The organism is Kitasatospora sp. NPDC059327, from assembly GCF_042752535.1.
GTDB lineage: Bacteria > Actinomycetota > Actinomycetes > Streptomycetales > Streptomycetaceae > Kitasatospora.
Map to the genome: position 1 here is coordinate 57672 of NZ_JBHYYB010000012.1, position 57671 is coordinate 115342.

Here is a 57671-nt window from a genome sequence, read left to right on the forward strand (position 1 = left end):
GCCTGGTCGTGCTGCTGGGCGGCCTCGACCGCCTTGGGGGCGGTCACCGACGAGGGCGGCGTCGGAAGCGGGCGGCGGGAGCGCTGGTCGATCGTGCCCCAGGCGTCGGCGAGACGCTGGATGACGGCGTGCAGGGCGCCGGTCAGCTCGACGGTGGCTTCGACCGACTCGCTCTCGGCGGCGGCGAGCAGCCGGTGGGCATGCTCCTCCAGCGCCCGCCGCACCGCGGTCTCCAGCACCATCCGGCCGTAGCTGGCGGCGTGTTCGGACCGGGGGCAGGTGGAGACCAGGGTGTGGCCGTAGCCGACGGTGACGCCCGGGACCTCGCGGGCGGCGGTGGCGATGGCCGTCAGCGCCCAGTCCCTCTTCTGCTCGTCCCCGGAGTCCGGGGCGAGGGCCGGGTGGCCGGCGGCGTGCTGGGCGAGCAGGATCGCGAAGAATCGCTCGTGCGCCGGACGGTAGAAGTGCCGCGGCTCCAGCCATCCGGCCAGCGCACCGACCTGGGACGGATTGAGCAGGCACGCGCCCAGTACCGCCTGCTCGGCCTCCAGCTGCGGGCTCATGTCCCGGCTGGTCGGCGTCACTGCGGTGTCACCTCCTCGCGGAGGTGCCCGGGGAGCATCAGGTCGCGCAGCCGGTCCAGGTCCTCGACGAGGGCCTCGTCGCGGATGCGGAGACGGCCGGAGCCAACCGACAGGTACCAGCTGCCGTCCGCGCGGCTGATCGGCAGGAAGGAGAGGTCGTTGCGGATGGTGTCAACTCCGGTGCGCAGAAGGGATGGTCAGCGGGATCGGCGGGCGGGCTGCCGGGATGTGGCCGGGGCCGCCGCACCGGCAGTGGGTGCCGAGAGCGCCACCGCGGCGCTCCCGGCGCGGGCGGCCCCCGCGCGGCTGGTCCTCGGGTTGCCGTGCGGGGCATCGGCGCGGTCGGCCGCCAGGTCGGCCGTGATCTCCGCGCTGATCGCGGCCAGCGACTGCGCGTGCTCGCGGAACACCTCCGCCTGGCCGGTGTGGCCGGCCTCTTCGGTGCTGCGCGCGAGATCGGTCAGCGCGGTGCGGACCGTGCCCAGGGCGGCCAGCCCCTCGGGCAGCTCGACCGCCGAGCTGTCCGCGCCCTGCAACTCGCCCGTCAGCGGCAGGAGGCCGAGGTGGATCTCGCCGACCACCTCCCGCAGGACCTCGGCGTGGGCGAGCGCGCGCCCGGCCAGGCTCTGCGGATCGACGGAGCCGAGATGGTCCATCCGTCGTGCCGTCGCGTGGAGAACGCCCAGCTTGGCGGCGGCGGTGTACTCCGGGGCGGGCGGAGGCATGAAGACGGAGGTGTAGTCGGCGACGGCGTCCCGGAGACGGTAGGCGTCGATGCCGTCGTAGGTCAGCAGGGAGCTGGCGTTGTAGGGGGTGAGCTCCGCGCCGCCGTCCCGGGCGGGGACGGCTCGGTTCCGCTCGTTGAAGACGGCGTGCTCCGCGAAGCCGAACCAGTTCGCGTCGAGCTGGCCGGCGGACGGGGAGACGATCCGGATGCGGACACCGTTCCAGGTGTCCGACCGGATGGTCTGGGCCAGTTCGGCGGTGACGACCATGTCGCCGCGCCGGGCCACCTGCCGCAGGCCGGTGACGGTGCCGTCCGGCAGAGGAGAGATCAGCAGCAGGGCCTTGGCCCGGTCGACGGACCCGTTCCAGGTGGACAGGGGAACCTCCTGATAGTGGGCTGGGATCAGCGTGAGCGGGCCGGCTGAGGGGGCGGCCCTGTGGCACGCACCGGTTCCGAGGCAGCCGCAGGGGCAACGCGGACCGGGCGGATGCTCGCGGCGGCGGCGCGGTCCGAACGAATCGGCGCAGCCAAGTCCTCGGCCAGGTAGTGGAGTTCGTCGCCGACCCGCTCGACGGTGGTCGCGTGGGCGTCGAGGGCGGCGGCGGAGCGGAGGTCGCCCCGCCGCCGGAAGACCTCGGCGGCCTGTTCCAGAACCTGGTGGAGCGGTGCGAGGAGGTCCTCCTCCACCGAGGCCAGGACGCTCCCGAGTTCGGCGTCCTGGCCGGCGCGGTGCAGCCGGTCGAGGTGCGGGGCAGCGGTGGCCGGGGAGGTCACGCGACTGCCTCACCCGAGCGGCAGGAGAACGGCGAGCAGCCGTCCGCCGGCCCGTTCTCCAGTTCGTCCTCATCCAGGGTCAACTGCGTCTGCAGGTCTCGCAGTTCGGCCCGGGTGAGCTTGTCGATCGGCGCCTGGTCGAGCGGCAGGCGAGAGCGGTGCAGGTATGCCTGCCCGAGCAGCGGCCGTCCGTCGGCGTTGGCGCGGGCGTTGCCGGCCCGGATCGCGGCGTCGAACTCGACGACGTCCGCCCACTCCTCGGGGGAATTGTCGCGGATTTCCCGCCACTGGGAATTTCCGTGGAATGGGCAGCCGATACAAGCCGATTTCGGAGTCGACCCCCATCCGTGGTCCGTGAGGAGCTTGATGCAGTCGGCGCGGGACATGCCGAGGTCGAGCAGGGGAAACGTGTGCCGGGTGTACCGGACGTCGGAGTCCTTGGCCCGATGGAATTCATCGGTGCTGATGCCGATCCACTGCTCGGCGTAGATCCCGTTCGGTACCCGGGGCGGGTGCGGGTATCCTAGGATCTGGCGCACCTGTCGCTTTATCGGCTTGATCTTATATTCGCCGGTGCATTGCCGCCGAGTCATTCCCGGGCTGCCATCCTGGTTGAGAATGTAGAGCGGCATCGAGGCAAAGCGATGGGCGGGATCGAGGGCATCCTGGCGGATGTTTCCGGACGACACGCGCAGGATCGGTATGTTGGCCGGCCGGGCGATCTTCCGTTCCACCTCGTTCAGGTGCTGATAGACCTTCGCCGGTTCCCATCCGGTGTCCGAGAAAATGGCGTAGTCCAGTTTCGGAAGCTCGCCCAGGGCCGACAGGAGAAGCAGGCAGGTCGACTGTACACCGGCGCCTAGTGAAAGGATTCGCGTGGCCGGTTCGGTGGTGTGGATCATGCGGCACCACCGGCCTTGGCCATCGCACGCTCGGTGATCAGAGCGGTCTGCCGGGAGGAGGCCGCGCTGACCTCGGCGGCGCCGGGCTCCTTGTACCAGGGGCGCAGAGTCAGCAGTGCGGGGCGCAGACCGGTGGCGAAGAGAAGCGCGCTCCCCTTTTTCAGGGCACGAATCTGGTCGGGCGGAAGAATGCGCTCCTGGCGCATGCTGACGGAGGTGGAGCGGCCCGATTCCGACGTGGAATGCGAAACCGTCTCCACGTCGTGGTCCCCAACCAGCCGCGAGAGCTTGTCGGCGAAATCAGCGTCGTCGATTCCGCTTCCCACGAGTTTGATGGTGGCCGCGCTCCACATGGCGTCCATGCCCGCCTCGCCCCACACTTTCTGTCCCTGGCGGTAGCTCTGGAGAATGGTGATCGGAATAACGCCACGCGAGCCCAGGTGGGAATACAGGTCGGGAAGGTCCCCGATCTTGCACACATTCGCGGCCTCGTCCAGAATGGCCAGGAGCGGCGGGTCGAGACGGCCTCCGGAGCGTTCGGCCTCGATGACTGCGGTGCGCATCACGGAGTCCGCCGCAGCAGCGATCAGGGCGCTTGCCGAGCCGCCGCCGTCCTTGGACAGGAGGAACAGAGAGTCCTTGCGGGTGACGAACTCCTCCGGCTTGAACTCCGGCAGGTCGGGATTCGGGATGACCCATTTGGAAATCTGCGGATCGAGAAGGCAGGCCGCGTATTGACGCGCGGTTTCGAAAATGCCGTCGCGCGTTTCGACGGCACCGCTGACCGTGCCCTGGAGCTGGTCCGCGATGGCGGTCATCTGGTGTTCGCGGAGAAGGTCGACCGGGGTTCGGTCGGACGGCACGGCGAGCCACTTGAGGACGTCCGTGATCGGCCGGCTGTCGCAGCCCGCGGCGAGGAACAGGGCGCAGAGCGTGTTCTGGGCGGCGGTGGACCAGAAGTCGCCCTGGCTCGACTCGTCGACGGCCGCGGCGACGAAGTGGCCGGCGAGCCGGCGCGCGCCCGGGAGGTCCTTGGCGTCGGCGAGGATGTCCCACCACATCGCCTGCGGGGTGTGGGCGATCTGCTGCGGGTCCATCGTCCAGACCCGCCCGGCCTCGGACCGGGCCTCCAAGCACGCCGTGTAGGCGTCACGGGCGGCCTTGTTCGAGGTGAGGAGCACGGGGCCGGGCGCGCGCAGGATGGCCGGGACGGCGATGCTGGTCGTCTTGCCGGAGCGCGGCGCCATGATCGCGACCGCGACGTCCTCCCAGTTGGAGCGGACCTCGGGTCCGCTGGGGGCGAGGTCGCCGAGCAGGATGCCGGTGTCGTCCGGGCTGATCTCGCGTGGCTTGGCCTTGGAGAGGCTGGGGCGCAGGTCCCGGGCCTTGGCGGTGATCTCGGCGGGCAGCAGCGGCGCGAGTTCGCTGCGGCCGGCGAGGCCGGTCGGCTTGCGGCGGTGCTTGGACCACAGCAGCAGGCCGCCGGCGGCGAGCGCGATCGACAGCAGAGCCGGGGCGATGCGGGTGCTGATCAGCAGCAGGAGCGGGCTGAGGTGCGGGAAGGCGCGGTCGGGGTGGAGGGCGGCGTCGACCGGCTGGAACGGGGCCCACAGGGCGTGGTCGGTGGTCGCGGCGGTGGCGGCGTTGCCGCCGAGCCAGGCGATGGAGCCGAAGACGGCGACGGCGATGCCCGCGCCGATGAGCGCGTAGAGGAGGGCATCCGAACCGGGGCTGGCGGAAGGGGATTTGGGGGAGGCGGGCAGGGGAGGGGTTCCTTGACGGGGGGTTCGGCCTGCCGGGCAGGAGCGCGCGGCGGCAGGGGCCCGGAGCGGGCGGGGAGCGGGCGGCGATCACGGCGGGACAAAGGCCCGAGACGTGGGTGATCGGCCCGGTGGCCGGCGGGCGGTCAGCCGGCGGGGACTGCGTGGTCAGCGGGAGACGGACGCCTTCGCCGACGTGGCTGCGCGGGAGACGAGTGGTGCGGGGGCGGCACCGGTCGGGGCAGCGGGACGCTCGGGCGGTGCCGTGCGGGTGCGGGCCGCGGCGGCGCGGGGCGCGGCAGGGGCCGGCGACTGCTCGTCGGTCTCGTCCAGGCGGACCAGCTGGGCCTCGGCGACGCGGTAGCCCGCGGCGGTGAGCTGGGTACTCGCGTCCTGCAGGGCGGTGGCCATCGCCGCCCCGGACGGTCCCTGGCCGGTGAGGGTCTCCAGCCGCTGGGAGGCGGTGTCCAGCAGCGCGGTGAGTCGCTCCAGCAGGCCGGTCTCGGGGTCCATCACCGCGAGCGCCACCGTGGTGACGTCCTCCGCCGTGGTGGCCCGGTGGACCTGGGCGGTCGCCTGTACTAGCCGGGACTGCAGGTAGGCCAAGTCCCGTTCGCCGAAGGTGTTCTCGATCCTGCGGATCGGGAGCGGGGGCACCACGCGGGTGGCGTACCCGGCGTCGGTGAGGAGCTGCTCGGCGAGGCGGATGCGCTGGTTGACGTCGCCGTGGCCGGCGTCCTCGGCGGTGAAGATCGCGCTGAGGCCGTCGGTGGAGAAGCCGGCGCGGGCGAGGAGAGCCCGGCTGGCCAGGTCGGTGCCCTGGACCCAGGCGCTGCCGGTGGTGGTGGAGCCCTCCCGGAGAGGGAAACGGGCGAAGACGATCTCGGCGGTGTGCTCGGGCAGCGGAGTTCCTTCCTGGTCAGCGGCGTGGGGGGTGGCCGTGGCCTGGGTGGCGGGGGTTGAACATTGCGCCGGTGTACTCGACGGCGGTGAACCGGCGGGTGGGGTCGGCAGGGCGGGCTGGCCGAGTGGCCACCTTCGGAAGTGCGGCGGCGGACAGGGCGCTGCGGCGGCGGACCACGGGGGTGGGGTCGGCGATGGCGGAGGCCAGGATCGCCAGGTACCGCACGGGCGTTGCGTGGCCGAGGACGATCGTCCACTGGTCGCTCCAGGCGGGTCCGAAGGAGGCTTGTGCCATCCAGGCACCCACGCCCTCGCCGCACCGGTCGTCGGTCGAGGTGGGTGAGTGGGTGAAGCTGGTGGTGCCGTCCGGTGACGCGAGGCGGACGAAGTGCGGGTCGTCCTGGAGCTGCCAGCCGGCCTTCAACAGGGGGCGCCAGGCGGTCGTCGGCGAGGCGGTCGGCTCGGCGACGATCTCCTCCGGCATGGTGTACCGGTCGGCGGCGACGGCCTGGACGAACGCGCCGACGATCTCACCCGGCGTGTCCTTGGTGAACGTGGCCTGCCAGTAGGGGACTTCGTCCCTCGGGTGCCTGCGGACGGTGACCCGGTAGAGGTGGAAGACCCGGTGCGGCTCCATGGCGATCTCGATGCGCCGGCACGGGCTGGTGGCGACGACCTGGGCGAGGGATTCGTCGAATCGGTACGGCCACTCGTGGAGGTGGAGCAGCGGTGCCAGGACGGGGAGGGGCCCGGCGCCGGCGAGGTGGCGGGGGCGGACGAGCACCTCGTCCTGGGCCGCGGCCGGAGTTGAGGTGGTCAACGGTGGGGTCCTCGGAGCGTCAGCGGTGGGGAGGTTCGACGATGCGGGAGTGCGGCGGGACGGCGACGGCCGGGGCGAAGTGGACCGACGCCGTGGTGCCGGCGGCCCGCAGGGCCGGGGACTGGGTGGTGGCGGCCCGGCTGCGGGTGGTCTCGTCCGCGGCCTCGGCGATGGCGTCGGCAGTGGCGGCCGTGCGGAAGGCCGCGGCGGAGATGGCGGTGGCCTCCGTGAGCAGCGGCTCCCACAGGGGTGGCCGGTCGCCGTACTGCTGGGCGACCTGGCGGCCGATCTCCGTCACCGCGTTGGCGAGTTGCTGCACTGCACCGGGCATCAGGGTGAGGCCCAGCAGCACCTCGGCGGCCTCGTGGGGCGTCAGCGAGGGGGCGACTTCGACGATCTCGGCGAAGGCGCGGCCGGCGCGGGCGATAGCCTGGTTGGCGGCATCGAGGGGCCCTGTGGTGCGGGCGTCGGACAAGAGGTCTCTTTCTACGGGCGCCGACCGGCTCGGGCCGCGGCGGTGACGACGGGAGAAGGGGCGGGGAGGACACCGGTCCGGCGGAGAGCGGTGCCGGCCACTGCCGCGCGGGTGCGGCTGGTGCCGGTGCTGCGGCTCTCGGCGAGCTGGCAGACGGCCAGGGCGAGGGAGCGGTCACGGCCGGTGTCCACGATGGTGCCGTCCGGCCGGGCCAGCGGTGCGACTAGGCGGGCCTCGTGGTCGCCGACGCGCAGCAGCGCCCACCGGCACGAGGCCGGATCGCCTTCGGCGGCGATGCCGGTGGCGGCCAGGATCCGCCGGGCGGTCTCCTGGAAGCGGTGGTTCGCCGGGCCTGCGACGTCGGGGTCGGCGCGCAGGGTGCACTGCCACACCAGCCTGGTGCGCAGGGCGGCGGCGGGTCCGGCCGGCGGCGGCAGGTGCGCGGCCAGCTCCATGGAGAACGCCGCCTGCTCCAACGCGGGCAGGTCCGCGACAGGGCGCCAGGCGTCGATCAGACGCAGGCGGTGCTGCTGCTGGCTGGCGGAGGCGAGCAGGTCACGGGTGGAGGCGTACCGGGCGATCGTGGGGTGCACGTCACCGCCCCGGGGCCGGTGCGACCGCACGGCCGGCCGGGGCGAGTACCGGTCCGTACAGGCCGCGGCGGATCGCGACCGGTTCGGGTCGCTGGCCGGTACTTCGTTCCGGTGTGGACAGGGTCAGCTCCAGGGAGGGGAAGACAGGTCAGCGGGCCGGGCCGGCGGGGCCGGCGCTCAGTTCGGGTTCTCGGTGACGCGGTCCGCGCTGGTGGCGGCGGCGGCCAGCTCGGGCAGGTCGGCCGGCCCGGACTCGCGCTGGTCGATCCACCAGGACGCCTTGTCCAGCGTGCGCAGCTGCTCCTCGACGGCCAGCCACGCCTCCTCGGTGACCACGCCCTCGACCACCAGGGCCTGGTAGGCCGCGGTCACCAGCTGGTGCCGGCAGCGCTCGCCCCAGGCGATGGCACGCTCGGGGCCCTCCAGCGGCGGCATGCCGAACTGGCCGGCCCACGCGGTGGCGGCCTCCTGCTCCTCGGCGCGGCGGGCGGCGATCCACGCCTCACGCTCGGCGGTGTCCTCCTTGCGCTCGGCGAGCCAGCAGTCGCGGCAGGAGCGGGTGGCCAGCCAGCGGGCGTAGGAGGCGCGCTTGTCGGCGGGACGGGTGGACAGGTCATGCTCGACGGTGTGGCCGCAGTCGTGCTCGACGGACCACCGGGTTCGGACGGCTATGTCGGATCTCCTGTGAACTCGGTTGTGTGGGAAAGGACTTGGGTTCGGGTCAGCGGGAGCGCCGCGGATGCGACGCAGGAGGGGCAGCAGGAGCCGCCTCTGCTGCTGCCGGGGACGTGCGCGCAGTGCGCGTGGACCGAATCCGGGCGATGGCCGCGCGGGGGATCGGCTCGGTCCCGTTCCGGTCGTGCAGCGCCTGAGCGGTGCGGTCGACCTGACTCCCGAGAAGGCGGGCGGCGCGGACGGCAGGCCCGAGCACAGCGGGCTGGTCGAGCCAGTCCGCCGCCAGCTCCAGAACTTCCTCGAGCTCGCGGACCACAGGACCGAGGCGACTCAGGAGGTCGGCCACCTCGACCTCCTCGGCAGGCTCCGGCAGCACTTGGCCCAGACGGCGCACCGCCCACGAGCCGACGAGGCTCGCGTCGTGAGAGCCAAGCTGGGCACGGCTCAGGGCATCGGTGTAGGACATCGGCTCACCGGGAGATCGGGTGCCCGGCAGCCCACGCGATCCGCGGGTCGACGGCCGGGACGGACGCGGCCGTGGCCGCGGCGCCGGTGGCGTGCAGGGCGGCGGCGGAGCGGACCCGGCCGCTGGTGGCGAGCGCGGCGCGGGCGCGGGGGCTCGCCGGGCTGCTCGTGTGGGCGGCCGGTGCGGCGGCGGGGCGGGCCGCGACGGCGGCGAGGTCCTTGCCCGCCCCGGCGAGCACGGTGGTGGCCTCGCCGACCACGGCCTCGATCCGTGCCAGGTCGACGCTGCCCGGGTTGGTGCGGACCTGGTCCTCGATCGCCCGCAGCCGCGAGGCGATCTCGGCACTCAGCGCGGCCCGGTCGTGCAGCAGGGCGTCCGCGCGCTGGTCGTCGCGGCTCGGCCCGGCCGGCGGGTGGACGACCGTGCCGAACGGGTCCGGCGCCGTCGGGGTGACGGGCCCGAGGACGGGCGCCTTGAACACGCGGGTCTCGAACGGGTCCGCGTTCTGCGCGACCCGGGCCGGCGGCGCGGCGGGCGAGGCAGGAGTGCGGTTCATCTCCTCGATCAGCCGGGTGGCGAACGGGTCGGTGGACTCGTACGGGCCGGTGAGCGGTTCGAAGGCCAGGTCGGAGGCGACCCGCAGCCCCTGGCCGCGCAGCTGGGCGACGGCAGTGGAGGCCCGCTTGTCGCCCTCGAACTCGGGCTCGTCCATGACGTAGAGGCCCGGGTGCCCGCCGTTGCGGGTGAAGCCGGCCTGTGCGAGCGCGTAGGCGGCGGCCTGATTGCTGTGCGGGTTGGTGGCGACGATGCCCAGGTGCGGGTGGCGGCCGACGTGGACGTCGAAGCTGCGGCTTCCCGCCGGGGCGCTGGCCTGGACGACGGCGTCGGGGCCGGCGGCGCGGACGGCCGGGCTGTCGGGGACCGGCCGGGTCGCGTCGTTGTAGTCGAAGGCGGGGTCCGCACTGACCTTGACCCCGGCTCGGCGAAGGGCGGCGGTGGTCTGGCGGGCGTGCAGGAAGACGTTCTGCTCGGTCGCCGGGTCGAGGGCGTGGCGCCCGTCGGCGAGCTGGCGGAAGCCGGCGCGGGCGAGCAGGGTGTGGGCGGTCGGTGAGGCGTCGGGGCCGACGTCGGCGACGACGCCGAACTGCGGGTCGCGGGTGATGGAGACGTGCTCGGGGGTGATGCGCTGCTCCTCGGGGCAGATGGCGGACGCGGTCAGCGGCGGGCGGCCGGTGCCGGCGGCGGGGACGTGGGCACAGCGGGTCGGGGTTGGCCGGATCCGGCGGAACCGGGCGCCGCGGTCGCGGTGCGGGCAGCGGCGACACGGGCCGCCGCCGAGGGGGAGACGGTGACGGCAGCGCCTTCGAGGCCGGACAGCTGGGCGGACCGGGAGGTGACCGGGACGCCCATCTCCCGCAGGGTGGCTGCGAGTTGGGCCGCCGCCCTGGACTGTGCGACCGGGTCGCGCTCGGCCAGGGAGTAACGCTCCGGGGCATCCTGGAGGCCGAGGCGGAACCCGGCGGCGGCCAGGGCGTCGAGCACGGCCGGGTCGCGGCTGGCGGTGGTGGCGGTGATCCCGGCGGAGGCCAGGCGGCGGAAGGTGACGCCGACGCCGACGGGCTGATGGTGGGGCAAGCGGTGTTCTCCAGGAAGGGCTCGGTCAGCGGGCGGCGGGGCGGCGGGGAGCCGGTCCGGGCGGCAGCGGCGCGGTGGCGGGGGCGGCGGCCATCCGAGCCCGGCGTGAGGGGCGGGCGGCCTGGGCGCGGGCGGTGGGCGGATGGGTGGTGTCCCGCAGATGCGTCGCCCGGAAGTCGCGGCGAGCCTGCGGCCCGTACCAACTGGCGTAGTGGTCGGTGATGCCGAGGTGGCCGTTTCCGGTGTCGTGGCGCAGCATCACGTACGAGGAGGAGTCGGGATCCCCCGCATCGCGGGCCAGCCACCAGTCGACGCCGTCGAAGGTCTGCATCGCCTCCACGACCACGGCGCCGGAGAGAACGGCTCGGGCGAGGCCCCGGTCGGCGGGGACCAGGCGGTCCGTGGCCAGGTCGGCGCAAACGATCTGCCAGGCCGCCTCGGTGGCGCGGTCGGCGTCGGGGAACGGGCCCTCGTCCTGCAGCCACCGGTAGTGCTCGGACAGGTCGCCGTTGCGCTGCTCGGGGCAGTGCCAGTTGGCGACCGGCACCCGGGCCGCGACCAGCTGGTCGACGAGGCGTGCCGCGTTGCGGATCTGCTCGTTCGGGTCGACGCTCCGGCGCTGGTGCCAGCAGTCCAGCGCATCACCATGCCGTGAAAATCCGGCCTGGTAGATCGCTTCGCGGGCGGGCTGGGGAACCCAGCCGCTCAGCGTGACGAACTCGCCGTGGTCGTAGTCCCAGCCGAAGCGCACCAATCCGGTGGCGGTGCCGGGCCCAGTCGTTGCGGGCATCGGGCTCCCGCTCAGCGGCGCCGGGCCGAGGCCGGCACGGCCCCTACGAGCACCGGAGTCGGACCGGTGGCCGGTAGGGCCCCGGCGGCCTTCCGCTTCGCCGCCTCCTCGCGCGCCTGGAGCAGCCGCACCAGGTCGGCCTCCAGCACATCGCGCTCCTCGGCCACCTCCTCCAGCCGCTCCAGCTGCGCATCCAGCTCGTCGAGGACGGCGTCGTCGACGCGCCGCTGGGCGGTGGCGACGTTGACCAGCCGCACGCGCTGGAAGGACACTGCCGTCTCGGCGGCCACCAGCGCGCGGTGCGTGTCGAGCACCCGTGCGGTCTCCGCGTCCACCCGGGCCTGGGCGGCGGTCAGGGCGGTGATGCTCTGGCCGAGGGCGGCTTCCAGCCGGGCGTCCTGGCGGGTGAGCGTCGTGGTCGGCATGCGTCTCCAAGAGGTAGGTGAAACAGACGAGTTGGTGAGAGCCGGTCAGAACGGGGCCCGGCTCAGATCGCCGGGCTCTGCGGTGTTCACCGGGTGCGGGGCCGAGGCCGGCAGCGCGCCCGGTCGGCCGAGCACCACGGGGGAGGTCCGGCGGGCGGCGGCAGCACGCCGGGCGCCGGGCACCGGAGCCTCGGCCGCGTACCCGAAGGAGGTCCACTCCTCGCGTGCGGCGGCCAGGGTGGGATGCCGGCTGCGGCCGTAGTGGCCGCTGCCCTGCTCGGTGTAGAGCACCGCCGCCTCACCGGCATCGGGGTAGTCGAGGAGCAGCTCCATCGAACCCTCGGGGTCCTGGTGGCGGGCGTGGATCACCAGCCGGCCGACGGTCCCGTCCTCGTTCACCACGTGCGACACGGTGTTGCGTTCGGCGTGCCGGCGCTGCTCGTCCGCGCTGTACACCCGGGTGACCCCGTAGCCGGCGGCGGCGAGCAGGCGCTGCGCGTCCCAGATCTGCCGCTCCGCGGTGGACGCACTCGTGTCGCGGCGGATGCGGTGCAGCCGCAGGGCATCGTCGCGGACGAACCCTGCCTGCTCCAGCCAGTAGGCCGCGCGCCGGTCGGGAGGGTCGGCGACGATCGTCTCCCGCTCGGGCAGGTGGGCGATGGTGACGTGCGCGATGACGACTCCTGGTGGTCAGCGGTGGTGGGTGCAGCCGGCCAGGGCGGGAGCGCCGACGGGTGCAGAGGCGGGCAAGCCGCCGGATCCGGGAAGCAGTCCGGCGAGTTGCAGGATCTCGCCTGCGCCGAGGCCGACCTGTGGGACGATGACGTCGCTGGGCCCGGCCGGATCGGTGTCGATCACCGCGTGGAGCAGCCGCAGGCGGCCGGGCGTGATCATGCCGTATCCGGAGCCGCGTGCATCCGGGCGTCGGTGTCGAAGAGCTCCAACTCGGCTCGGTGGAGCAGGTGTTGGACCACGAAGCTGCGGCCGGCGACCTTCCACAGTCCGCGGCCCTTGCCGAGGGCGGCGATGGCGGCGGTCTCGACACCGCTCAGGCCGAGCAGGCCGGCGGTGGCGGCCAGCTGGTCGCTCTCCTGCCGGTAGATCACGCGGGTCGCGCAGTCGGTGAGCAGGCCCTCGGCGAGCGCCCGGGTGCGGGAGCCGGCGTCGCCGGCCGACAGCAGGTCGGACAGGCGGTGGATGATCAGCATGTTCGCGATGCCCAGGCCCCGGGAGAGCTTCCACTGGGCCTGCATGCGTTCCAGCAGGGCCGCGTGCCGCATCACGCGCCACGCCTCGTCGTAGATCACCCACCTGCGACCGCCGTTGGGGTCGCTGAGCGCCGCTTCCATCCAGGCGGACGCGCAGGTCATCGCGAGCGTCAGCGCGGTGTCGTCGCCGGACGAGCCGAGCCGGGAGAGGTCGATCGTCAGCATCGGACTGCGCGGGTCGAACTCCGCGGTCGACGGCGCGTCGAACATGCCCGCGAGGTCACCGTTGACCAACCGGCGAAGCGCGTGGGCGAGGTCCTGGGCGGCGGCGCCGACCCGCCGGGTGGGGTCGCCGAGCGCGGCGTCCAGCACGGCGGCCTGCCCGAGGACGGCCGCGACGTCGCCCAGCAGCGGGACCTGGCCCGTGCGCGCGGAGCGGTCGACCACCGCGTCCAGCGCGATGTCCATCGCCGTGTACTCCATCGGCGCCAGGTCGCGCCGCAGCACGGTGCGGGCCAGGGAGCCGAGCAGCAGGAGCCTGCGCTTGCGGACCTCGCCCGCCCAGTCCGCCGGATCGACCCCGGCCGGAGGAGCTGGAGCGTCAAGGGGGTTGAGCCTCCCGCTGAGGCCCGGTCCCAACGCGATGGTGGTCCCGCCGATCGCCTCCGCGACCGGACTCCACTCCCCCTTCGGGTCACACGGCACGTACACGCGGTAGCCAAATGCCGTGCTGCGCAAGGCGATTGACTTCGCCAGCGCCGACTTCCCCTGACCGATGACGCCGGCGATCAGCGTGTTCGGATTTGTAAAGTTTACAACTTTTCCATACAGGGCGAACGGGTCGAAGACGAACGAGGCTTCGGCGTGGACGTCGCGGCCGATGAGGACGCCCGCGGAGCCGAGGCCGCCCTCGGCGAGGAAGGGGTAGGCGGCCGACGCGGTCGCGGTGGTCATGCGGTGTGCGGGAAGTCGCAGTCGGCCGCCGCGCAGGGAGGCGGGGCCGGGGCGGCCGGAAGCGGGGTAGGCGGGGAGGAGCTCGGCGTTCTCCTCGCGCCGGGTCTTCGGGCGATGGGGGCGGCCGGCCTGGCGGGCGGTGCGGCGGGCGGCGGCGAGGTCGCGCTTGGCCTGGCGGCGGGCGGAGCGGTCCGAGCGGGTCGGGGTGAACAGGGGGGTGGCACTGGCGGAGCGCAGGAACGTTTCTCCTGTCAGATGCGAGGGGCTGTGGTCGGTGTGCCGCGGAGCTCGGAGGGGGTGGCGATCACCCGGACGCGGCCCGAGGTGGTGCTGTGGCGCTGGCAGATCACCATGTCCGGTGCGCCCTCCGGCAGCCGCAGCGCGCACGCCTCGCGGGTGGGGTGGCGCCCGTCGGGCCGCGGGGCGCGGTGGTAAGCGTCGTGGAGGGCGTCGCAGGTCTGCCAGAGCCGGATGCGGGCGGCGTGGAGGTGGCCGGCCTCGGCCGGGGCGAGCGGCCGGGTGGTGCCGGTGTGGGTGTCGAGCAGCGCGAACAAGCTGACGCAGTGGGCGTGGAGCGCGTCCAACTCGCCTCGGGAGACGGGTTCTTGCTCCGGGACGGCGGTGTGGTGGTGGACGTCGACGCCCGCGGTCGCGAAGCGCAGGAGGCGGTGGTCGCCGGTGGGCGGGTGGTTCACGGCCGGCCTCCCGTCAGGTTCGGGCGAGCGGCAGGGCCGCCTGCGCGAACGCCTCGGCCTGCTGCCAGCGCAGGAGCCGCGGGTCCAGGCCGGTGCCGGCGGCGGCGGTCTCGATCGAGGCGCAGGCTCGGCGCAGCTCTTCCGCGTTGTCGGCGCTGACGACCACCAGGCCGGTCAGGTCGACGTCGGCGTGGCCGGAGATCAGCTCGCGTTCGTGCTGCTTGGCGTCGGCGTACTCCATGCTGTCGGCTTCGGAGTCGACCTGGCCCTTGCGGACCCGCTCGGCGGCGTCGGCGATGATGCTCGACTTGGTGCGCTGCACGGCCTTGAGCGCGGCATCCAGTGCCTGCGGGCCGTAGGTGAGGGAGAGGGTCCGGCGGGCGCCGCCGGCGAAGACCAGCGGGTGGAGGAACCCGTGGGTGACCTCGCTGCGGGGCCACTGCTCGATCCAGTACACCGCGTGGCAGGCGGTGTCGGTGGTGAGACGGCCGGGTTCCTCGACGACCACGACGGGGCCGGCGGCGGCCGGGTCGGCGGTGGCCTCGCCGGTCTCGGACCACTGCTCCAGGTTGGCGAGCGCCTTCGGGTCGTAGGCCGAGCGGATCACGGCGGCGATCTCGCCAGTGCTGAGCCAGCCGCGGGGGTTGAGCCCGGCGTTGCGCAGCGCCTGCTCGAAGCCAGGCGTCAGCTGGGACAGGACGCTGAACGCGCCGCTCAGCCCGCCGCCGGCCTCGCCGATCAGGCGGCGTGCGCCCTTGAGGTCCAGGCTGATGGCGATGTACGCCTCGTGCGGGGCCGCGGTCGGGCCGGCGGCGGCGAGGAGGTCCTCGTAGACGGGGCCCGCGATGGGTGCGTCGGGGCGGCCGTTCTCCGCCCAGTACCGGGCGAGGGCGTCGCCGCTGTCGGGGACGGTGCGCTCGATCACCTGGACGGTGGTGATGTAGCCGGTGCGGGCGAGCGAGGCCAGGCACCGGCCCCAGGCGTTGACGTTGCCGGCCTGGGTGGAGGGGTCCAGCAGGGCAAAGGCCCGGCTGCTGACGCGGATGACGGCGGTGAGGGTGTTCTTCTGCGGGTTGTGGATCGCGCCGAGCGTGCCGCCGGGGGCGGTGACGGCGCGAAGGCTGGCGTCGGTGCCGGGCAGGTGGAGCAGGCCGTCGCGGCGGGGCCGGGTGGCGGGCCGGGCGAGCCAGACGAGCTGGCCCTTGGCGCGGCGCAGGTAGTACCTGATGAGGATCGGGGCCCAATCTGCCACGGAGCGGCTGTGGAAGCGGACGACGACGAGGGCGGCGGCCAGGGCCCAGAGCGGGGTGGCGAGGGCGGCACCGGCGAGTCCGGTGGCGACCATGGTCGCCAGGAGCATCGCGCCGGCGGTGCCGACGACGGTGAGCTGGGCGGCGGTCAGCCCGAGCAGGACTCCCCGTCGGGATCGGCTGGGGAAGCGGACGGTCGGTGTGGGAAGGTCGGCCGACAGGGTGGGCGACTCCTTCGGTCAGGGCGGGGGCACCGGCCGGGGCGCGAGAAGGGGTGGTGGCCCCGGCCGGTACTGGTCAGGAGGTCGGCGGCGTGGAGGGACCGACGGGACTGCTCGGCGCCGAGGCCGGGCCGGTGGCGGCCACCGGCGGGGTGGCGGGGCCGGCGGCGGACGCCGACGGGGCGGCAGGCCCCGGGGCTGCGGCGCCGCGTGCGGCACTGATCACGACCTGCGGCGCGGCGGACCCGCCCGAGGCCGCGGCGGCAACTGCGCTCGCGGGCTTGGCGGTTGATCCTCCGCTCGCTCCGCCCCCGGAGGACTGGCCGGAAGCCGGGGCCCGGGAGATCAGCGGCTGGCCCTGATCGCCGCCCGACTGGGCGCGGCGGGTGATCAGCGCCTTTCCGACCGCGTCGCCGCCGCCTCCGGAGGAGGTGCCGGGGAATCGGAAGGTGCTCTGCGACGGAGACGACGAGCCTTCGCCGGCACCCGAGTTGCCGGCGCTGCCGCCGGCCGGGGCACCCTGGCCGGGCACCTGCGCCGGGCCCTGCGGGGCGGCTCCGCCCATCGCTGCGCCGCCCGCTCCGCCGGCACCCGCGGTAGCGGCCATCCGGGCGCCCTTCTGGGCGGTGGCGGCGCCGACCTGCAGGCCGGTGGCGGTGCTGCGGTGCAGGTCGTGGGCCTGCCCGCCGTCGCCCGCCCAGTGGACGAACTTGTAGATCGCCATCGGGGAGAGCAGCACCAGCGCCATGACGACGAGGCCGGCGATGATGTCCGACAGCGCCTGGATGCCGTCCTTTGTGTCGCTCTGGCCGAGCGCCGAGACGCCGACGAGCATGATGATCGTCATGATGAGTTTGCTGAACACGACCGTGGCGGTGGCCTCGATCCACTTCCGGCGCCAGTCGCGGGTGGGCTCCCACGCGCCACCGGCCGCCGCGAAGGGGGCGAGCACGACGAGCACGAGGATCGTGACCTTGCGCAGGACCATCGCGCCCCAGTAGAGGATCGCCCCGGCCGCGCAGCCGAGCGCCACCAGCGCGGGGATCGCCCAGCCGAGCGGTGTCGTGATGCCGATCATCGACACCTTGACCAGCCGCCTGACCGCGTCGTCCATGCTGGAGTTGGCGATCTGGAACAGCCCCCGGCTGAGGGCGTCCACGACGACCAGGGCGACGCCGGTGAAGCTGATCGCGGTCATCGCGAACAGGGTCGCCGAGACGGTCCCGGTGACGGCCTGGCCGAGCGCCTGGCCATCCCGCCTCCATGCGGCGCGGATCAGCTGGAGGATGAAGGTCATCACCAGCATGACCAGCGCGATCGGCAGGATCGTCGCGTAGTTGGTGCGGAACCATTCCGCGCCGAGGTCGACCGAGGTGGTCTTGTCGACTGCGCGGGAGGCGAGGTCGACCGCGCTCTTGGCGAGGTCGCCGGCCGACTTGGCGACCCAGTTGCCGATGGAGTCGGTGACGGAGTCGCTGACGCCGCCGACGATGACGTCGCAGAGCAGGCCGGAGCCGGGAATGTCACAGAACCCGATGGGCGATCAACTCCTCTGATGGGGACCGATGTTGTTGGTCAGGGGTAGACGGTGGTGGCGATGGAGGCGAGTGCGCAGTCGCGGCTCGGCCGGCACTGGACGGCCAGGGTGATGGCGCGGTCCTCGGCGCCCCGGCCGCCGTCGAGCCAGCTGACGGTCTGCTTGCCGGTGACGGTGACCGCGTAGACGTAGGCGATGGTCAGCTGCGACGGGTCCTTGCCGATGGCCTGCTGCCACGCGGCGGGCAGGTGCGCCTCGGCGGCCTCGCCGGTGGCGTGCTGGCCGTTGTCGCGCATCCGGCTCCACAGGGTCGGGTCCGGCAGCTGGGCGGCGAGAGCGTCCGGGTCGGCGTACTTGGTCTCGTCGGTCAGCCATCCGCGGAGGCCGGCCAGCTGCTGGGGCTGGGTGGCCGTGCGGGTGTCGTAGCTCCACAGCGCGGTGGCGAATGCCTTCGCGTACGCGATCGGGTCGCTGGTGTGCGGCGGAGCGGCGACGACGGACGCGCTCGGTGTAGCTGCGGCCGAGGGGGCGGGGCCGGGGCCGTGCGACGTGGAGCTGGACGTTGCGGAAGCGGAAGGGGCGGAGGGGGAGTTGGCGGCGCTCGGGGTGCGGTGGCCGCCGCCCGCCAGCCGGGCGGTGAGCCCGGCCAGCAGGGCGACGACCAGGAGCACGCCCAGGCCGATCAGCAGCCGGCGCAGCATGGGGGACTGGCCGGTGAACGGCGAGGACTTCGGCATCAGTGGACGCTGGTCCCCACCGTGCTGAAGAAGCTGACGATGCCGTTCGCGGCGCCCAGCAGAAGGGCGCAGCCCGCCGCGACGAGGGCGCCCTGCTTCCCCTTCTGCTCGCTGCCGTGCGAGCCGGTGTGGTGGCCCCAGGCCCAGACGATGCCGCTGACGCAGAGCGCACCGACGACCGCGATGATCGCGAAGAGGTTGATCGAGCCGACCGTGGACTTCAGGACGGACAGGCCGGGCAGGCCGCCCTCGGACGGCGAGATGCCGGGATCGTACGCCAGCTGGGTGGCGGCGTCGGCGAGGTAGTAGGTGAGCAAGCACACTCCACGGCTAGAGGGACAGGAAGGTGCGCGGGCGGGCCGCGCGTGAAAGGGGGAAGTGCGCGAAGTGCGCTTAGATGGACGGCAGTTGCCGTCAGGGGGCGATGCGGCGGACGGCGATGATGTCCGCCTTCCACGACGCGAGCGTGGCGATCTTGACCACGTCGCCCGTCTTGGGTGCGTGCACCACGAGGCCCTGGCCGATCGCCATGCCCACGTGCTCCGGGCCGTCTGGGCCGGGCCGGGTGTACAGCAGGTCGCCCGGGCGGATGGCGTCGACGCTCACGCCGGTGCCGTTGTGGACCTGCTCGTAGGTCCGGCGTTCGATGGTGATGCCGCCGGCCTTGTACGCCTGCTGCGTCAACGAGGAACAGTCGCATCGGCCCATCGGATCGGGGCCGTGCGCGGCGGTGCAGCTGCCGCCCCACTGGTAGGCCGTGCCCAACTGGCCGAGCGCGAACTTGATGGCGCTCCGCACGGCCGGCGGGACATCGGTCGGGATCTGGTAGCCGGCCGGCAGGACACCGGGCGGGATCTCGCCCCAGTTCGTCCCGTCTTCACCCCCGGTGCCGCAGCCGCTCGGTGCGGCCGGCGCGGACGGACTGGGCGACGGGGTCGCGCCCGGCGAAGGGGTGGGCGCGGGAGTCGAACTCCCGGACAGCACCTGAGAGATGGCCTGCTGGAGGGCGGTCGCCAGCGGCTCCCACTTGGCGTAGGCGTCCGGGAATCCGGACCGCTGGACCTTCTGCGCGGCCACGGTGACCGGCAACTGCTCCCAGCCGGCAACCTCCAGCAGCGCCTTGTAGAACCGGGTTGATGCGTACACCGGGTCCTGGATCTGCTCGGCCGTGCCCCAGCCCTGCGACGGGCGCTGTTGGAACAGCCCCAGCGAATCCCTGTCCCCGTAGGCCAGGTTCCGCAGGGTCGACTCCTGCAGCGCGGTCGCCAGCGCGATGACCTGCCCGCGGGCGGACACGTTCATCGAGATGCCGGTCGCCACGATCGTCTTCGCGAAGGGGATCTGCACGGTCGGGTTGTCCAGCCCGGCGACCGGGCCGACCTGCCCGGTCGCGCCGTCCAGGATCTTCTTGACCTGGGCGGCGACGGCCGCGCTGTCCACAGGCTGTGGACTGGGGCCGGTGCAGGTGTCGGGCTTGGTGGAGTCGTTGGCGCTGACCGCCAGAGCGGGGAAGGCGATGGCGAACGGCGCCAGGAGGAGGGCGGCGAGACCGCCGCCGACCCACTTCTGCCAGCTCATCGCGCCCCCCGATCGTCACCTCCGGCCGGGACGGAGCGAGGGTTCGGCGGGCGGGGCTTGGGCATCCGCATCCGTGCGGTGAGGGCGAGCAAGGCGGGGGCTCCTGTCGGATCGGGGTGCGGGGTGGGGCGCCCGCTCCACCCGGAGTGCGGGCGGGCGGGCCGGCGAGAGCGGCAGCAAGCCGCGCTCGTAATCTCGAAAAAGGCATGGGTGTCCCCTGGAATGGGTGAGGTGGAATTCGCTTGCGGTGGCCGAAGGTATCGAATCGAGGGCTCGCGACCTAAAACGGTGCGGGTCCTGCGAACCGGGATATCCAGTCGGCACGTCCGGCGGACGCTAACGCCTTACCGGCTCGCGACCAAAAACGGGGAGATGGTCGGCGGCAGGCAGAAGGCGGTGTTCCGTCGGGACGCCCCACCGTAGAACCGGACCGGCTCGGAACCTAAAACGGGATATCCGGGCCGGGTGATCTCCGGGGGCGTGGCAGACGATAGGCGCAGTGCGACTCGCAACCTAAAACGATCTTCGAAAGAGCGGGCGGGGGTGCGTTTTAGGTTGCGAGCCGCACCTGGGCTAGGTTCCTGACGCAGCCGCAGCCCGAGGACTCCGGAGCCGCCTCGCCGGCCTCCCGCCACCAGCCGAAAGGCCAGGTCACTCCGCCGGTTGCGGCTGCCTTCCCCTTCCCCGACCAGGAGGTCAGTCCGCCCCTTGCCCTACGAAATCCACCAGGGCGACGCCCTCACCCGGCTCGCCGCGATCCCCGCGAACTCCATCGACGCCGTCATCACCGATCCGCCCTACAACTCGGGCGGACGCACCGCCCAGGAGCGGACCGGGCGAACGGCCCGCGCGAAGTACACCTCCGCCGACGCCGCCCACTCCCTCGCCGATTTCCCCGGCGAGAACAAGGACCAGAGGAGTTACACCTACTGGCTGAGCCAGCTCCTGGCCGAGTCCTACCGTGCGACCAAGAACGGCGGCGTCGCCCTCGTTTTCACGGATTGGCGCCAATTGGCCGCCACGAGTGACGCACTGCAGGCCGGCGGATGGATCTGGCGCGGCGCACTCGCCTGGTACAAGCCCGCTGCAAGGCCGCAAAAGGGCCGATTTACGCAGCATTGTGAATTCGTGCTGTGGGGCAGCAAGGGCCCCATCGACGGCGATGCCCACCCCGTCTACCTGCCCGGCCTGTACACCGCCTCCCAGCCGCGGGCGGGCCGCGTCCACATCACCCAGAAGCCCGTCTCGGTGATGCGGGAGCTGGTCAAGATCTGCCGCCCGGGCGGCACGGTGCTCGACGTCTGCGCGGGCAGCGGCAGCACCGGAGTCGCCGCCCTGCTGGAGGGCCGCAATTTCGTCGGCGTCGAGGTCACCCCGCACTACGCCGCCATCGCCGAGCAGCGCCTCGCGGAGACCGAACGGCAGATCGCCGAGGGTACGACCGACCCCGAGGCCGTGGACGCGGAGCCGGCCGAAGCCTGACCGCCGAAGGCCGGGCCGCCGCCCGTCCGGCGGCCCGGTCCCACCCCCTGCCTGAAGGAGACGACCTGTTCAAGAAGTACGGCGCCCCGTCGACCTACTGGGACGCCGCCGACATGCCGCCCGCCGGCCTCGACCGGGCGATGCAGCCCCTGCTCGACCTCGGCGCCCGCCTCACCCGCGCCGCGAAGAACACCATGGCCGTCACCCCCGACCACCGGGTCCACGTCGGCTACGTCTTCCCGCACTGGAGCTGGCCCTCCTGGCGGGTGCTCGTCCACGACGAACCGTTCGAGCAGCCGCTCTGGGGCGCCCACCTCAACCGGAACACGCCCATCCAGGTCGTGGCCGCGGTCACGACGACGCTCGCACGGCTCCACCAGGAGAACCACCCGCTGTTCGACTTCTGGGCCACCGCCGACCCGGCCACCGCCCTCGACGGCTTCGCCGACGCCGGATGGCAGAGGTCACCCGGACTGCGCGCCTACCCGTTCCACTACATGGCCGCCAACGGCGACAGGGCGACGGCCACCCACCACGACCGCTCCGGCCGCAGGCTCGATCCGTTCCAGTCGGGCCAGGACGGCTGCTGGGACATCGACGGCGTCAAGGACGGCCGGTTCTGGTCGATCTCGGTGAGCGAAGCGGCCCCCGCGCCGGTCCTGACCGCCCTGGTCGACGCGATCACCCGGGTGCACGACGCCCCCAACATCCTGCCCCCGGTGCTGTATCCACCCGGTAGCACCGGAGCACTGTCCGACACCGATGCCGCGAGCGAGCCCGCCCGGAAGGAGGCCCCCTGAGCAGCCCCGCCCCCGACCTCGAAGTGGTGGTCACCCCAGGCCACTTGGCCGGACCGGGCGACGCCGAGGCGGCCCTCGCGCACTTCCTCGAAACATCCCCCACCTGGGGCCGCTACAGCCCGGGGCAGGACACGACCGTCGCCCTGCACGAGTCCCTCCTCGCCGCGATCGAACTCGACCACGACACCACCACCGGGCCCCGCTGGAGCATCGCCGCGTACGCCTCGCCCGTCGGCGAGCGGACTTGGAGCGCCACCTTCTGCACCCGCACACCGGTGGAGATCGTGACTGCGGTGGCCGAGCGCCTCTCCCACGCCCTGTCCGCGACCTCCGAGGCCGTGCGCGGCGACCTGCTGTGGGGGCGCCGGTCGCTGGACAACACCATCGCGGCTGACCTGGAAGCCGCCGACGAGACGTGGCAGCGGGAGACCGCCCCCGTCCCCGGCGTCTACAGCCACACCCGCCCCGACGTCACCGCCGGCATCGCCGTCAACCACAACATCGGCGACATCCGCGGGATCGGGCCGACCGTCACCGTCTGGGGCGGCCCGCGTGGCTACCCCAGCGAGCGCTGGCACGCCGTCTTCACCGGCCACGCCCCCAACGCCCTCATCAGCGCCGCGCTCGACGAAGTCGTCAACCCCCTGCCGGCGCTTCGCCAGCGCCTCCAGATCCCCGCTGCCAACCGCACCCAGGTCCGCCTCGAACCGAGCCCGCGCCGCAACCTCCCACCCGGCAGCGGCCAGCGGCCCTCCCGCGAAGACCCGGGCGCAGCGCCACCCGAGCCCGAGCCCGAACCCGCCGGCCCCGGCCTACCCGACCCGAACGCGGTCATCATCCGACGCACCAGCGAGGGTGCGATCGTGGCGAGCGGCGGGAACGAGCACACGGCCTTCCTCCTCGGCACGACGGGCTTCGCGCCCACCCCCGGCAGCCCGAACCACTACACCCTGCCCACCGGCCGCCAGCAGTACGAGGAGAACGAGATCGCCACCGACGCGGCCCTCCTCCTCGCCACCGCCGGGTACGACGTCACCCTCGACCCCACCCTCGGCGTCCGTCCGTCGCCACCGCCCTTCGTTGCCGTCACCGGCGACCACCTGCCGAGCAACACCGCGGAACAGCTGGCCGAGCGCATCGACACCGTCACCACCCACCTGCTGCGGGCCACCGACCCGGCCGAGGCCCGCAGGGCGATCGGCGTCATCACCGGGGAGGGCGGCGTGCTGGACCGCAGCGCCCGGGCCCTGCGTGCGGCCGGTGGCTGGGCCCTCCACCACCGCGTCGGCGGAGACGCAGGTGAAGCGCTCCGACTGACGGCCGAGATCGTCGCCTCCGGCCGCGAGGTTGCCGACCACGCCGTCGGCCGCCTCGGCACCGACCGCTCACCGCGATCCGCAGCAGCCCGCACCCGCACCACACCGGTCGCCCAGACCGCCCTTCCGCCGGCCACCGGCCGGCCCGCCCACACCGAGGCGCCCGGTCGCGACGGCCCGACACCGAGGTCCCGCTGACCGCCCGCCGCAATGCCGGGTCGATCGCGTATCGCATGAACCCGCCTACCTGGAGCAGTAGTTGACCACGGCCAATCCCCACTGGGCCAAGCGGGCCCGAGACCGCCCCTGGCAGCAGGTCCGCATCACCCCGGCCCTGTACGCCGGCCCCACCCAGGACACCGAGCGCGCGATCCGACCGCTCACCGACGCCGGAGCCGTACGCCTCGACGACGGCCGCGGCAACCAACTGATCATCTCCACCGACGGCCGAATCCGGCTCGGATTCGAGCCGGGGAACGGCGAGGTGGTGTGGAAGGTCGCCGTTCATGAACGCCCCTTCCTCCCGCCGCTGTGGACCGTCGGCCTCACTGAGAACACACCGATCGAGGTCGTCCAGGCAATCACCACCGACCTGGCCGACCGGCTGCGCACCGGCAGGCGGCTCACCGGGGGCGCCGCCGACGACGAGTGGCGCACCCCCCTCCACACCCACGGGTGGACCCTCACCTGGGACGCCGCGACGGGCACCGAGACGGCGTGCTCCGAGTACAGCCCGCAGGACAGGATCGTCCTCAACACCCGGGCGTTCCTCGACCCGGAGGAGTGGGAGGAGGCCGGGCAGGACGCCTTCTGGAGCGTCGACATCGCCGGCGACTTCGACGGCTGGTCCGCTGCCGCCAGCATCTCCACGCCGGACCAGATCCTGCACGCCATGGTCAGCGCGATGCTCGCCCCCGCCGTCCGCGCCATCGGAGACCTTGACGACCTGGCCGTCGGCGCGGCGGTCATCGGCGCCGCAGAACTGACGGAGATCCCCTCCAATCCGACACCGCTGGACGTCCACCGCGCCCAGGCCGCCCGCCGGACCTCCTCGGCTCGCGCCGCCGCCGACTCCACCCGGATCGCCTGCTCGGCACCCGCGCCCTCGCCGCTGCCGGCAGCCGGGCCGGGGCCGCGCCCCCGCTGAACGCCGGGGCGCGGCAGCGCGGGGACCATCCAGCGGCCCCGCCGCCGAACCAGAACCCCTCCGCCCGCACCGCCACCGTCACCCACGGTCCCAGTTGCTGACAGCCCCGAGGAACCGCCATCCCCGAAACCACGATCGACGTCACCCCGGCCTACCTCGCCGGGGCCGGCTACAACAACCGCGTCTTCGACCGCCTCGTCCAGCAGGGCTGGGGCCGCAGCACCGACGACGACCTGGGCCAGGAGTTCGCCTGGAGCCCGAACCACCGCTTCCGCATCGCGGACGGCCAGCTCGACCCCGGCGCCGCCTGGCGGATCACTGCAGCACCCGAGCCCCTCGGCACGCCGACCTGGATGACCGGCTTCTCGACCGAGACACCGCCCGAGATCATCATGGCCGTCACCGACGAACTCGCCCGTACCGGGGACAGCATCGGCTGGACCGGCGAGTCACACCCCGCCCTCCGGCAGCCGACCGACCGGCGGGCCCTGATCCGCACCCTCGCCGACGCCGGCTGGCGCAGCACCTACCGCGGCGGTGTGCTCGACCTCGAAGCTCCCGACGAACTCGCCCGAGTCCAGGTCCGCCTGGACCCGCCCGGCGATCCGGACGACCTCATGGCCCACCCCCACCTGTACGTGGAGATCGGCCCGCGGGGCTCCGGCGGCTACCCGCCCTACTGGCAGGCGATGGTCACCACCAACGCTCCCGCGGTCGTCGTCGACGCCCTCGTACAGGCCCTCACCGATCCTGCTCCGCTGCGGCGCGACCGGGACCGGATGGACGAGGACCTGCTCGCCCACCTCGGCCATCGGGCCGTGGCCGGCCCCGTCAACGCCAGCCCGTACACCGAGAGGGACCTGCGCGAGGCGGCGGCCGAAGTGTGCGAGGAGGCCCTGGAGGAGGCCGAACACCTCGATCTGTTCCCTGGCTGGTACCTCATGGACCGGGTGATTCCCAGCAGCCGGACCGGCACCCCGACGACCTGGGGACAACTTCCTTCAGAGCAAAGGGTCCTGGCGTACCTGCTGGTGGAGGACATGGTCGTCGCGGCGGCGGCGAGTGCGCCGACGCTCTTCGACCTGGACCTGGGCGCCAACCTCGACCCGCGGACCGCGAGCCGAAAGTCGACGCCGCCCTTCAGCGCGAAGCTGAGCGAAATCGGCTTCACCCTGGGCGATTTGGAGGACGCTGCAACCTACGCCGCCGGGGCGCGGATCAACGCGGTGGATCTCAGTGCACTCGCCGAGGCGCTGCACGACCGACCGGTCGGCGACGGCACCAAGTGGACCTGGGGATCGCTGCCGGAAGCCCAGCACCAGCAGGCGCTCCACGAGATCGATCTCCTGCTTGCCGTGGCCGCCGAGCGCACTCCGGAGCTCTTCGCCCCGGATTTCAGGCCCGCGCCACTGGCCCTCGTCGCCCCGGCCTACCTCGCCGGCCCCGGCCACGACCGCACCTCCGCGGCCGAGCCCCTGACCGACCGGGGCTGGACCACTGAGAAGCAGGGCGATACCACGGTGTACACCAGCCCGTGCCGCCAGCTGCGCGCCCAGTCCACCACCGACCACACGGGGACGAGCTGGACCGCCTCCTTCAACTACCTGCCGAGCGGCGAGGAGGTTTGGCAGGTCACCGCTGACCCCCGCACCCCGCCGGAGATCGTGACCGCTCTGCACGCCGCGCTCGCCGCCAACCCGGGCGAGCTGGTCCGGCCAGCCAGGACCGCCGAGGACGGTCTCGTGCCGATCATCGCCGCAGGCTGGCACGACAACAGCACCCGCGAGCACCTGGTGTGGGACGAACCGGACATTGGAATGGCCAGCGTCTACCGCTGCACCGCCCCCGCCGGGCAGCTTTTCGTCGGTGAGAGCCGCGCCTGGCAGATCAGCGGCGGCAAGCTCCATCCGGGCGAAGTCGAGGGCTGGACCATCGAGATGTCGGAGAGTATCCCGGCCCCGCTCCTGGAAGCCGTCACGGCCGCGATGGCCGACCCCGCGCCCGTGGCTCGCCTCGGCCGTGACCTCACCTCCGAGCACCTGCAGTACCTCGACATCCGCCCCCTGGCCCCCCAGGCTCCAGCCGGCCCGTCCGCGCGGGCCCTGGCCGCCCGCACCCGCGTCGTCCTCTCGTCGCCGGTGCCGGCCACCAGCCGCTCGACCGCCGCCACCAACCCACCCGACCAGCATCGACAGCCCGCCCGCTGACCATCCCGCTCGACAGGAGTGCCCATCGCCGACACCGGCTTCGACGAATTGCTCGACCTGGACGGCCTGGCCCCGGCCACCACGGACGACGCGGCAGCGCAGTGCAACAGTGCTCTGGACGCGGCCGGCTACACCGTGATCTCCCAGCACCACGCCTACGGGCAGTCGGTGAACAACGGCGTGAGCAGCAGCTTCCTCGTGGTGCGCGACGACTTGGCCACCGCGGGCGTGCCCGGTGATCCGCACTACGTGGCTATCCGCGTCCAGCGGGACCAGGCCGCCGGGCTGTTCCACTTCGAACGCTCGCCCCACCCGCTGCCCGTCCTTGCCCAGCACTGGCTCATCCAGCGCGGCGCCGACATCACTGCCATCGCCGCCCTGAGCGGTCACCACAGCGTTCCGGCGAACGCGGAGACCACCGCGCTGGAGCACCGGATTCGCTCCAGCGGCAGCGGGCTCAGGAGCGACGCCTCGTACACCAGGAACCTGACCTGGGATCCGGGCTGGGAGCCGGGGGAGGCGTGGCGAGGGGACGAGCACCTCGTGCATGACTGGTACACCTGGGTGATCCTCGACGACCCCCTGGCCCCGCCCGGCAGCCCCGTCCGGGTGCTGTTCGAGGACGTCGACTACCCGGCCGGCACCTACACCCTCACCGAAGGCGCCTTCCCCGATCACGAATCCGCTGAGGAGTGGACCCGCGATCCCCGGCAGCCCCTGCCGCCCGCTCCCGCGGTCATGTCGGCCCTAGCCCGGCCCGCAGCCGCCACCGCCCGCTCCGCCGGCCTGCCGGGCCCGCCCGGCCCGGACCCGGCCCCGGCGCTGCCGGGGAACCACGCCCGGGGGCGGACTCCCGGCCGCTGATCATCACCCGCGCCAACACCGCCCAGCCCAAGGAGGCCCCGATCGCTGAACGACGCACGAAGGTGGTTCCCCGCCGGCTGGCCGGTCCCGGCGACCCCGCCGCGGTCTGGTCCGCCCTGACCCGGCGTGGCTGGCAGCCAGCCGACTGGCACCCGGAAGGAGCCGGACTGCTCTCCCCGGGCTACGACCTCGTCCTCGTGGCGGCCGAGCGTGAGGACCAGGCCGTCTGGAAGATCACCGCCCACCCCGGCACCCCGCTCAGCCCAGCGCGCTGGAGCGCCGAGCTGACCCGCAACACGCCCGCCGAGATCGTCGTGGACACCCTCACCCACCTCGACGGCCTGCGGGCTCGCGACCCCCATGCCGCCCTCGGAGGCCCCCACGACGTCCGCGACCTCTTCACCGCCGCCGAGCGGGCAGGCTGGGAGCTGGACATCGTCAACGGGCAAACCGCATACCTGGGTTCGCCCGACTTCGGCCCTGAGCGCATCGAGGTCTGGCACAACATCGACGGCGACTGGTACCCGTCGAACGTGCCCGGGACGCCTGCCACGGGCATCACCAGCGGCGGCCACCTCCACGAGAACGACGAGGCGGACATCTGGCGGGCGACGTTCTCCCGCCTGGCCCCGGCGCACCTCGTCACCGCCGTCCTGCAAGCCGCGTTGTCGCCGAAGCCCGTCAGCCGGCGCGAGAGCGAGATCCCAGCCCTCTACCGGGCCGCGGTCACGACGGCCACCACTTCGGCTCCGCCCGACAACCCCACGCCGTCGGACAGCCCGGCACCGGACCCGAGTGCCACCCGTGCGCCCATCGACTGGGACTTCACCAACGACGACCTCGGCAACCGCTCCTACCGCAGCCTGTGCCGCCGGGTGACCATCCAGGAGACGCCGGAAGACCACAACGACGTGGAACGGACCAGTCGTTGGATCATCAGCGCCAAGGGCGACGAGCGCACGAGCTGGGCCGGCAACCTACCCGACGTCAGCTGGACGGCCGCCCTCACCGCCCACACCCCGCCGACCGTTGTCGCCGCCGTCGCCGACGCGATCAAGGAGACCACCGACGAACTGGACACCCTTGAGGTCCGGGACGACTTCGAGAACAGCCCCGAACCCTCCTTCGTCGCCTACCGAACCTACGGCCCCGACCCCGTCCCGGGATCGCGCGACCCCGACCTCGCCCACGCCCGACTCCGTCTCCACGGCTGGGAGAAGACCGACCGGCCGAGGGCGGCGGCCAGCCGAAGCCCCGACGGCGAAGTCGAGTTGTGGTCGGTGTCCGCCACCGAGCCCAGCACCCTCGACGTCGTGCCGGCCCCCGCGAGCTGGACTCTCGACGGCGGCACCCCGCCGAACCTGTGGACCGCGACGTTCAGCCCGGCCACACCGACCACCCTCGTACTCGCCGCCGCACGCGAAGCAGCCCGCCTCGCCGAGCCCGGCCCAGCACCGCCCGGCTCCGCGCCGCGGCTCGGCCTGTCCGCCGGCCGTGTCCAGGCCGCCCGCACCAGGACGACCACCCCCGCGCCCGCGGCAGCACCCACCGAAGCCGCGAAGAGCGCCGCGCCGACCGGTCGCCGACGCGCCTGCTGACCTTCGCTCCCGAACGAGGAACCCTGAACCCCACCCATGCCACTGTCCTCACCTTCCTCGCCCCGCTGGCCGACGGTCTCGCCACCGGCCGCCAGGCCGTCGCCCGCCGGGGCGGCGTGCTGGTCACCGCCGAACTGGCCCAGGCCGGGATTCGGGACGACACGTACAACGGGATCCGGGTTCGAGCCGTCCTACTGGAGAGCGGCGCCGAACTGGGCACCAACAAGTTCGACTTCGACGCCTACGGCACCGTCCCCCGCCCCGGCTTCGTCCACACGCTCCACGACCTCGACCGTCTGCACCGCTCCGAAGAGCTCAACCCCGAACCTCTGCGCAGCGCGATCGGCCAATACCTGGCCGTCTACACGGACTCCCCGCCCAGCGCGCAACAGCCGCAGCAGCACCGCACCACACCGGTCGCCGCGCGTGCCGAGACCGTTCGGCCGGCACCGACATCGATACAGCCCGATCCCGAGTCCCAGGCGCGGGTCCTGGTCAGCCCGCTCTACCTGGCCGGCCCCGCCGGGCCACGCGACCTGGCCACGACGCCGCTGCTCGAAGACGACTGGAGCGTTCAGACCGACAGGGCGGAGACCACCTACACCAGCCCGTCCGCTCTCCATCACGTCGTCGCCACCCCGGAATCCGCCATCTGGGCCTGGACCGTCACCGGGCTGCACCACGGCGGCGGCCCCCCGGCGTGGCGGGCAGCGGCCGACGCGAAGACCCCGCCCGAGATCATCGCCGCACTGCACACCGCCGTCACGTCACTGGTCGACCCCGGTAGCCCCAGCCGACAACTCCGCTCCACCACAGCCGGCCTGGAGCCGTTGATCGAGGCCGGATGGAACCGACTCCCCAACCTCCCCCACGAGATCATCTACGTCGCGCCCGAGCACGGGCTCGGCCGCGTCGCTCGCTCGTTGCCTGCCCCCCACCACGCCTGGAGGAACCCCGACTGGTCCATCAACGGGGGCCGACTCAACCTCGGCCCCCGGGCAGGCTGGCACATGACCATGTCCGCCGGCATCCCCACGCAGCTGCTCACCGCCGTCACCGCGGCATTGGTGGACCGCACCCCCGTCGAACGCCCACTGCACAGCCTCGCCGACGAACACCTCCCCTACCTCGACGTCACCACGGTGCAATCCGCCCCACCGGCTGCGACCAGCCGCGCCGACGCGGCACGCACCAGGACAACCACTCCCGCACCCGCGGCAGCACCCGCCGGAGCAGCGAAGACCGCCGACCCGAGCGGTCACCGCCGCGCCCGCTGACCACCCTGCACCGCTGACGGAACCCGCGCGCCTGGCCAGATTCCGCCACCGGAGCGGCACCGCCGCCGGCCACCGCCTCCGATCGAACGAGGAAACCCTGACCAGTACGAACGCCGACCTGCACACGATCAAACGGATCGCCCGCGCAGCCCATCACCCGCCAGCGCAGCGCATCATGATCCGCGGCCTCCTCGACAGCCCCGGCGGATACAGCGCCCTCGCCGTCGCGGTGACCCGCGGTGAACTCCGTGACGCCGCGCTCGCCGCCGTCCGCACGCTCGTCGAGCACGAGATCGACGCAGGCCGGCCCTGGCCTGCCGAAGCGGCACGGTGGCTCAGCCGCGCCAACGCGGACTGGCAGACCAGTGCAGCCCTGGCCAACCATCTCTCGTGGTACGCGCGTAGCCGGCGCAACAGCGCCCTCGCCCACATCACCGGCACCGACCACCTCGCCCAGCCCGGAACCGACCGCATCCACGCCCAGGCGCTCCGGCACATCCACCTCGTCGGCCTGCGTTTCGACTTCCGGTGCCGCAGCATCCAGCAGCTCCTCGGCCAGACCCCGGAGCGCGAGCGTACGCGCTGGGATCCGTATACCCGCGCCCTCGCCGCGTTCGCCCTTCTCGGAAGCTCCGCTCCCGACGCCCTCGAAGCAATGGACCGCAGCCTCGCCGAGGCCGGCGACAACCCCCAGGTCTGCCACGCCCTGCTCCACGGACTCTGGCTCGGCGACGCGCTGCCCGACCAGGCCGAGCGGCTCCTCGAGCTGGCCGTATGGCCCACCTTCGAGGACGGCGACCCGATCATGCTCTTCCGCACCGCCACCGCCTGGCGGAGCCTCGGGCGCCGAGCGGAAGCCCTGGCCGCGATCGACAGCGCCCTCGAAGCCCTGGGCCCGAACCAGCCCGAAGTGCACGCCGACCTTGTCCGTGAACGCGCGCTGATCACCTCGCTGGCCCGAGAACCGCAGCACGACTGCGAACACTGACCCCACTCGACTTCGGCCTGCGCCCGGAGTCGCCACCCCTTGACGCGGAGGACCACCATCGAACAGCCGAACCCCCAGGATCGTCAGCCCGCCGCCCCTCACCCAAGCCTTGCCGGAGGTGAGGAAGGCCGGACGTACCAGCGAGACCTGAGCCGCTGGGCCGCCCGCCGGCACCACATCAAGCAGGCCCTCAACTCGCCCCCCGCCGGGCAGACGAGCGAACCGCCCGCCACCGCACCACCATCCCGCCCCCGCCGCCACTGACCGCCGCCCGCACCCGCCCGGCTGACCACTGAACACCAGAGTCAGCACCCAGACCCAGCCCTCCGTTGAGCGGGCCGAACAATGGCGATGGGCCGTACCCCGGAAGGGGGGTACGGCCCATCGCCATTGCTGGGCTACGCTGCAGCGGCGTAGCTCGTCCGCAGTAGCGCCATCGACCGGTCGAAATCCTCCACCGAGCCGATCCGGACCTCCAGCTCGCCCGTCCCGAGGTGCCCGATTCTCCGGACGTCCCGGGTCCAACCCGGGACCAACTGGACCGTCGTCGGGTCGACGCGTAGGAAGACGACCAGAGCCTGCGCCTGCGCCAGCACCCGGACGCAGGCGAAGTTCCGCCGCCGGCGGTAGGCAACGTAGTGCTGCAGCGACACCGCGTGGCCCTCGCCCAGGTCGAGCAGGCGCGAGTCGAGCTCCTCGTACAGCCCTCGGATCTCGCCGCTGGCCTGCGCGAGCACGTCGGTGACCGTCCGACGGTTGGCCGAGACCGGCCGCGCAAGCTCCGAACGCCGTCCCGACAAGGTGCCGCACCCGCCGGCGACCGACGCCGCCAACTCCAGCGTCACCAGGTCGTCCCCGTAACGCCGGTAGACCACCATGTCGATCCGGTGGTGGGACATCCCGGCCGCCACGAGGTCGTACCGGCTGAAGTCCGCCGCGATGCACACCACCCGCGGGTTGCTCCAGTCCACCTGCTCAGCGGCCTCGGCACCGAGCCGCTGCTCGACGAGCGCCTCGAACTCGGCGCGGTTCTCCACCAGCCACGAGAGGTAGAACAGCCCCTGCGCGAGGACCGACTCGCTGCGCTGGCGCTTGTACTCGATCAGCACCGGGCTGCCGTCCTCGTCCAGACCGAGGCTGTCGATCCGACCCCGGTGCACCGGGCCGGTGGAGTACTCGCTCGCCAGGAAGCGGACGCCGCCCAGCATCTCTTCCATGTTCGCCTCGACGAGAGCCTGGAGGTGACGCTCCAGTTCCACGGTGTCACCCTCGACACGACGAACATCCCCATCAGAAACGCGGAACACCTGCAGACCCGCCACGTACCCCCCAGCACACCATCCGCCGGACCGCCCGGGGATGAGCCGGACAAACTACATGCCGGAAGCAGGACAATCTAGTGCTTGTTGCGTTTATCGCACTTTGCTCCGGCGGGGAATAGAGGGGATCGCCGGTGAGCCGATGTTCTCGGCGTGGCAGCTCTACTGGGGCAGTTGCGGTACCGGCATCCCTGTGGCTGTCCCGATTCCGGTGAGGACCATGTTCTGAGCCATCGGGTTCGTCGCCACGCTCTGGACCACCGAGCCCACGCGCTGCAGGAAGGTGCGGACGCGGCCCTGGTCGGGGTTCCCCGTCGCGGCCTCGGCCTCCAGCGCCGCGACGTCGCCTTCAATCGCGACCTGGTGCTCTTCGGGAAGTCCGAGCATCGGGATGCTGAAGCGGATCATGTTGACGAGGGTGGCAAGGTCCTCGCTGCTGACGCCGTTGGCGGAGGAGTTGCTGGACTGGTGGTTGTTGTTGCCGAACGCGACGTTGTTGTTGTCGCCGGTGAGCTGGAACGTGGGAGGCTGAGAGCGCTGTCCGTCCAAGTACGTCCTCACTGTCTGGCGGGACCGCGCGCAGTCCTCGCCGTCAGGGGTCAGGTGCAGGCGGATCCCGTCCGGCGGCCCGGAGAACTGCACCGGGCCGGCCAGGAGACCGCGTCCTTCAAGGTAGCGCACGGCGGCAGACACCTCGTCCCACGTGACCTCCGTGCCGCAGAACCACCAATCCGGTGACGCTGGAAGGCTCTGGATCGACGCCCCAGGCCCAGGACGGTGCTGGTTGTACGCCCAGCGCACCAGCGCGTCGTGAAGGTGGTGCTCGCGCTCCGCCCGGTCCTGAGACCGGCGCCGCAGGTTCATTGCCTTCGTCCGGCCGATGGTGGTCAGCATGACGATGTTCGGGTGGCCGTTCGCCCGGACCTGCAGAGCGTCGACCTCGCGCCGGTCCACCAGCATCCGAAGAACCGACCAGCCGGATTCATCGCGGGCGTGCGCCTCGGGAACGAATCCATCCGGTGACAGCGCCTGGCCGACTTGCCCACCGGAGCGGTCCAGAAGCTCAAGGAGCATCAGGTCAGCCGCAACCTCGGCCAGTTCCTCCGGGATCGGCGCCGTGATCCTCAGCTGTCGCGGGTCGGATGAACTCGGCGGCGCCGAGGCTGCGAGCTCGATGGGGGTCTCGTGAGCCTGCGTCCACGGCATGGCGTGCTCGCCGATGAGCCTGGCCGTCACCTCGACGTAGCCCTCCAACGTGGTGACTCCCCGGTATCGCCCCAGGTCGCGGCTCAGGCCCCACCACCGGCCGCCGTTCGGCAGCTCGCCGGTGGAGTTACGGGTCACCGGCTCGTTGCTCATCAGCTCGGGCAGTCGGGCCATCCACCGGCTCAGTGGCTCGTGATCCCGTCGTGGAGCCAGCTCGGCTCGGACGTCCGTCGCGGTGATCCGGAACTCCTCCACCTCGTCCGGCGAGATCGGACGGCTGTGCCTGGCTGCGACCAGAACGGCGAGGGTGTCAAGGAAGGGGGCAGCAGAATGGGGCTGAAGCTCAGGCACGTGGAGGGCACCAGCCAGGGTCACCGCGACCCGGTCGTTCCGGGAGATGTTGACCCCGTCGTGATTGACCAGCCCGTACCAAGGTCCGGGTCGGTCGGCGCCGAGCCGGGGAAGCGAGCGGAGTAGGCCAGGAGCATCAAGGCCCCGACGGTCGAGCACCGTGTCCACCCACTGCCATGTCGGCCACTCGCCGCTGCTCAGGTACTGGTGGGCCATCGTGGTCAGCAACAGCGCCTGGTCACGGGACAAGTCGGAGGTCAGCGGGGCACTGGCGGCTGAGCGCATGGGTTGGGGCCTCCGAGAGTGAACTGGGCGCGAGCCGCATTCTGGCAGACCGCCCCGAAGGCGTGCGGGGAGAAGTGGGTGGTCCCCGGCCGCCAGCGGGCGAACTCGCCACGGCACCTCATGAGACCCCTGCGCTCCGATAGGCCCGCACCGTGCCCTGCTCGGAAGGGGCTGGCGGCTCTGGGGCAGACGACCTGCTTGCGGCCAGGGTTGTGGGGATCGCGCAACCCGGAGCATGCGAGGCGCGGTGCTGGCGAACCTCGGGTTGACCCTGGGGGTGCGACATGGCGCGTGCCGCGAATTTCCAGGAACCCGGGGAAATGCGAGACGAGAGGACGACTGGTTGGAATTTCCCAGGCGCTATTCGGCCGTGGAGAGTTGATTATACGTGGCTCTGGCGAGCGCCCCGCCGGGCACATATCTGGATAACCCCTTGGGATCGCTGGATCCGCGACCGGAGTGGCGCTATCCTGGACGCATGAACGCTCCTCGACCCCTCCGGCAGGCCCCTGACCTGGGGACCAGCTGGGGACCACACGTCGTGCGCGCTACCGCACGAGGTGCACGAGACCTGCTCATCTGCACACGCACGACGTGTGTGTGCGCGCATTTCGAGCGGTCTGGGGGTCAAGGGGTCGCAGGTTCAAATCCTGTCGTCCCGACTTGCTTAACTGCAGGTCGTAGGCCGTTTCCGCTTCTGGCGGGAGCGGCCTTTTTGATGTTCTGTCGGATGGTGGTCGCAGTGTGGTCTCCGGGCCACATCGGCCAAGCGGTGGTCGGTTCGAGCTCTTGTGGCGCCTGATGGGTTGCCAGGCGGTGGTGGGGGCGCGGGTTCTGGTGCCACGGGCGGTGGGCTCGGCAGGCGGGTTCGCCGAGAACCGCGCGGTCAGCGGCGTTGAGAGTCCAGGCGATGGCGTCGACGGCCGCCCGCTCTGCGAGACGGGTGAGTTCGGCGTAGACGTTCGCGGTGGTCGACAGGGTGCGGTGGCGCAGGGTCTTGGAGACGACCGGGAGCGGGACGCCTGCTGCCATGGCGAAGCTGGCGGCGAGGTGGCGCAGGTCGTGCAGGGCGATGCGGGGGACGCCGGCCTTGTCGCAGAGCAGGTGGAAGCGGTCGAGGACCGTCTTGGGGTGCAGCGGGCGGCCGTGGCGGTGGAAGACGAAGCCGCCGGCAGGGGTGATCTGGCCGAAGGCACGTGAGTCGGCGCGGTCGTCCAAGGCATCGGCGATACGGTCGGACAGTGCGACCCAGGCGCGGCTGCCCTTGGTCTTCGGTGCCGTGAGAAGGAGCTGGTTGTTGTCGATCGCGGAGAGCGTCGCACGGACGAACAGGGTGCGCTCTGGCAGGTGGACGTCGTCCCACCGCAGTCCGAGAACCTCTCCCTTGCGCATGCCGGTGCCGATCATCAGCTCGGCGAGATCGGCGTAGAGGGGGTCGGTGACGTGAGTGAAGCGCAGGAAGCGGGCCGCTTGCTCCTCGGTCCACAGGTGCCGCTCGACCGCGGCCGGCCTGGAGAGCAGCGGGGGCTTGGCGGGGTTGCGCGGGAGGCGGTCGCTGGTGACAGCGCTGCTGAGGGCACTGGAGAGGGTGGCCATGATGCGGTGGACGGTGACCCTGCCGCGGCCGCGTTGCAGCTGGGCGGTGACGAACGCGGCCAGGTGCTGGCGGGTGAGGTCGTCGAGGGGGATGGCGCCGAGGGCGGGGATGAGGTCCTTGGCGATGTAGTCGCGGTAGCGGGCGATGGTGGTGGGCTTGAGGTGGAGGGCTTTCTCGGCGAGCCAGTTGGTGAGGTAGTCGGCGGTGCTCTGCCTCGGGTCGGTGATGACGCCGAGGGGCACGGACTCGTTGAAGCGCCGCAGTGCGATGCGTGCGTTGAGTTCGTCGGGGAAGCCGGCGCGGCGAATGGTGTGGCGGTGGCCGTCGGTGGAGGGTGCGTCGACGGCGAAGGCCCAGCTGCCGTGGTCTGGGTCGGCGGCGAGGAGAGGACAGCGGGTGCCGAGCTGGTGGCGGTGGTTGTCGCGGCAGCCACAGCGCTGGTAGATCCGACCACGGTCGGTTGAGGAGCGCATCCTGATCACCTCCGGAGACTGAGCATGTCCGGTCTCCAGTCTCCCGTCCCTGGTCCGCGACCACCACGCGACCACCAGGATCGCTCAAGGGCTCTGACCAGGTGTTTTCCCTTGGCGGGCCGAAGGTTGAGCACCGTGCACCACTTGCGGTCACTGATCCTCACGATTTCCGGCGGAGGACATCCCACATCGGCGATAATGATCACCTGCCGAACACGTCTCCGAGCCCACAGTCACTGGCCGATGGGAGAATGACGCGAGTTCGGGTGTGCTGCATCGATGGAGGAGTCCGGCACGTGGCGACGACCACCACTGAAGACCAGCGCGACATCGAGGAGCGCACCGGACGACCGGAAGCGCTGCCGCCCGTGCCGGAGCCTGGCCAGGTGGTTAAGGTCCGCGGCTCCACATGGGCTGTGTCGGACGTCCGACAGCAGGGCCTGCCGAGAAGCCCCGCTGACGAGGGAACACCCCGCCTCGCGCACGTGGTGAGCCTTCAGTCGCTGGATGAGGACCGGCTCGGCGAAGAACTGGCGGTCGTCTGGGAGCTGGAGGTCGGGCACACGCTGCAGCCGGACCAGGGTCTGCCGGAGACCGTTCGGCCGGAGGGCTTTGACGACCCGAAGAAGCTGGCCGCATTCGTGGATGCGGTGCGGTGGGGTGCGGTGACCTCGGCGGACGCCAACTCCTTCCAGGCGCCGTTTCGTAGTGGTGCGAACGTCGAGGCGTACCAGTTGGAGCCTCTGCGCCGGGCGCTGAAGTCGTCGCGGACGAACCTGTTGCTGGCTGACGACGTGGGCCTGGGCAAGACCATCGAGGCGGGCCTGGTGGTGCAGGAGCTGCTGTTGCGCCACCGGGCCCGCACGGTGGTCATCGTCTGTCCCCCGAGCCTGTCGCTGAAGTGGCAGGACGAGATGCGGGAGAAGTTCGGCCTGGACTTCGTGATCGTCAACAGTGAGCTGATGGCGAAGGTCCGTCGCAGTCACGGGTTGAACGCCAACCCTTTCCGGCTGTTCCCGCGCGTGATCGTGAGTATGGCGTGGCTGCCGTCGCTTCGGGCCCAGCGGCTGCTGCGTGATGTCCTGGCGGACACGCGAAACGCGTCCTCGGCCCGCCGTTTCGCGTTCGATGTGCTGGTGGTCGACGAGGCGCACCACGTGGCGCCGGCCAGCCCGACGTCGGCCCCGGGCCAGCGCGGCTATGCGGTGGACAGCCACCGCACGACGACGACGAAGAAGCTGGCAGAGGCGTGCGAGCACCGGTTGTTCTTGAGCGCCACGCCGCACAACGGCTATTCGGAGTCCTTCACTGCCCTGCTGGAGATGATCGACGGCCGCCGGTTCTCCCGCGGCGCGAGCATCGATAAGAAGGCGCTCGACGAGGTCAAGGTCCGGCGGGTGAAGACTGAGCTGCCGGACAAGGGCTTCCGGCCGCGCAAGATCGCTACGATCCCGTTCACGCCCAGCGATGACGAGCAGGAGCAGTTCGACCGGCTGGTGCGGCTGCTCACGGAAACAGCTCGCGCGCGCGGTCGGGGCAAGGGCGGCGACATTGTCTCGATGCTGCTGAAGAAGCGGTTCCTGTCCAGCCCGTGGTCGTTCGCCCGGACGCTGGAGTTGTACCAGGGCGCGGCGGACGGCGGCCGACAGCTGGAGTTGGACGAGGACGACTACTACGTCGAGGTCCTCGGCAGCGGGCAGTCGGACGAGGAGGAAGGCGCGGCGGAGCACCCTGAGTTCACCGCACTGCGGCACTCCAAGGGCCCCGGCCCGCTGCCCGCCGGCCTCGAAGACGAAGCCACGTCGCTGGTGGAGTGGGGGCTACGCTACGAACACAAGCCGGACTCCCGACTGGAGGCCCTGCTCACCTTCCTAGACGGAATCTGCCGCTCGGACGGACGGACCTGGTCGAACGAGCGAGTCGTGGTGTTCACCGAGTACGCCGCCACCCTGGACTGGATCGCGGGGGTCCTGCGTCAGCGCGGTTACGGCGACGTGCTGGAGATGATCCAGGGCTCGACCCCGATCGAGGAGCGCGAGTTGATCCGTGCCCGGTTCACGGAGCGGCCGGACAAGCACCCAGTGCGGGTGCTGCTCGCCACCGACTCTGCCGGAGAGGGCATCGACCTGCAGGCGTACTGCCACCGCCTGGTGAACTTCGACATCCCGTTTAACCCCTCGCGCCTGGAACAACGCATCGGCCGGATCGACCGGTACGGTCAGACCGAAAGCCCGGAGATCTACCACTTCCAGCCCGTCACCTCCTCCTCGACCTACGCGGCCGACATGGAGTTCATGGGGATCATCGCGCGGAAGGTCAGCACCGCGACCAAGGACCTGGGCAAGGTCAACCAGGTCATCGACGCCGAGGTACAGGGGCATTTCAGCCCAGCGGGTACTCCCCGCAAGGCACGTCCGAACGCGTCCGCCGACGCTGACCAGGCCGAGATCGAGAGCCTGCGTGGCAGCATCGAGCTGAACCGCGAACTCACCGAGCTGTCCCGGACCTACGACGAGCGCAAGGCGCTCATGCACCTCACGCCCGCGAACGCGCGCCGTGTCGTGGACGCCGCCCTCCTCCTGGACGCCCAGCCGCCGCTGGTGGAGATCGGTGATGAGGACACCGACGTGCAGGTGTTTCAGGTGCCGAGGCTCGGTCGCTCCTGGCAGCCGGCTCTGCGCGGTCTCGACACGCGTCTGGCGCCGGGCGTTCCGCGCCCGGTCACCTTCGACGACGAGGCGGCACGGGGGCGCACCGACCTTGTGCACATCCACCTGGGCCACGCGCTCATGCAGCGCGCCACGCGTACCCTGCGCAGCGCCCTGTTCAGCGTCGATGCGCCGGTCAACCGGGTCACCGCCGTCGTCACCAACGGACTTCCCGAGTCCTGTGTCGCCGCCGTTTCCAGGCTCGTCCTGGTCGGCCGAGGCGGCTTGCGCCTGCACGAGGAGGTCTTCCTCACCGGTATCCGGCTGCGTGGGCAGGCGCTGGCCGAATCCAAGGTCGAACAGGCCCTCGATGAAGCCCTCGACTCAGCTGACCTCCAGCTGGCCGACAGGGAGGTGCTCACCCACCTTGCCGCCCTGTGGAACGAGGACGGAGCCCGGCTGCGCGACCGGCTTCTGAACGCGATGGATCGCAAGAGCACCGCTCGCCAGGCGAAGGTCACCGAAGCGCTCACACGGCGCCGCGACACCGACATCGCCCGCGCCCACGAGATCTTCGGCGCCTTCCGTATCAACCTGCGCGAGTCCCGCGACCTGCTGGAGCTGGCCATCCGGTCGGAGGAGGAAGACGTCCTGTTCAGCGACGACCAGCAGAAGCAGCGCCGCCGAGACCTCCACAACATGAACGAACGTCTGGCCAGCCTGGACGACGAGGAGGCCCGCGAGGTTGCCTCAATCCGGGAGCGCTACAGCGACATCCGCCCGTACGTGTCGGCCGCGGCCGTCGTGTTCGCCCTGACCCCCGAAGACGCGAAGAACGGAAGCGTTCAGGCATGAGCCGCAAGCACGCCCCGACCACTGCCGACCTGCACCGTGCCTGGCTCGAACTGGTCGACGCCGACGGACCGTTCCTTGCCGTTCCGGTCCTCGAGCGGGTCTGGCCCCAGGGCATCCCACAGCCTGACGCCCGCGCCCTCGCGGCCATCAAGGACGCCAAACCCGCCTTCGAGAAGGCTTGGGAGCGTTGGGACTCCCACCGCGACGACGAGAAAGCCCTCGCCCTCTACCGCGAGGCCCGCGACACCTGGGTCGACCTCGTCCTGCGCCAAGGGCTGCGCTGGGCCGCCTCGTACACGTCCGTAGCGCCGGCCGCAGCCGAGGTCCGCTCGCCCGACCATGCCGTGACCGTCCGAGCCGACGGAGCCCTCCTCCAGGGTGAGACAACCGGTGCACTCGTCCTGGTCACCGACCCCGTCGACTCCCTGCGCGACCCACTCGCCGACGGATGGTCCGACAGCCCCGTCGACCGCATGGAACACCTCCTGCGGGCCTCCGGCGTCACCATCGGCGTGGTCACCGACGGCCGCTGGTGGGCCATCGTCAGCGCCCGGGAGAAGACCATGGTCGCCTCCGGCATCGTCGACGCCCAGACCTGGATCGAAGAGCCCGCCACCCGCAACGCCTTCATCGAGCTCCTCCAGCGCCGCCGCCTCATCGGCGGAAAGCCGCAGGACCGGCTCACCGAACTGTTCGGCGAGTCCGTCACCGCCGCCGAGAAGATCACCAACGCCCTCGGCACCCAGGTCCGCCGCGCCGTCGAGCTTATCGTCCAGGCCCTCTCCGAAGCCGGACTGGAAGCCGTACAACGCAGCGAACCCGACCCCCTCCCCGAACAGCGCGGCGAGGTCTACGAAGCCGCCGTCACCGTCATGATGCGCGTCGTCTTCCTCCTCTTCGCCGAGGAACGCGGACTGCTCCCCGAGAACCAGCTCTTCGCCATGGGCTACGGCATCAGCGACGAACTCGACCGCCTCGACAAGCGCCAGCAGGACGAAGGCGACCAGGCCCTCGACGCCACCTCCCTCACCTGGCACCGCCTCCTCGCCACCTCCCAGGCCCTCTACCGAGGAGCCACCTTCGAAGACCTGCGCCTGCCCGAATACGGTGGCTCCCTCTTCGACCCGGCGCGTTTCCCCTTCCTCACCGCTCGCGGCTCCCACAGCGCCCTGGCCATCACGGTCAGCGACCGCGTGATGCTCGAAGTCCTGCGCGCCGTCCAGATCGCGCAGCTGCGCGGCGAGCCCGCCCGCCGGATCTCCTTCCGCGAGATCGACGTCGAACAGATCGGCTACATCTACGAGGGCCTGCTCGGCTACTCCTGCGAGAACACGGACGAGATCACCCTCGGCCTGACCGGCACTCCCGGCTTCGAGCCGGAAATCCCCCTCGAAACCCTCGAACACCTCGCTCAGACCAACCGCAGCGAAACCGCCCTCGCCGACGCGATCCTCGCCTGGGCCAAGCAGTACCAGCCCGCCGCGAAACCGCCCACCAAGGCTGCCCTCACGAAGGCCCTCAAGGCCGGCGACACACTCATCGACGACGCCGAGACCGCCCTGCACGACCTCACCGGCAATGAGGAACTGCGCGAGCGGCTACGTCCCTTCCTCGGCATCATCCGCCGTGACCTGCGCAACCGGCCCCTCGTTGTCGAGCCCGGCGGCGTTCTGCTCGTGGAGACTCCGTCGCGTGCCTCGGCCGGCGCACACTACACACCGCGCTCGCTGGCCGAGGAAGTCGTCCGTCACGCCCTCGAACCGCTGGTCTACTCGCCCGGCCCGCACCAGAGCGCCGACCAGGACGACTGGCAGCCGATCTCCTCCGACCAGATCCTCGACCTCAAGATCGCCGACATCGCGTGCGGCTCCGGCGCCTTCCTCGTCGCCGCTGCCCGCTATCTCGCCGCCCGGCTCGTGGAGGCGTGGCGCAGGGAAAAGGCCGTCTACGGCATGACGGCGCACGAACTCCACGTCCACGCCATAAGGACAGTCGTCGCTACCTGCCTGTACGGCGCGGACATCAACATCATGGCTGTGGAGATGTGCAAGCTCTCCCTGTGGCTCGTCTCGCTCGACCCCAAGCTGCCGTTCTCCTTCGTCGACGACAAGGTCCTACACGGCAACGCGCTGATCGGCCTGACGGACCCACGCCAGCTCCGCGACCTCCACATCGACCCGGCAGCAGCCGGCCAGCAGATCAGCATGTTCAACATCGACGTCGACGCCACCTTGGACCGTGCTGCCCGCCTACGCCGCCAGCTCGCCACCGAGGTCAACGAGCAGGACCCGCAGCGCTCAGCAGCGACCAAGCGGCGCCAGTGGGCGGAGTACCAGAAGATCACCGGGGAGCTGGCCGACGTCGCGGACGCGGTAGTCGCCGCCGGGCTGAAGTGGGGCGGCAAGCCTGGAAAGCAACTGAAGGCGGCGTACGAGAACCTCCGCGTTGCCGTCGAACTCGCCTACCCTGTGGGCGGTGGCGAGAAGGATCGGGCGATGCTCGACGGCATCCTGGAAGCAGGACTCACACCGACCGTTCCGACCGATTACGAGCGATGGAAGCCGCTCCACTGGGTCCTCGCCGTACCTGACGTGATGGGACGCGGTGGCTTCGACGCCATCATCGGCAACCCGCCGTTCCTGGGCGGGCAGAAGCTCACGGGGACGATGGGCACCAACGTCCGTGACTGGTACGTCAACGCCCTCGCGGACGGGAAGAAGGGGAGTGCCGACCTCGTCGCATACTTCTTCCTGCGCGCCTACGAACTTCTCTCACCACGAGGCGGACTGGGCCTAATCGCGACCAATACCGTCGCGCAGGGGGACACCCGGCAAGTCGGCCTCGACCAACTTGCCGAGCGAGGCCTCACCATCACACGGGCCATCCAGAGCCGCTCTTGGCCAGCCGCCAGTGCCAATCTGGAGTACGCGGCGGTGTGGGGTACCCGAGATGCGGTCGCGAGAGAAGTGCCCCGTGTCGCGGACGACATCAAGGTGGCGCGGATCTCCACGCTCCTGGAGCCGGGCGGCAGAGTGGAAGGTGATCCTGCGCGGCTGGTGGAGAACGCCGGGACGGCCTTCATCGGCTGCTACGTGCTGGGCATGGGGTTCGTCCTAGAGGCGGATGAGGCTGCCGCCTGGATCGAGGCCAACCCGCGCAACAAGGAGGTGCTGTTCCCGTACCTCAATGGCGAGGACCTCAACTCTCGCCCGGACAGCTCCCCTTCGCGCTGGGTCATCGACTTCAATGACCGCTCAGAGCAAGCGGCAGAGGAGTACGAACTTCCCTACGGGCGAGTGCTTGAGCGAGTAAAGCCGGAGCGGGCGAGGAACAACCGAAAGGTCTACCGGGACTTCTGGTGGCAGTTTTGCGAGAAGCGACCTGCCATGAGGCGGGCGATTGCTGAGCGGAACGAGATTCTCGTCCTCACGCGCGTCAGCAAGACGGTCATGCCACTCAGGATCAGGACAGAGGCTGTCACGAGCGAGGCTGTAGTAGTCTTTGCCACCGAGTCGTATGCCGATCAGGCGGTTTTGTCATCATCATTGCATCAGGCCTGGGCGGTTAAGTACGGGTCGGGATTGCGAAACGACCCGCGGTACGCGCCGTCGGATGTTTTCCTCACCTTTCCTCGCCCTCGACGCAGCGAAGGAATTTCCGATGCTGGCCGCCTCCTTGATGTCGAGCGTCGCGAGATCATGCTGCGCCGAAATCTTGGATTGACTAAGCTCTATAATTTGGTCAATGATCCTGGCGTTGCCAATTCTGTTGACTCTGATATCGCCCGGCTCCGCCAGATTCATGTCGAACTCGACGAAGCGGTTATGGCCGCCTACGACTGGGATGACGTCCCGCTCGACCATGGCTTCCACACCTACCGGCAGATGGAGCGCTGGACGATGAGCCCAGCGGCCCGTGTAGAGATCCTGGACCGGCTGCTGGAGGAGAACCACCGTCGTGCCGCCGCACAGGGCGATGTCGTACCCCTGGGCGATGATGGCGACGCCGAGGAAGGGGATGACGAGTGACCACGCGATCCGCCCAGCAGCCTGCTGCTTCGCAGGAGCAGGAGTACCGCCTTCACCTCGCGCCGGACGGGCGTTCCTGGACGGTGCGGGAGAACCTGGCCGATGTCCTGGAGCGTGAACTCCTGGGGCCGGCGGGTGGGCCCGAGGAGATCCTCGAAGGTGTTCCGGACTCGGCGTACCTGGTGGGCCGCATCGCCCCCGTCCGTCTCACTACGAGCAAGGACGACCCCACCCAAGCCGACTCCGACGACGCAGCGACCGACGTCGGTGACGCCGTGGACGCGGCCGAGAGCCGCGGCGTGCCCGTCACCGCCGTGGACGAGAGCAGCGCTGGCGCGGACGAGGACGAGGTCGAGGACCAGCCGCAGAAGCGCGGGCTGATGATCCCGGCGTCGATGGGGCTGCGCTGTCAGATCCCTGACGACCTGGACGAGTTCACGGTCGCCACGTCATGGGGCACGTACGAGCCGGTGAAGGAGAAGCACGCCGAGGGCGAGCAGAGCGCTTCCCGTCTTCGCCGCTACCAGCGCAAGCCTCACCAGCACACCACGCCGATCAAGGTCGCCGACCTCTCGCCCACCAGTACGACGCCCTTCGCGCTGGAGGACAAGGTCATGCTGCGGGTGGACCGCTACGACGACACCGAGCGTGGCTGCCGCCTGATCGAGATCGCGCTGTGCAACGACTTGGAGACCCCGCGCAAGATCCCGGTGGAGGCGTGGCTCTACCAGACCGAGCTGTCGGTCACCGCCCCCGATGGTGCAGGGGTGTTCCTGCCGGTGAACGACGCGCTGACGGATACCCGCGAGGAGCCGGACGACGAACTGCGCCGCCTGCGCCTTCAGTACCGCGACCGGCTCGAGTTCGCAGTCGGGCGCACCTGTTCGGTGGACTGGGCACAGGCTGAGGGCACGCGCCGGGCCAGCAAGCTGTGGACCACTTGGCTGCCGACCTGCGAGACGCCGCAGACGGCAGCGGAGGAGATCAGCGCCGCTCTGCTCGACATGACGAAGCTCGCGGAGGCCACCCCCGCTGAGCTGCGGGCCGGTCTGGAGCCGATCGTCAATGGCTACGCCGCCTGGCTGGACGGCGAGGAGGCGCGGGCGGAGGCGTTGCCCGAGCACCTTCGCTCCGAAGGGATGGACGCTGTTAACGAAGCCCGTAAGGTCCAGCGGCAGCTCGCCGAGGGCCTCGAGCACCTGCTGGCAGACGAGGAGGCACTGCGCTGTTTCCGGTTCATGAACCGGGTGATGGCCGATCAGCGTGTCCAGTCCCAGGTCGCACAGCGGCGCGCGAACCAGCCGGAGGACAGCCGCGAGAGCCTCGACCAGGCCCACGAGGCCGTATTGGAGGCCGGCAAGCGCGAAGGCGAGGGGAACCGCGCGCACTCGTGGCGTACGTTCCAGCTGGCGTTCGTCCTGATGCAGCTCCCGCTGCTGTCCGACCCGGGGGCCGAGAAGCGCTCCGGCGATCTGGCGAAGGCACAGCTGCTGTTCTTCCCGACCGGTGGTGGTAAGACCGAGGCGTACCTGGGTCTGGCCGCGTACACGTTCGCGATCCGCCGCCGTCAGGGTGTGGTAGATGCGTTCGACGGGCCGCTGGACGGCCGCTTCGGGGTCGCCGTTTTGATGCGGTACACCCTCCGCCTGCTGACCGCCCAGCAGTTCCAGCGGGCGACCACGCTGGTCTGCGCGGCAGAGCGGGCGCGGATGGAGGACCCGGCGACGTGGGGTGAAGAGCCCTTCCGGATCGGGCTGTGGGTCGGCACCGATGTAAGTCCGAAGCGGTACGACGAGGCGGCTGATCAGCTGCGCAACGCCAACCTGGGGCGCGGGTACCGGCTGACGGTGCTGCAGATTCAGCGCTGCCCGTGGTGCGGCACCCGGGTCGAGGCACGGAATGTCAAGACCGAGCCTGGGCTTCGCCGGGTGCTCGTCTACTGCGGTGACGAGCTGGCCGAGTGCCCGTTCTCCGACGGTGGCGAGGTCGAGGAGGGGCTGCCGGTCCTGACCGTCGATGAGGAGATCTACCGCCTCGCGCCGGCCTTCGTCATCGCCACGGTCGACAAGTTCGCCCGCCTCGCACGGGAGGGCGAGGCAGCCTCGCTGTTCGGCTACGTCTCCCAGCGGTGCGAGCGGCACGGCTTCGTCCACCCCGACTACCAGCACTGCGGGATCAAGGTCGACAGCAAGCACCCGAGCAGCAGGGACGGCCTGCCCCAGGCGTATCTGCGCTCCAAGGGCCGGCTTCGTCCTCCGGACCTGGTCATCCAGGACGAGCTGCACCTGATCACCGGGGCGCTGGGGACGACGGTGGGCCTGTTCGAGGTGGCCATCGACGTGATGACCGATTGGCGCACCAAGGAGGGCCGCCGGGCGCGCCCGCTTCTGGTCGCCTCCACCGCCACTGCCCGTAACGCTGCCGATCAGGTGAAGGCCCTGTACGGGCGGGACGTCACCGTTTTTCCGCCGCAGGTGCTGGATGCCGGCAACACCTTCTTCTCCAAGGAGATCCCCGCTTCCGAGGAGACCCCGGGCCGGCGCTACGTCGGGATTAGCACCACCGGGGTGCGTCTGACCACCGCCGAGATCCGCGTCGCGGAGATCCTCATGGCGGGCGGGCAGTTGATGCTCGACCACTCGGGGGTAGCGGCCGACCCTTATATGAGCCTGGTCGGTTATTTCAGCGCGACCCGGGAACTCGCGGGCATGGCACGGTACATGGGCGACGACATCCAGACCGCCCTGGCCAGGAAGCGCCCGTGGTCCAAGCTCCCTGCCCGTACCGGCACCAACTTCGGGTCTCTGCATGTCGCGGAGCTGACCTCCCGGGTGGCCAGTGCCGACATCACCGCCACCCTGGACCAGATGGCGGTGCCGTTCGACCCGGCCTTCGACTCCACCATCGGCAAGCGGAATCGGCGCGCCACGCTGGCAGCGAAGAAGCCGGTCCCGGAGCGGGAGCTCAATCCGTTCGACGTGGTGCTGGCGACCTCCATGCTCCAGGTCGGCGTCGACGTGACCCGGCTCGGGCTGATGCTCGTGGTCGGCCAGCCGAAGAACACCGCCGAGTACATCCAGGCGTCCTCCCGTGTTGGCCGTGACACGGAGCGGCCCGGCCTGGTGGTCTCGCTCGGCAACTGGGCGCGGCCCCGGGACCTCGCCCACTTCGAGCAGTTCCGGCACTACCACGAGACGTTCTACCAGCAGGTCGAGGCGCTGTCCGTGACGCCGTTCTCTGTGACCTCGCTCGAGCGCGGTCTCGACGGTGTGCTGGTCAGTGCGGCCCGCGTCCTGCAGGCAGTACGGACGCAGGGTCTGTCGCCGGAGGACGGTGCGGCCCGTATCGAAGCCGAGCGGCGCTTCGCGGTGGAGCTTATCGAGGCTCTGGTGCGCCGGGTTGGTCAGGCTGGGGACGAGGATGCCGCCGAGCGGGCCCGTCACCGGTTGGAGAACCGGCTCGATCAGTGGGGCAAGCGCCGTAAGCACCTGGAGGAGCGGCGCAAGTCGCTGGTCTACGAGAAGGTGACCGACGACACCCGGCATGACGCACTGATGATGAGCGCGGAGAACGCCAAGTCCGGCATCGACAGCCGTGACGCGGCGCCGTTCATCGTGGCCAACTCGATGCGCGAGGTGCAGCCGGAGATCAACCTCCTGGTCAGTCCGATCAAGGAACGCCTGGTGTACATCGCGCCCGCCAACGCGCCCCAGTGGGTGATGCCTGAGGAGAGCTCATGACCGACGAGACCCGCTACGTCTACGACCCGACCCGGGCCGTCGATCCGCTCGGCGATCTGGAGGAGGAGGGCGAGAAGGCGGCCAAGCGCAACCGCGCCAAGGTCGGCTCGGCCCGTCCCTCGTCTCTCCTCTACACCTACGGCCCCGGCTCGATCATGGACCTGCCGCAGTTCACGGTCATGCCCACCGGCCTGGACGACTGGGACCGCATCTGGCGCCGCCGTGATTCCCCGCCCCTGACGATCCATGCGCCCCGGCTGCGGGAAGTCGTCCGGATGATGCTCCGCTCGCCCGATGTGCAGCTGCGCCCGCACCCGTGGCAGCCGAAGAAGCACAGCCGCTCCGCCGAGGGCAACGACCTCGGTGTCCCGGCCCGCGTGTTCCCGCAGTGGCTGCGCTGCACCGGGTGCGACATGCTCGGCATGCTCTCCCAGTTCGACTACAAGAACACCCACCCGTTCCGCACCGACCTGGCCACGTTCGAGCACACCAAGTGCACCGGCCGGGCCGGAAGCCGGGCTCGCGGGACCATGCGCCGGCCTGCCGTGCCGGCGCGGTACCTGCTGGCCTGCGCGGACGGGCACCTGGACGAGTTCCCCTACGAGCTGTGGGTACACCGTGGGCAGCCGTGCAGCAGGGCGGAGATGCCGGCGCTGAAGATGGAGGACCGGACCGCCGGCAAGGGCGCCTCGGCGGTCATCATCTGCGCGTCGTGCGACATGAGGCGGCCGATGAACGAGGCTCAGGGCGAGGCGGGGAAGGCCAAGTTGCCGCAGTGCCGTGGTCGCCATCCCCACCTGGACGCCTTCGAGCCCAAGGGCTGCCGCAACACCACGAAGCTGATGCTGGTCGGCGCCTCCAACCTGTGGTTCCCCGCTACCCAGTCGATCATCGTCATGCCCGAGTCCCAGCAGGAGAAGGAGGAGGACCTCGCCGACCGGATCCGTACCTCGCTCGGGGAGAAGCTGGCCAAGTACCGGGCGAACCTCGACATGATCCGCGACCTGCTGGAGGACCGGGTCGACGTCACTCAGCTCTCCGACCACGAACTGGCTCAGGCCGTGGAGGCTGCCGTCGCTCCGCCGGCCACCGTGGAAGAGCAGGAGGAGAAGATCCGCGACTGGGATCCGGTCGACCTCCTCGTACCCGAGTGGCGCTACCTGCTCGACGACTTCCCCGGTTCCCGGGACGAAGATTCCAAGAGCGGGCTCACCCTCGCCAAACGCCAGCGCGGGCAGCGGCTCCAGCCCGAGATCACCCGTGTCCTGGCGGTGGAGAGGCTCCGCAAGGTCAACGCGCTCGTCGGCTTCACCCGCATCGACGACATGGACCGGGTCGGCGACCTGCCGCGCCGCCTCGCTCCGCTGACCCGGACCCCCCGACCTGCCTGGACGGTTGCCACCGAGGACCGCGGGGAGGGCATCTTCCTTCAGCTCGAGGAGGACAAGGTCGCGGCCTGGGAGAAGCACATCCTCGACACCGACCTGTGGCAGGCTCACCGCGAGGCCCATCGCCGGAACTTCGAGCGCCGCTTCTCCGAGACCGCAGGCCAGGTCAACCCCGACAGCCGGCTGAAGCCGCCTCGCTACTGGCTCGTCCACACCTTCGCCCACATCCTCATCCGCGAACTCGCCCTCACCTGCGGCTACTCGGCCGCCAGCCTGAGTGAACGTCTCTACGCCTGGCCCGCCGCGGACGGGCGCGAGCCGGCCGCCGGCCTGCTCATCTGCACCACCGCCTCCGACAGCGACGGCACCCTCGGCGGCCTGGTCCAGCTCAGCGACCCCGCCCGGCTCGAACGGGTCGTCGCGAGCGCCCTGCGCAAGGCCAGGCGCTGCTCCTCCGACCCCGTCTGCGCCATGCGAATCCCTCAGGACCCGGAAGACTTCCTCCACGGCGCAGCCTGCCACTGCTGCGTCATGGCCTCGGAGACCTCCTGCGAGCGGGCCAACCGCTTCCTCGACCGCCGCTTCCTCCTCGACCTGCCCGCAAGTAACCTCGGCTACTTCACGACCAATGAGTGACGCCGAAGCCGCCCGCCGCCTCGGCTATCTGCTGACCAGAACCGAGGCTCAAGGCATCGCCGACCGACTCGCCGACGGCGACACCCTCACCACCGCACTCAAAGCGGTCGCCGCCGGCCGCCGTGCCGAAGCGCGAAGCCTCCTGGACACGATCGCCAGCGGCCCGGGGGCGGCCTTTCGGCACATCCCTGTGCTCCGTGCCGTCGAGGGGGCCCGGGCGTTGCCCACCACCCTGTCCCCGCTGTGGACCATGCCCGGGCACCTCGCCCAGACCGGACCGCTGACGACCTCCGTACCCCACCTGGTCAACAACGCGCGCCACTCGGTGACCTGCTCCACCTTCAACTTCCAGCGGACTTCCGGTCTCTGGACTGCCCTGCAAGCAGCATCCCAGCGTGCTGGCATGGCCGTCCGCGTCTACCTTGATACCAAGGCAGCTGACAGCAACGGACAGCACTGGTCACCGACGACCGTCGAAGTCGCCACGCACCTGAAGCCCGCAGCGGTCTGGCGGACCCGGGAGTTCGACGGCAGCTACGTGCGAAACCACGCCAAGTTTCTCGCGATCGACCACCGCCTCCTGTTCGTGACCAGCGCGAACTTCTCTTGGAGCGCGGAGAACAACAATGTCGAGTTCGGTGTCCTCATCGACAACCCGAACCTCACCGAAACCGTGGAACGAGAATTGTTCGAGGCAGAAGGGGTGCTGTACGAGCAGGTCCCCGCTTCCTGACGATCACACTCATGGGCGGAGCGCTGGCGGGCGGCGATGAGGACAGGCCACCCCCGCTGCGACGTAGATGGCGCAGGGGTGGCCTCTTGGCATGGTGTCAGACCTTCAGTGGCGGCCTTGACCTGGTCGAAGCGGGGGCAGCAGTCGGAATCTGGCACCGTTCGTTGCTTGTTGCTTGGCCCTCTCAGCTCAAGTGGTGTGCGGCGACTCCCCAGGGGGTCGTTCCCCCCGTCTCTGTCGTGGCACCGACAGCGGATCGCTGGTGCTCGGGCCCAGGAGGCGATCCAAGATCACAGAGTGCTCCTGGAAGATGACCCGCCGGGTCTGGCTGCCAGTTTTCGGCTTGGTCGATGTTTGTGTGGGTGAGGCGCGTTCGTCGCGCTCAGCGCTCTCCTGCCCAGAGGGATGGGCCGACCCGAAGGTTGACCTGGCTTCATCGACTTCTCGCCGCGCCGTCTCGTCCATGTGTCGGATCACGGCCCGGTACCGCGCCTGTACGGCGGCGGCGATCGCGTGCCCCGAGGGGTCGAGATCGCCGGAGTACTCCAGCGGGACACCGTTGTCGACGGCGAGCGCCAGGAGCGTGTGATCCACCGCGGTCAGCGTTCCCGAGGTACACACGATCGGCCGGCTGGTGCCCCGCATGAGGGCCTCGTCCACGACGGACGGGTTCTCCACCACGAGCCAGGTCCGGCTGCTTTCGAGTGTCGGCGGGTGGGCGGTCAGGTCGTGGAGAGTCAGATGGACGGGGCGGTTGTCGGAGCGCGCGAGGTTCAGTGCGCGGTCGGTGGGCCCGTCGCCGGTGGCGGTGACGTTGAGGACGAGGACTGTCTGGGAGAGGCGGTCCGCGATGACGCCGAGGCGCGCGAGCAGCGCGCGCTCGGCGGCCGGCGTGTCCGGTTGAAGGGCCTGAAGGAGGTCGCGGGCGAGGAGCACGACCTTGTCTCCCTGCCCGCTGTCGTTGAGGTCGAAATAGTGCGGATCGCCAGCGCAGTGGTGCGCCAGCCGCGCGAGCGTCACGGGCCGTGGCAGAGGCAGGAGTTCGCGAAGCCGAGACAGTGCGTCGATGAGCCGTCGCCGCTCCTCCAGCGACTCGTCGCTGATGCCGTAGGTCCGCAGCCGCGCGGTCAGCAGCGGGGCGTCAGGCAGGCCACGCGCGGCGTAGTCGTTGATGTCCGCGCGCATCCGATCGGCGGTCCGGCGTTGCCCGGCGAGGTCCGGGATCTCTACCCCGGCCGCCTCCACCAAGTCGCGGAGATCATCCGGGGTCCGGCCGAGAGCATCGAGCAACTTCGGGACCGGGACGATGCAGCCGCTACCCGTGGAGCGCAGGGCGGCAGACCGGGCGCCCGTTCGGCGGCCTCGGGTGAGCCACCCGGCGACCATGGCCTGGCCGGTCCGTGACAGCGGTGCGGTGACGTTCCTGATCGCAGCGGCTTCGTCGCCGCGCGCGAGCCGGGAAGCGACCGCCTCCCACAGTGGGCGGACGTCGGGGTCGGTGAGGTCTCCGGACATCAGTCCTCCTGCAGGGCGGCTGAGAACAGATCGTCGGGACGCTGGTCCGCGGAGTCCACGGGGAGGTCGTCAGCGGGTCGGCGGGGAGCGCCGATGTGGATGCGCGCCGTCTGGGGAGTGCCGCGGCCGGTCCAGATGCTGGGGATGGTGTACCGCATGGTGTTGCTCTTCTGATGGATGCGGTGAATGCCGACGGCTCCGGTCTCGGGCACGAGGAGCGGCTGCATGGCGGGAAGCGTGACGAGCGCGTCGAAGTCCCAGGTCCGCAGAAGGGCGAGCAGCATGCGCAGGTTCGGGGCGTCGAGGGCGGCGTTCAGTTCGTCGATGAAGACCGCCCGCGGGCCTTCGTACCCGCTGGTGGAGTAGAACGCGTGTGCGGCTGCCAGCAGCGGCAGCATGGTGGCCAGGCGCTTCTCGCCTGCGGACAGCCGGGCGAGCGGGTTGCGGCGCGGGCTGACGGTCTGGAAGACCTCGGCGTCGCCGGCCGGGTCGTCGGAGAAGGACCGGTGGGTCAGCGAGATCTCCCACGTGTACCAGTGCCGGTAGTCGAAGACGTGCTCGACGCGCTTGGCCCAGGTGAGGTGGGCGCCCTCTTCGTTCTTCAGCTGCTCGACGAAGAAGTCGTACATCCGGTCGAAGCTGCCCTCGTGGTTGACGTCGCGGATCAAGGACAGGGCTTCGCGGGCCACGGGGTCGTCGTTCTTGGGCTTCCACTCCAGCTTCACCCCGACGCGGGCGACGCCGGTGCGCACGTTCTTGAGCGTGTTGCGGATGTTTTCGACGATCGTCTCGGCGGTGTGGATCCGGACGTTGATGTCCTTGCGGAGTTCGGAGAAGACGACGCCCTTGATCTCCGTCTGGACCTGGTCGTTGAAGTCGTTCTCCAGGGAGGTGATGGCAGTGTCGAGGTCGGCCAGCGCCTGGCGCAGGGGCTTGGCGCCGATGGATGCGGTGCCTGTCTCCTGGTCGTGGCCGTGTTCGGTGACGACGACGCGGCGCCAGCCGGTTCGGGGGCCCTCCTCGGTGGTCACGTGCCGGCGGATCTCCAGAAGCTTCTCCAGGACCGTACGCATCCGGCCTTCCAGGTTGCTGCGCGCCGTCTGCTCTGCCCGGCGGGCCTCCTCCGCGTTCACAGCGGCGGAGGTGCCTCGCTGTTCGAGGATCGACTGGATCGTGTGGACGGCGTCGGCGGTGGTCTCGGGACGGCTGAGGGCCTCCGCTCCGGCGAGCTCGTCGACGAGGCCGTGGTCGAAGAGCCCCTGAACGGTCTCCAACGCCTTCTCAGCCGCGGCGGCCGCCTGCGCGAGGATTCCGGCGTAACCGTCGAGCTCCTGGTTGACGAGAGCGAGATCGACCTCGACGTCCGTCCGCTCCTGTTTGTGCGCGTCCAGGCTCTCGCGCAGCTCGGCCTGGGCCTTTTGGGAGTCCTCCAGTTCGGTGACCAGCTCTTTGTAGGGCTGGTCGTGCTGTCGGAGTTCCTCGGTGTAGTGGTGTCGTGCGGTCTCTGCGGCCGTGGCGTCGGTTTCGGCGCGCTCGCGCAGAGCGTCGGCGCGGCGTTCCGCGTCGGAGGCTGCCGAGCGGTGCCCAGCTGCGGTCGAGAGGGCGAAGAACGCTCGGAGTGCCTCGTCGGACCAGTCCCCGAGTCCGCGCTGGAGATCGCGCAGCGTCTGTCGGTGGCGGTGAAGGGCGTCGGCATCGGTCGGCACGGTGACGTGGGTGGCGCGGGCCTTGCTGCGCAGGTTCGTCTTTGCGTCGTGGACCAGGGCGCCGCGTCCGCCGACCTCCCGTTCCAGGTCGACGAGCGCGTCGGCGGCCAATGCTGCGCGGCGGAGTCCTTCGGCCGCGGCGGCCCGGGCGGGCGGAACCGCGACGAGTTCGCCGGGCAGGCTGGCGCGGTCCTGCTCGATCTCGGTTGCGGCGTCCTGCACGGTTCGCCAGACGGCTTCGGCCACGGCGAGCTCGGCTTGAATGGTGACAACGTTCTGGGCGGCGGTGTGAGCTGCTGTCGTGCCGGCCTGCGCGGTGCGGGCGGTTTCGAGGCACGCCATCACCAGGCCGGGCAGTTCCGTGCACACCGCCTGGGCGGCGCGCACCGAGCTGGTGGATGGTTCCACGAATGCGGCTCGGCACGCCAACTCCTCGGCACGGTCCGCCTCCTCAGCGGTGCGCAGCGCCGAAGCAGCATTGCTCTCGACCTCCTCGGCCGTGGCCTCCTGCCTGGCTGCGTCCGTGCTGGCGGTCGTGGCGGTGTTTGCCAGCTCCAGCCACCTGGCGGCGAGGGGAAGAGTCCGCTCCCGGTCGGCGGTGGACAGGTCCCCGGTCAGCGCATCGACCAGCTGACGTGCGGACTCGAGCGCTGCGACCGCCTCCCGCCGCTGGACGCGCAGGTCGGCGAGCAGGATCTGGCGCATCCGTTCACGGGCGGACGCGCCGATGTACCGAGGCGTCCAGCCTGCGGGGCTCTGGGCGTGGAGCGGTCCGAGGTGGACGGTGCCGTCGGAAGTGAAGGCCGCCTGCCCGGGGGCGTGAGTCTGGCCGTGCTCCAGGACCGGGATCGAGGCCAGTACCGCTCGAATGCGGTCAGCGGCGACCGGCGCCTGTGGGTCGGGGACCAGCAGATCGGCGAGCGTCGGGCCCTCGCACGCGGACGTCGGCAGCAGGGCGACGTCACCGGCTGTCAGTTTCCCGTCGGGCGACACCCAGGCGTCCAGCGCACCGCTTGCGAGCAGCGCACCCTCCAGCTGGCCGGCCGCCTCGGCGGGCAGGTGGTCGGCGAAGTCGACCACCGCCCACAGCGGGGCACCCGGCCGGCCGTGGCGCGTGGGGCGCCACCCGGGCTGGTCGGGGCCGGTTTCGCTTCGTTCGGCTTCGGCGATCCGGTCGTCGATCTCCTCGACCCGCGCCGCACGGGAAGCCGCGTCGATCTTCGCGGTGGTGAGCTCGGCGGTGATCCGGGTGGAGGCGAGGCGGTAGGCCGTGGCTGCGTCCTCCTTCAGATCTTCCGCGTCCACGGGGCGGGGGATGCGCTGCTCGTCCGGCAGCCGTAGCAGCGTACGGTCCAGGACCGTGAGCGATGCCGCCCACCGCCTGGCCTCCGCCGCCCAGGCTCGGCCTGCCTGGTCCGCATCCGCCTGGCAATCGTCGGCGCGGGCCCGCAGCCGGGTCGCGGCCTCTCGTGCGTCGCCGGCTTCGTCTCCGAGACGCGAGGCATGGGCCCTCGCCGTGGCCGCGGCGTCGAGCGCTTCGCCCGCGGACTGCAGTAGTTCCCGTCGCCGCCCGAGTTCGCTACGGGCGCTCTCGGCGAGTTCGGCGACGGTCGACTCCAGGCGGTCCGTCATCGGGGCAGCGTCCTGCGAGGGCGCACGCTCGGCGAGCTCGGCGATCTGCTGGACGGCCTCGACCATCTCCTCAACCGCAGTAGGGATGCGAGCCAGGTTCCTGGCCTCGACAGCAAGGGCACCCGCCCGCTCCCGGGCGCGACTGCCGGCCTCGGAGGCGGCGAGCCGTGCCGTCTTCGCCTGCGAAACGGCGGACGCGGCACCCGCAGCCAGCGCCTGGGCCCGGGCCTGCACCCCGGTCAGATCCAGCGCAGCCAAAGCCTCGGCCGCGCTCTCCTGGAGCCAGCCCTGGACGGCGACCGGATCCAGCGCAGAAGCAGCGACGAGCTCACTCGGCGGAGCCGGCAGACGCACCAGCCCCGCGGCGAACCTCTCCAACGCCCGGCGGGCCTCCTCCTCGGCCTGCTCAGCCGCTGCGACCAGCCGCTGGGCCTCTCCGGCGGCGGCCTCAGAGTCCTGCTGGGCACCGTCGTACCTCTCCTGCACATCGGCCTGCGCCTTGAGGAGCGCGCCGAGCTCACCAAGGGCCGCACTCACCTCCTCCGCCGCGGAGGACTGAGCCTCCAGCCAGGCGGCCATCTTCTCCCGAGCCCCCTTCACCTCCTGCTCGAGCGCAACGGCCGGCTGCGTCCCACGAGACGCACCGAGCCGGTCGGCCGCCTGGGCCATGGCGGCGTGGAAGGCGCCCGCGCCGGCCTCGGCCGCCGACCGGCCGATCTCCCGCGTCAACGAGGCGAGCCGACCGACTGCTTCCTCGGCCTCCCGCTCCGCCTCGCCGCACGTCTTCTGCGCCTCCAAGTGCACACCAACTGCGTCCCCGGCTTCCCTGGCGCTCGTGCGGGCCCGCTCCTCCTGTTGCTGTGCGAAGGCCGCGAGACTGCCGAGGTCTGCACCCGGATGCCCGGCGACGCGGCCTTCCAACGTTTTGATCGTCTGGGCCAGTAGACCGAGCCGGCGTTCCTCGTCCCGGACCAGCTGGCCGGCTTCCCGCAGGCTCTCCGTGAGGTTGTGCTGCCGCTCGGACAAGGCCCGGTGCTGCCCGATGACTTGGCGGTGGCGCGCGTGCCCGTCACGGAACTCCACCGCAGCGGTGGAGGCAGCAGCCGCGACGTAGCGGCGGTAGACCGTGCGAACGCTGCCGAGAACCTCCTTCTCCTTGCGGGCGCTGCGCAGCCGGTCCTGAAGCTGCTCCGTCTTCGCCAGCGCGTCGGCGAGAGTCTGCACCCGCCTGGCGTCCAGCGACGGCAGCGCCGAGGTGAGCGTGGCCTGCATCGTGCTCGGGCTGATCTTGTCATTCGCCTGGACGCTGCGCAGCGCGCGAAGGACCGACCCGAGCGCGTCCATCTGGGACGCGTCCAGGGGCTGGTACATCGCCGTTCGTACCGCCTCGGTGTACTCCTCCTCGCGGCGCACGACCGAGGCGTGCTCCTTGCAGGCGTTCTCGAGGGTGGTGGAGGAGGTGAACAACAGGCCGCCGTGCTGGGCGAGCTGGCTCGCCAGGTCGCCGATGTCGACCGGCATGCCGTCGCGTTCCAGGGTCAGCTGGGCGTTCACTCGTGCCGGGACGAGGAACCAGGCCCGCTCCAGGGAGGTGCGCTCGCCGCCGCTGCTCTTCAGCCACAGGCCGGCGGTCAGCCACTGCGTACAGGTGGTGCCGTCGGGGCCGGGGTCCGTGCGGCCGTACTCCTGCCACCATGTCCCGCTCTTCGCCGGGCCGGGCCGTCCCTGCGTGTGGATGCTGGTCAGCGTTCCGGCAGCATCGCCCGAGGCCGAGAGGCTCTTGGAGCTGACATCGCCATCGATGAACGTCGGGCACAGAACGCCGCCGGTCAACGACTTCCCGGAGCCGTTCATGCCGACGAGCGCCAGCCACCCGGCGCTGAAGAGGAACTGCTCCTCGCTCCACTGCCAGGAATTCACGGCGCCGGCCCGGGTCGCCTGCCATCGGCCCACGGCGCTCGGATGCGGGTCCAGGACGACCGTCTTCCTACGCGGGCTGCCCAGCCCGGCCAGACTCTCCAGCGTACGGTGGTGCTCAGTCATCGAGGCTCTCCCGCCCATCGGTAACGCCTGAAAGGGGCGCGGCCTTCGCCGCGCTGGTGGCATGGGAAACCCGGACCTGCCACAGGTGGACGGCTGGCGTCGGCCGCCAGCCCGAGCCCGGCGGAGGA

At 71.2% G+C, this 57671-nt stretch carries 46 protein-coding genes (2 of these 46 cut by a window edge); 16 read left to right on the forward strand and 30 right to left on the reverse strand.

Annotated features, from left to right (window positions below):
• The 10 genes from ACFXHB_RS10335 to ACFXHB_RS10380 form a co-directional block, all read right to left on the reverse strand.
• A protein-coding gene (locus ACFXHB_RS10335) for a DnaB-like helicase N-terminal domain-containing protein (RefSeq protein WP_380573488.1) crosses the window boundary here: on the reverse strand, positions 1–584 show its 5' portion. The gene continues 577 nt to the left of window position 1, outside the view; 584 of the gene's 1161 nt are visible here — the first part of the coding sequence; it begins with the start codon at positions 582–584; its stop codon lies beyond the left edge, outside the window.
• 197 nt (positions 585–781) lie between these two features.
• Positions 782–1597 (reverse strand): hypothetical protein, encoded by an 816-nt coding sequence (locus ACFXHB_RS10340; RefSeq protein WP_380573489.1) that lies wholly within the window; start codon positions 1595–1597, stop codon positions 782–784.
• Between the two features lie 116 nt (positions 1598–1713).
• Positions 1714–2085 (reverse strand): hypothetical protein, encoded by a 372-nt coding sequence (locus ACFXHB_RS10345; protein ID WP_380573490.1) that lies wholly within the window; start codon positions 2083–2085, stop codon positions 1714–1716.
• Positions 2082–2921 (reverse strand): hypothetical protein, encoded by an 840-nt coding sequence (locus ACFXHB_RS10350; RefSeq protein ID WP_380573563.1) that lies wholly within the window; start codon positions 2919–2921, stop codon positions 2082–2084. The genes ACFXHB_RS10345 and ACFXHB_RS10350 overlap by 4 nt, the downstream gene beginning before the upstream one ends.
• Before the next feature lie 62 nt (positions 2922–2983).
• Positions 2984–4750 (reverse strand): type IV secretory system conjugative DNA transfer family protein, encoded by a 1767-nt coding sequence (locus ACFXHB_RS10355; protein WP_380573565.1) that lies wholly within the window; start codon positions 4748–4750, stop codon positions 2984–2986.
• Between the two features lie 165 nt (positions 4751–4915).
• Positions 4916–5407 (reverse strand): hypothetical protein, encoded by a 492-nt coding sequence (locus tag ACFXHB_RS10360; protein WP_380573492.1) that lies wholly within the window; start codon positions 5405–5407, stop codon positions 4916–4918.
• A 259-nt stretch (positions 5408–5666) separates the two neighbouring features.
• Positions 5667–6470 (reverse strand): DUF317 domain-containing protein, encoded by an 804-nt coding sequence (locus tag ACFXHB_RS10365; protein ID WP_380573493.1) that lies wholly within the window; start codon positions 6468–6470, stop codon positions 5667–5669.
• A 19-nt stretch (positions 6471–6489) separates the two neighbouring features.
• Positions 6490–6945 (reverse strand): hypothetical protein, encoded by a 456-nt coding sequence (locus ACFXHB_RS10370; protein ID WP_380573495.1) that lies wholly within the window; start codon positions 6943–6945, stop codon positions 6490–6492.
• Between the two features lie 11 nt (positions 6946–6956).
• On the reverse strand, positions 6957–7538 hold the full coding sequence (locus tag ACFXHB_RS10375; protein WP_380573496.1) for a hypothetical protein: 582 nt from the start codon (positions 7536–7538) through the stop codon (positions 6957–6959).
• A gap of 177 nt (positions 7539–7715) precedes the next feature.
• Positions 7716–7973, reverse strand: coding sequence for a hypothetical protein (locus ACFXHB_RS10380; RefSeq protein ID WP_380573497.1), 258 nt, complete (start codon positions 7971–7973; stop codon positions 7716–7718).
• Here ACFXHB_RS10380 and ACFXHB_RS10385 point away from each other — a divergent pair.
• Positions 7972–8118 carry a hypothetical protein gene (locus tag ACFXHB_RS10385; RefSeq protein WP_380573499.1) on the forward strand — a complete coding sequence of 49 codons (147 nt, stop codon included), beginning with the start codon at positions 7972–7974 and terminating at the stop codon, positions 8116–8118. The genes ACFXHB_RS10380 and ACFXHB_RS10385 overlap by 2 nt on opposite strands.
• A gap of 141 nt (positions 8119–8259) precedes the next feature.
• Here ACFXHB_RS10385 and ACFXHB_RS10390 read toward each other — a convergent pair whose 3' ends face one another.
• Positions 8260–8679 (reverse strand): hypothetical protein, encoded by a 420-nt coding sequence (locus tag ACFXHB_RS10390; RefSeq protein WP_380573500.1) that lies wholly within the window; start codon positions 8677–8679, stop codon positions 8260–8262.
• Between the two features lie 4 nt (positions 8680–8683).
• Entirely contained in the window at positions 8684–9391 is a 708-nt protein-coding gene (locus ACFXHB_RS10395; protein ID WP_380573501.1) for a hypothetical protein, read from the reverse strand.
• A 15-nt stretch (positions 9392–9406) separates the two neighbouring features.
• Between ACFXHB_RS10395 and ACFXHB_RS10400 the strand changes: the two genes are divergently transcribed.
• Positions 9407–9790, forward strand: coding sequence for a hypothetical protein (locus tag ACFXHB_RS10400; protein ID WP_380573502.1), 384 nt, complete (start codon positions 9407–9409; stop codon positions 9788–9790).
• A 104-nt stretch (positions 9791–9894) separates the two neighbouring features.
• On the opposite strand, the gene ACFXHB_RS10405 is transcribed toward ACFXHB_RS10400, so the two are convergent.
• From ACFXHB_RS10405 to ACFXHB_RS10460, 12 genes are all read right to left on the reverse strand, one after another.
• On the reverse strand, positions 9895–10314 hold the full coding sequence (locus ACFXHB_RS10405; protein WP_380573504.1) for a hypothetical protein: 420 nt from the start codon (positions 10312–10314) through the stop codon (positions 9895–9897).
• 25 nt (positions 10315–10339) lie between these two features.
• Positions 10340–11104 (reverse strand): hypothetical protein, encoded by a 765-nt coding sequence (locus tag ACFXHB_RS10410; RefSeq protein ID WP_380573505.1) that lies wholly within the window; start codon positions 11102–11104, stop codon positions 10340–10342.
• 11 nt (positions 11105–11115) lie between these two features.
• Positions 11116–11529 carry a hypothetical protein gene (locus ACFXHB_RS10415; protein ID WP_380573506.1) on the reverse strand — a complete coding sequence of 138 codons (414 nt, stop codon included), beginning with the start codon at positions 11527–11529 and terminating at the stop codon, positions 11116–11118.
• Positions 11530–11574: 45 nt separating this feature from the next.
• Complete coding sequence (locus ACFXHB_RS10420; protein ID WP_380573507.1) at positions 11575–11985, reverse strand: hypothetical protein; 411 nt, start codon at positions 11983–11985, stop codon at positions 11575–11577.
• Positions 11986–12219: 234 nt separating this feature from the next.
• Positions 12220–12423 carry a hypothetical protein gene (locus ACFXHB_RS10425; protein WP_380573508.1) on the reverse strand — a complete coding sequence of 68 codons (204 nt, stop codon included), beginning with the start codon at positions 12421–12423 and terminating at the stop codon, positions 12220–12222.
• Positions 12420–13691, reverse strand: a complete 1272-nt coding sequence (locus ACFXHB_RS10430; protein WP_380573509.1) for an ATP-binding protein — start codon at positions 13689–13691, stop codon at positions 12420–12422. Before ACFXHB_RS10430 ends, ACFXHB_RS10425 begins: the two co-directional genes overlap by 4 nt.
• Positions 13692–13942: 251 nt before the next feature.
• Positions 13943–14386 (reverse strand): DUF6238 family protein, encoded by a 444-nt coding sequence (locus ACFXHB_RS10435; protein WP_380573510.1) that lies wholly within the window; start codon positions 14384–14386, stop codon positions 13943–13945.
• 13 nt (positions 14387–14399) lie between these two features.
• Positions 14400–15857: an SCO6880 family protein gene (locus tag ACFXHB_RS10440; protein WP_380573566.1), complete on the reverse strand. Its 1458-nt coding sequence runs from the start codon at positions 15855–15857 to the stop codon at positions 14400–14402.
• Between the two features lie 76 nt (positions 15858–15933).
• The gene (locus ACFXHB_RS10445) at positions 15934–17394 is read right to left on the reverse strand and encodes a conjugal transfer protein TrbL family protein (protein ID WP_380573568.1); all 1461 of its coding nucleotides are present in this window, start codon (positions 17392–17394) and stop codon (positions 15934–15936) included.
• 38 nt (positions 17395–17432) lie between these two features.
• Positions 17433–18131: a hypothetical protein gene (locus tag ACFXHB_RS10450; protein ID WP_380573511.1), complete on the reverse strand. Its 699-nt coding sequence runs from the start codon at positions 18129–18131 to the stop codon at positions 17433–17435.
• Entirely contained in the window at positions 18131–18448 is a 318-nt protein-coding gene (locus tag ACFXHB_RS10455; protein ID WP_189278178.1) for a DUF6112 family protein, read from the reverse strand. The genes ACFXHB_RS10450 and ACFXHB_RS10455 overlap by 1 nt, the downstream gene beginning before the upstream one ends.
• Before the next feature lie 97 nt (positions 18449–18545).
• The gene (locus tag ACFXHB_RS10460; protein ID WP_380573512.1) at positions 18546–19709 is read right to left on the reverse strand and encodes a C40 family peptidase; all 1164 of its coding nucleotides are present in this window, start codon (positions 19707–19709) and stop codon (positions 18546–18548) included.
• Positions 19710–20417: 708 nt separating this feature from the next.
• Here ACFXHB_RS10460 and ACFXHB_RS10465 point away from each other — a divergent pair.
• The 9 genes from ACFXHB_RS10465 (at position 20418) to ACFXHB_RS10505 (ending at position 31388) form a co-directional block, all read left to right on the forward strand.
• Complete coding sequence (locus ACFXHB_RS10465; protein WP_380573513.1) at positions 20418–21191, forward strand: DNA-methyltransferase; 774 nt, start codon at positions 20418–20420, stop codon at positions 21189–21191.
• 113 nt (positions 21192–21304) lie between these two features.
• The gene (locus tag ACFXHB_RS10470; protein WP_380573514.1) at positions 21305–21991 is read left to right on the forward strand and encodes a DUF317 domain-containing protein; all 687 of its coding nucleotides are present in this window, start codon (positions 21305–21307) and stop codon (positions 21989–21991) included.
• Positions 21992–22035: 44 nt separating this feature from the next.
• Positions 22036–23505 (forward strand): DUF317 domain-containing protein, encoded by a 1470-nt coding sequence (locus ACFXHB_RS10475; RefSeq protein ID WP_380573515.1) that lies wholly within the window; start codon positions 22036–22038, stop codon positions 23503–23505.
• 61 nt (positions 23506–23566) lie between these two features.
• Positions 23567–24454, forward strand: a complete 888-nt coding sequence (locus ACFXHB_RS10480; RefSeq protein ID WP_380573516.1) for a DUF317 domain-containing protein — start codon at positions 23567–23569, stop codon at positions 24452–24454.
• Between the two features lie 233 nt (positions 24455–24687).
• Positions 24688–26661 (forward strand): DUF317 domain-containing protein, encoded by a 1974-nt coding sequence (locus ACFXHB_RS10485; RefSeq protein WP_380573569.1) that lies wholly within the window; start codon positions 24688–24690, stop codon positions 26659–26661.
• An 18-nt stretch (positions 26662–26679) separates the two neighbouring features.
• Positions 26680–27525, forward strand: coding sequence for a hypothetical protein (locus tag ACFXHB_RS10490; protein ID WP_380573517.1), 846 nt, complete (start codon positions 26680–26682; stop codon positions 27523–27525).
• Between the two features lie 62 nt (positions 27526–27587).
• Positions 27588–29123, forward strand: a complete 1536-nt coding sequence (locus ACFXHB_RS10495; RefSeq protein WP_380573519.1) for a DUF317 domain-containing protein — start codon at positions 27588–27590, stop codon at positions 29121–29123.
• A gap of 116 nt (positions 29124–29239) precedes the next feature.
• Positions 29240–30400 (forward strand): DUF317 domain-containing protein, encoded by a 1161-nt coding sequence (locus ACFXHB_RS10500; protein WP_380573520.1) that lies wholly within the window; start codon positions 29240–29242, stop codon positions 30398–30400.
• A gap of 175 nt (positions 30401–30575) precedes the next feature.
• Positions 30576–31388 (forward strand): hypothetical protein, encoded by an 813-nt coding sequence (locus tag ACFXHB_RS10505; RefSeq protein WP_380573521.1) that lies wholly within the window; start codon positions 30576–30578, stop codon positions 31386–31388.
• 398 nt (positions 31389–31786) lie between these two features.
• Here the strand turns inward: ACFXHB_RS10505 and ACFXHB_RS10510 are convergent, their stop codons facing one another.
• The 3 genes from ACFXHB_RS10510 to ACFXHB_RS10520 all read right to left on the reverse strand — a co-directional run bounded on the left by ACFXHB_RS10510 (position 31787) and on the right by ACFXHB_RS10520 (position 36619).
• Positions 31787–32647, reverse strand: a complete 861-nt coding sequence (locus tag ACFXHB_RS10510; RefSeq protein WP_380573522.1) for a DUF5655 domain-containing protein — start codon at positions 32645–32647, stop codon at positions 31787–31789.
• Positions 32648–32869: 222 nt separating this feature from the next.
• Positions 32870–34549, reverse strand: coding sequence for a hypothetical protein (locus ACFXHB_RS10515; protein WP_380573523.1), 1680 nt, complete (start codon positions 34547–34549; stop codon positions 32870–32872).
• A gap of 627 nt (positions 34550–35176) precedes the next feature.
• The gene (locus ACFXHB_RS10520) at positions 35177–36619 is read right to left on the reverse strand and encodes a tyrosine-type recombinase/integrase (protein ID WP_380573524.1); all 1443 of its coding nucleotides are present in this window, start codon (positions 36617–36619) and stop codon (positions 35177–35179) included.
• A 296-nt stretch (positions 36620–36915) separates the two neighbouring features.
• On the opposite strand from ACFXHB_RS10520, the gene drmD reads away from it, so the two are divergent.
• Genes drmD through drmC form a run of 5 tightly spaced genes read left to right on the forward strand, consistent with a single transcriptional unit; the run spans position 36916 to position 50647 of the window.
• Entirely contained in the window at positions 36916–40122 is a 3207-nt protein-coding gene (gene drmD, locus ACFXHB_RS10525) for a DISARM system SNF2-like helicase DrmD (protein WP_380573525.1), read from the forward strand.
• Entirely contained in the window at positions 40119–44150 is a 4032-nt protein-coding gene (locus ACFXHB_RS10530; RefSeq protein WP_380573526.1) for an Eco57I restriction-modification methylase domain-containing protein, read from the forward strand. Before drmD ends, ACFXHB_RS10530 begins: the two co-directional genes overlap by 4 nt.
• Positions 44147–47890: a DISARM system helicase DrmA gene (drmA, locus tag ACFXHB_RS10535; protein WP_380573527.1), complete on the forward strand. Its 3744-nt coding sequence runs from the start codon at positions 44147–44149 to the stop codon at positions 47888–47890. The genes ACFXHB_RS10530 and drmA overlap by 4 nt, the downstream gene beginning before the upstream one ends.
• Positions 47887–49914 (forward strand): DrmB family protein, encoded by a 2028-nt coding sequence (gene drmB / locus ACFXHB_RS10540; RefSeq protein ID WP_380573528.1) that lies wholly within the window; start codon positions 47887–47889, stop codon positions 49912–49914. The genes drmA and drmB overlap by 4 nt, the downstream gene beginning before the upstream one ends.
• Positions 49907–50647 carry a DISARM system phospholipase D-like protein DrmC gene (gene drmC / locus ACFXHB_RS10545; RefSeq protein WP_380573529.1) on the forward strand — a complete coding sequence of 247 codons (741 nt, stop codon included), beginning with the start codon at positions 49907–49909 and terminating at the stop codon, positions 50645–50647. Before drmB ends, drmC begins: the two co-directional genes overlap by 8 nt.
• Before the next feature lie 189 nt (positions 50648–50836).
• Here drmC and ACFXHB_RS10550 read toward each other — a convergent pair whose 3' ends face one another.
• The 3 genes in view from ACFXHB_RS10550 to ACFXHB_RS10560 are tightly spaced (each overlapping or abutting the next) and all read right to left on the reverse strand, a layout consistent with a single transcriptional unit that may run on beyond the window.
• Complete coding sequence (locus ACFXHB_RS10550) at positions 50837–52162, reverse strand: DUF2399 domain-containing protein (RefSeq protein WP_380573530.1); 1326 nt, start codon at positions 52160–52162, stop codon at positions 50837–50839.
• Positions 52162–57543: an SbcC/MukB-like Walker B domain-containing protein gene (locus ACFXHB_RS10555; RefSeq protein WP_380573531.1), complete on the reverse strand. Its 5382-nt coding sequence runs from the start codon at positions 57541–57543 to the stop codon at positions 52162–52164. The genes ACFXHB_RS10550 and ACFXHB_RS10555 overlap by 1 nt, the downstream gene beginning before the upstream one ends.
• A protein-coding gene (locus ACFXHB_RS10560) for a DUF2398 family protein (RefSeq protein WP_380573532.1) crosses the window boundary here: on the reverse strand, positions 57536–57671 show its end. It continues 1106 nt past the right edge of the window; 136 of the gene's 1242 nt are visible here — the last part of the coding sequence; its start codon lies off the right edge, out of view; the stop codon is at positions 57536–57538. Before ACFXHB_RS10560 ends, ACFXHB_RS10555 begins: the two co-directional genes overlap by 8 nt.

Coding starts and splice junctions, on each gene's coding strand:
- ACFXHB_RS10515 (WP_380573523.1), bottom strand. CDS start 34,549: ATGCGCTCAGCCGCCAGTGCCCCGCTGACCTCCGACTTGTCCCGTGAC.
- ACFXHB_RS10430 (WP_380573509.1), bottom strand. CDS start 13,691: ATGACCACCGCGACCGCGTCGGCCGCCTACCCCTTCCTCGCCGAGGGC.
- ACFXHB_RS10380 (WP_380573497.1), bottom strand. CDS start 7,973: ATGCCGCCGCTGGAGGGCCCCGAGCGTGCCATCGCCTGGGGCGAGCGC.
- ACFXHB_RS10410 (WP_380573505.1), bottom strand. CDS start 11,104: ATGCCCGCAACGACTGGGCCCGGCACCGCCACCGGATTGGTGCGCTTC.
- ACFXHB_RS10505 (WP_380573521.1), top strand. CDS start 30,576: ATGATCCGCGGCCTCCTCGACAGCCCCGGCGGATACAGCGCCCTCGCC.
- ACFXHB_RS10520 (WP_380573524.1), bottom strand. CDS start 36,619: ATGCGCTCCTCAACCGACCGTGGTCGGATCTACCAGCGCTGTGGCTGC.
- ACFXHB_RS10450 (WP_380573511.1), bottom strand. CDS start 18,131: ATGCCGAAGTCCTCGCCGTTCACCGGCCAGTCCCCCATGCTGCGCCGG.
- ACFXHB_RS10530 (WP_380573526.1), top strand. CDS start 40,119: ATGAGCCGCAAGCACGCCCCGACCACTGCCGACCTGCACCGTGCCTGG.
- ACFXHB_RS10415 (WP_380573506.1), bottom strand. CDS start 11,529: ATGCCGACCACGACGCTCACCCGCCAGGACGCCCGGCTGGAAGCCGCC.
- ACFXHB_RS10385 (WP_380573499.1), top strand. CDS start 7,972: ATGCCGAACTGGCCGGCCCACGCGGTGGCGGCCTCCTGCTCCTCGGCG.
- ACFXHB_RS10550 (WP_380573530.1), bottom strand. CDS start 52,162: ATGTCCGGAGACCTCACCGACCCCGACGTCCGCCCACTGTGGGAGGCG.
- ACFXHB_RS10425 (WP_380573508.1), bottom strand. CDS start 12,423: ATGATCACGCCCGGCCGCCTGCGGCTGCTCCACGCGGTGATCGACACC.
- ACFXHB_RS10395 (WP_380573501.1), bottom strand. CDS start 9,391: ATGGACGAGCCCGAGTTCGAGGGCGACAAGCGGGCCTCCACTGCCGTC.
- drmC (WP_380573529.1), top strand. CDS start 49,907: ATGAGTGACGCCGAAGCCGCCCGCCGCCTCGGCTATCTGCTGACCAGA.
- ACFXHB_RS10470 (WP_380573514.1), top strand. CDS start 21,305: ATGCCGCCCGCCGGCCTCGACCGGGCGATGCAGCCCCTGCTCGACCTC.
- ACFXHB_RS10390 (WP_380573500.1), bottom strand. CDS start 8,679: ATGTCCTACACCGATGCCCTGAGCCGTGCCCAGCTTGGCTCTCACGAC.
- ACFXHB_RS10555 (WP_380573531.1), bottom strand. CDS start 57,543: ATGACTGAGCACCACCGTACGCTGGAGAGTCTGGCCGGGCTGGGCAGC.
- ACFXHB_RS10460 (WP_380573512.1), bottom strand. CDS start 19,709: ATGAGCTGGCAGAAGTGGGTCGGCGGCGGTCTCGCCGCCCTCCTCCTG.
- drmB (WP_380573528.1), top strand. CDS start 47,887: ATGACCGACGAGACCCGCTACGTCTACGACCCGACCCGGGCCGTCGAT.